A 53,504-nucleotide genomic window follows, 5' to 3' on the forward strand; every position below is an offset into this window, starting at 1 on the left:
CTAAGCAGGGTTTCAAGCGCCTTTGAATGCCTTGGTGGCGAAAACAGGAGTTTTTGACGCTACAATTGCGGGCTCTTCGGTGGCTGTAGCTCAGCTGGTAGAGTCCCAGATTGTGATTCTGGTCGTCGTGGGTTCGAGTCCCATCAGCCACCCCAAATACCTCCCCTGACTGCTATTGCGCAATAGCGTCCAAGGGACATCAACGCCGGGCCAGCCCCGGCGTTGTCATTTCCGGCTGTTGCTGCCGTTGGGGCTTAACCCCCTTGTATTCCCTCTTTTTGTTCGATAAGAACGCGCGAGCCAAGTGCGCTTGCATTGTGCGCTGCCGCAAACTAACGGTGCGCCCCGGGTTTTTCTGGTACCGGCATGCTTGTTTTAAATTGGAATTGAATTAAAATCCGCCCCGTTTCCAATTTTCAGGAGTCCACAATGGCTTCGACCCTTGCCGATATCAATTCCCAGATCAAGAAGCACGACGAGCTGATTGCGCAATTGCGCAAGCAGGCCGAAGACCTTCGCAACCAAGAACGTGCGGGCGTCATTGAAGAGGTGCGCAAGAAGATTGCCGAATACGGTTTGACGGCGTCCGATCTGAAACTCAGCGGACGCGTCGGCTCGGTCAAGCGCGGTGCCGGAGCACCCGGGACCAAGGCAGCGGCCAAATACCGCGGCCCAAGCGGCGAAACCTGGTCTGGTGGCCGCGGCCGCAAGCCGCGTTGGGTGACCGAAGCGTTGGCCGCCGGCAAGTCGCTTTCCGAGTTCGAGATCAAGTAAACGTCCGACAGGGCCTCCGGCCAATAAAAAAGCCCGCATCCGCGGGCTTTTTTATTGCATGGATGGAACCAACGCGGCGCAAAGGCGCTCAGTTCACCATGACGAGTTTTCCTTTGACGCCACGTGAACCCATGTGGGCGTAGGCTGCTTTCAATTCTGCCATCGGCATCGTGCTGTCGATCACCGGCTTGATCTTTCCTTGACCGTACCAGTGTGCCAATTCGGCCATCATTTGTGCATTGGCCTTGGGCTCGCGCTTGGCGAAATCGCCCCAGAACACACCGACCAGCGAAGCGCCTTTCAGCAGGGTCAGATTCAAGGGCAACGATGGAATCGGGCCAGAGGCAAAGCCGACCACCAAATAGCGACCACGCCAGCCAATCGAGCGAAATGCCGGCTCGGCAAAATCGCCGCCGACCGGGTCGTAAATGATGTCGGGGCCCTTGCCGTCGGTCGCGGCCTTGATGGCATCGCGAAAACCGTTGGGAAGTGCATGCGTCGTGTAGTTGATGGTGGCATCGGCGCCAATGGAGCGGCAGAGTTCGCATTTCTCATCTGTGGAAGCTGCCGCAATCACTTTTGCGCCCGCTGCCTTTGCGATTTGTATGGCCGCGGTGCCCACGCCGCCGGCGGCACCGAGCACGAGCACGGTTTCCCCGGCCTTGAGTTGCGCCCGGTCCATCAGCGCATGCCACGAGGTGGCATAGATCATGATGAACGCCGCCGCGTCGACGTAACCGAAACCTTCCGGCAGCGGCATGCACAGCGCGGCCGGCGCCAGCGTGTGGGTTGCGAAGCCGCCGGTGCCCGAAAGGCACGCCACGTTCTGCCCGACCGAGAGGTGCGTGACGCCTTCGCCCACCGCCTGGACGATGCCGGCATATTCCGAGCCGGGCACGAAGGGCAGGGGCGGCTTGATCTGGTACTTGTTCTGGACGATCAGCAGATCGGGGAAATTGAGACTGGCGGCCCTGATTTCGATCAGCACCTGGCCCGGACCCGGCGTTGGTGTGGGCAGTTCCTTCCAGGTCAGCGCATCGACGCCGGTGGGGTTTTCGCAAAGCCATGCGTGCATGCTCGGGTCTCCTTGGATGAGTCGTGTGTGGGCGATGAATGCGAGGCGATGATAGGGGGCGCGGCAGGGCACCGTTGTCCCTGCTGCGACGCACCCGGCGCCTACAATCCGGGGCACCCAGAAGCACCATGAAGATACTTATTTCCAATGACGATGGCTTTCAGGCGCCGGGCATCGTCGCATTGCACGACGCCCTGAAAGACATCGCCGATGTCGAGGTGGTTGCACCCGAGCACAACAACAGCGCCAAGTCGAATGCGCTGACCCTGGCCGCGCCGCTCTACGTGCACAAGGCGCACAACGGTTTTCGCTACGTCACGGGCACCCCGGCCGATTGCGTTCATATCGCGCTCAAGGGGCTGCTCGACTACCGGCCCGACCTGGTGGTGTCCGGCATCAACAACGGCGCCAACATGGGCGACGACACCATCTACTCGGGCACCGTGGGCGCGGCAATGGAGGCGTACCTGTTCGGCATTCCGGCCATTGCGTTCTCGCAGATCGAAAAGGGCTGGGCCCATGTCGACGCGGCCGCGCAGGTGGCGCGCCGGCTGGTTCAGCGGATTGAGAGCGAGCGCATGATCGAAGGCGGCGCCTTCCTGCTCAACGTGAATGTGCCGAACCGGCCGTTCGAGGAGCTCAAGCCGATTAAGGTTTGCCGGCTCGGCCGCCGCCACGCGGCGGAAAAGGTGATTACGCAGGAAAGCCCGCGCGGCGAAACGATGTACTGGATTGCGGGCGCCGGGAGCGCCAAGGACAGCGGCGAGGGCACCGACTTTCACGCAACCGCCGCCGGCCACGTTGCGCTGACGCCGCTGCAGATCGACCTGACCGACCACGCCAATTTGGGGCAATGGCGCGAGACGGTCGCCCGTCTCGGCAACTGAGCATGGCCACGCAACGGCCTGGTTTCCCGGTTCGCCTGACACCCACCGCATCGGCTGCCACGCGAGGGCGCATGCCCGCCGTGCCGGCCAAGCCTCTGGTGCCGGCCACGCCCTCGATGGCTTCCGACGCCGTGCGCGCACGCATGGTGCAGAAGCTCGCCGCCCAAGGCATTGCCGACCCCCGCGTGCTGCGGGCGCTGGGTGCGGTGGAGCGGCATCGTTTTGTCGACAGTGCGCTGGTCAACCAGGCCTACGAAGACACGAGCCTGCCCATCGGGCTGGGCCAGACCATTTCCAAGCCCAGCGTGGTGGCTCGCATGATCGAGCTTCTGCTGGGTGCGCCTGCCTTGGTGGGCAAGCCGCAAGACCGCCTCGGGCGCGTGCTCGAAATCGGCACCGGTTGCGGCTACCAGGCTGCGGTGCTGAACCACGTGGCCACGGAGGTCTACAGCATCGAGCGCTTGCGCGGGCTGCACGAGCGGGCGCGCGCCAACCTGCGGCACTTCCGGCTCGCGACCGTGCACCTGATGCTCGGCGACGGCATGGTTGGCTACGCCAAGGGTGCGCCTTACGCAGGAATCATCGCCGCCGCAGGCGGCGAAGCGGTCCCGCAAGCCTGGACCGATCAACTCGCCGTGGGCGGACGCATCGTCGCGCCCACCCAATCGGCGGGGGGCGGACAGGCCCTCGTCGTCATCGATAAAACCGCCCGTGGACTGGAACGCCGCATTCTTGAGGCGGTTCACTTTGTCCCCCTAAAATCGGGCATCGCTTGAAGGAACAACACATGCAGGGTTTTGGCAATCGGAGTTGGTGCGCTGGTATCACGTTGGCCGTTGTGCTCGTGATCGCGGGCTGCGCCGCACCGCGAGGGCCGGCGCCGGTCGAAGACCGTGGCACGATGACGCGCGCGCCCAATGCGGCACCCGGAGGCCCGCTCATCACCACCGATGCGTCGGGCAAGCCGCTTCCCGGCATCGAGAACTATGGAAAGCCGGGCTATTACGCCGTGCGCCCCGGCGACACGATTCGCCGCATCGGAAACGAGACCGGCCAAAGCTGGCAGAACATCGCTCGCTGGAACAATCTCGAGAATCCCGACCTGATCGAAGTCGGCCAGGTGCTGCGCGTGGTTCCTCCGGTGGGGCCGACCTCCACCACCGTGGCGGCTGCGGCCGCTCCCACCGAGGGCGCCGTAACCAAGCCTGTGACGCCGCCCGCGGTGTTGCCCGCGGCGCCCGCGAGCGCGGCGGCCAGCAAGCCGCCAGTCACCGCATCGCCATCGGCCCCTGCCGCCAATTCGGGGGACGAGGATCTCGGTTGGATCTGGCCCGCGCACGGCACGCTCATCGCTGGGTTCGACGACGCCAAGAACAAGGGCTTCGATATCGGCGGCAAAGCCGGCGATGCGGTCCTGGCCGCGGCCGATGGCCGCGTGGTCTATGCAGGCGCAGGCCTGCGCGGCTACGGCAACCTGATCATCCTGAAGCACAACAACACCTACCTCACGGCGTATGCGCACAACCAGACGCTGCTCGTGAAGGAAGACCAGTCGGTGCAAAAGGGACAGAAGATCGCCGAAATGGGCAACAGCGACGCGGACCGCGTCAAGCTGCACTTCGAAATCCGTCGCCAGGGCAAGCCTGTCGATCCGGCACGCTACCTGCCGAGCCGGTAATGCCATGGCCGCCTCTCGCCCCCGTCGCACACTGCCTGTGCGCCGGTCGGCGGGCAAGGGCGAAGAAGCGGCCGCAGACAACAATCCAGAGAGCACGCCCGCAAGGCACAGCCGCGCTGCCGCAGACCCGATTGCGGTTGCCGAACCACTAGGCGGCGAGGGCGCGGATGCCCTGACCATCTACCTGCGGCAGGTTCGGCGCACCGAACTCTTCACACCCGAGCAGGAATACCAGGCCGCATGCGCTGCCCGCGCCGGCGACTTTGCAGCGCGGCAATCGATGATCGAACACAACCTGCGGCTCGTTGTGAACATCGCCAAGGCCTATCTGGGCCGCGGCGTGCCGCTTTCCGATCTGATCGAGGAAGGCAACCTCGGCCTGATGCATGCGATCACCAAGTTCGAACCCGAGCGCGGCTTTCGCTTTTCCACCTACGCGACGTGGTGGATCCGGCAATCGGTCGAGCGGGCCGTCATGACGCAGGCACGTGCAATCCGCCTGCCCGTGCAGGTGGTGCGCGAGCTGCAGCAGGTGCTGCGGGCTCGCCGCGCACTCGAAGGCGATTCAGACTTCCTGGCGAACCGGCCCGACGGTGTGCGGGTGGAAGACATCGCCGCGTTTCTGGGGCGCGAAGTGCAGGCGGTGGCGGAGCTGCTGGCGCTTGCGGAGGCGCCGCGCTCCCTGGATGGCGGCGACGCGCACGACGAGGGCTTTACCTTGGCCGACACCGTGGCCTCCGACGACGAGCGAAGCGACCCGACTGACGTGACCCACACGCACGAGGTCGAACGCCTGCTCGACCAATGGGTTCATGCACTCGATGCGCGCGAGCGCGAGGTGCTCGAAGGCCGCTACGGCTTGCACGACCGGGAGCCCGAAACGCTCGAGGTGCTGAGTGTCCGGCTCGGCCTGACGCGCGAGCGCGTGAGGCAGATCCAGAACGAGGCGCTCGCCAAGATGCGCCGCCAGTTGGTCCGCTCAGGCGTGGGCCGCGACGCCTTGTTCTAGGCGGCGCCGGCGCAGCCGCGGGAGGCCGGGCCGGCGCTGAGACAATCGGGACATGACGGAATCCACTGAAGAAAAGAAAGTCCCCACGAAAACGGCCGGGAAGACCCCGGCCAGCGCCCCGGACGAATGGCTCAAGGTCGAGTCGCTCGACCTGGACGCGCAGGGCGTCGCGCACAACGCCCAGGGCATGGTCGTGTTCATCGAGGGCGCCTTGCCTTTCGAGGAAGTGCAGTTCAACGTGCACCGGCGCAAGAACAACTGGGAGCAAGGCACGGTCACCGCCATCCGGCGTGAATCGTCGCAACGCGTGCGCCCGGGCTGCCCGCACTTCGGGCTGCACACCGGTGCCTGCGGCGGCTGCAAGATGCAGCATCTGGACGCCGCGGCGCAGGTGGCGGTGAAGCAGCGCGCACTGGAAGACAACCTGTGGCATCTCGGCAAGGTGCGCCCTGAAAACGTGTTGCGGCCGATGGAAGGGCCGGCCTGGCATTACCGCTACCGCGCCCGGCTCTCGGTGCGCCATGTGGTCAAGAAGGGCACGGTGCTGATCGGCTTTCACGAGCGCAAGAGCCGGTATCTTGCCGACATGCAGGTGTGCCCGGTGCTGCCGAAGCAGGTCAGCGACATGCTGATGCCGCTGCGCGAACTGATCGGCTCGATGGATGCACGCGAAACGTGCCCGCAGATCGAGCTTGCCTGCGGCGATGCGCCGGGGACGACCACGCTCGGCACGATCGCGCTGGTGCTCAGGCACCTGGAGCCGCTGTCCAGCGCGGACATCAGCCGCTTGAAGGCGTTCGCGGCGCAGAACCCGGGCGTTCAATGGTGGCTGCAGGCCAAGGGCCCCGAAACAGTGAAGCTGCTGGAAGAGGGCGGCACGCCGCTGTCCTACGAACTGCCCGAGTTCGGCGTCACCATGCCGTTCAAGCCGACCGATTTCACGCAGGTCAATCCGCACATCAATCGCGCGCTGGTGGGCAAGGCGCTGCGCCTTCTCGATGTGCAGCCGCAAGAGCGAGTGATCGACTGGTTCTGCGGGCTGGGCAATTTCACCCTGCCGCTTGCCAGCCGTGCGCGCGAGGTTCTGGGCATCGAAGGCAGCGACACCCTGGTGGCGCGCGCGGGCGACAACTTCAGGAAGAATCAACCTGCCACGCTGGCTAGGCGGGCGCTTTCGCCAACTCGGTTCGTGGCGCGCAATCTCTTTGAAATGACGCCCGCCATGCTGGTGGCCGACGGCAGCGCGGACAAGTGGCTGGTCGACCCGCCGCGCGAAGGCGCCTTTGCGCTTGCCAAGGCCATGGCCGACCTGCACCTGCAGCCCGAGCTGCGAACAGACGGCTGGACGCCGCCGAAGCGCATCGTGTATGTGAGCTGCAATCCGTCCACCCTGGCGCGCGATGCCGGCCTGCTCGTGCATCAGGCCGGGTACCGGTGCACCTTTGCCGGAGTGATCAACATGTTTCCGCACACGGCGCATGTCGAGTCGATTGCGGTGTTCGATCTGGCATGAAAAAAGGGCCCGACAGGGCCCTTTTGGTTGGCGCCGCGGAGCGCCTTCGTTCGAGTCAATCAGTCGCGTTCGCCGCCGGCAATGCCCAGCAGGGCCAGCAGGCTCTGGAACACGTTGAACAAGTCCAGGTAAAGCGCGAGCGTGGCGCTGATGTAGTTGGTTTCGCCGCCGTCCATGATCTGCTTCAGGTCATAGAGCATGAAGGCCGAGAAGATGCCGATGGCGGCCACCGAGATGGCCATCATGCCGGCGCTCGAGCCGACGAAGACATTGATGATGGCGCCCACCATCAGCACCATGGCGCCGACGAAGAGCCACTTGCCCATGCCGGACAGGTCGCGCTTGATCACGGTGGCCAGCGAAGCCATCACGAAGAACACGCCGGCGGTGCCGCCGAACGCGGTCATGATGAGCTCGGAGCCGTTCTTGAAGCCCAGCACCATTGCGATGAGCCGCGACAGCATCAGGCCCATGAAGAAGGTGAAGGCCAGCAGCACCGGCACGCCGGCGGCCGAGTTCTTGGTTTTCTCGATGGCGAACATGAAGCCGAAGGCGCCGCCGAGGAAAACGATGAGGCCCAGGCCGCCCGTGAGCGAGCGAGTAATGCCGGTGCTGACGCCGATCCATGCGCCCAGCACGGTGGGCAGCAGGCTCAGGGCGAGCAGCCAGTAGGTGTTGCGCAGGACGCGTTGGCGCTCAGCCTGCGGCAGCACCTGGCCGTAGCCGGTGGAAGTGTCGAGGGTGGTCACGCGGTCGTTCATGGCAGTAGCTCCTTTGGTTGCTGCACTGACGCAGTTGGGCGCATTCTAGGGTTCTGCAAGAGGGGGTGATACAAAGACCGTATGGATGATGGTCCTAAGGGCGCCGGGAGCGGCCGGCTCTTTGGCCGTTATGCTCTTGGGTTTAACGCAACCGACGCTCCAAATGAAGACCAAGTCCTTCCTCGAACTCGCCGACGTCAAGGCCATTGCCGCAGCCGCGGAAGCCGAAGCCCTCAAGAACAACTGGGCCGTCACCATCGCCATTTCGGACGACGCAGGCAACCTGCTCTGGCTCCAGCGCCTGGACGGGGCTGCGGCCTTGTCTTCGCACATTGCCCCGGCCAAGGCCCATACGGCAGCCATGGGCCGCCGCGAGAGCAAGGTCTACGAAGACATCATCAACGGCGGCCGCACCGCGTTTCTCACGGCACCGGCCGTGCAGGGCCTGCTGGAGGGCGGTGTGCCCATCGTGAAGGACGGCCAGGTGATCGGCGCCGTGGGCGTGAGCGGCGTGAAGTCGAACGAAGATGCGCAGATTGCCAAGGCGGGTATCGCAGCGCTCGGCCTTTGAAGTAACTCGTCCAGCGGGGCTGTGTCCCGCTGAAAGCAAAACGCCGACTTCAAGGTCGGCGTTTTCTTTTCGGGTATCCAGCGTGAAAAAAAGCTTGGCTAGTCGGCGAACCGTTGGCTAGCAAAAAACGACCCTTCGGAGATGAATCTCCTGGAGTCGCCCCACGATGAAACTTGCGTGAAGGGCGGGCTGATGCTTACTTGGTAAGAATCAGCTTGCCGAGTTTGGTCGCCTGAAGACGATAGAGGGAGCCGTTGTGCATGATGCCCACGGTCTTGCTTCCCTTGAGAAGCTCCGTGCTTTCGACCATCGGCGCCGGTCGGGGAGCCTGGATGGACGCATGTCCGCCACCACCCGATTGGTCGAGCGACGGATGGCTCAGAACAGAAAAGGCGTTCGGTTTGGCTTGCATCTGAAATTCCCCTTATCGAAGCGATGAGTGAATGATAATGATTCGCAATAAAAAGTCAATCGCGGCGATCAACTTTTTTTGGGGTCATTCACTGATTTCAGTGACTTATTTCGCGTCCGGCTCGGTAATGAAGCCGATCTTGCGCACGCCGGCCTCGCGGGCCGCCGACATTGCCTTGGCCACGCGCTCGTAGCGCACTTCCTTGTCGCCGCGGATGTGCAGCTCGGGCTGCGGGTTCTTGGCGGCTTCGGCCGCGAGCCGGCCAGGCAACTCGCCGTCCGCGATCTTCTGTTCGTTCCAGTAGTAGTCGCCCTGGGCAGAAATGCTGAAGAGGATGTTCTCCGGCTTGGCCTGCTCGGGCTCGCTGGTGGCGCGGGGGAGGTCGATGTTGACCGCGTGTTTCATCACCGGCACGGTGATGATGAAGATGATGAGCAGCACCAGCATGACGTCGACCAGCGGCGTCATGTTGATCTCGTTCATCACCTCATCGGGTTCGTCCTGGGTACCGAAAGCCATGATGCTCAGCCCTTCTTGAGCGGAACCACGATGGCGTCGCCACTGCCGCTCTGCACGCGCGCACCGGTCACGAAGTAGGCGTGCAGGTCATGGGCAAAGCTGTTGAGCTTGGTCAGCACGAACTTGTTGCCGCGCACCAGCGCGTTGTAGCCCAGCACCGCCGGAATGGCCACCGCCAGGCCCAGCGCCGTCATGATCAGCGCCTCGCCGATGGGGCCCGCCACCTTGTCGATGGTGGCCTGGCCGGCCGAGCCGATGCTCATGAGCGCGTGATAGATGCCCCACACCGTGCCGAAGAGGCCGATGAATGGCGCGGTCGAGCCGACGGAAGCCAGGATGGCAAGGCCGGTTTGCAGGCGCGCCGTGAAAGCGTCGATGCCGTTGCGCAGTGCGCGCGTGATCCAGTCGCTCACATCGAGCGCATCGTGCAGATGGGCCTTGGTGTTGCGGTGGTGCGCAGCCGCTTCGCGGCCTTCGAGCGCCAGCGCGCGGAACGGGTTGCTGTCGTCCTTACCGAGCTTGTTCAGCGCGGTTGCAAAGTCTTCGCTGTGCCAGAAGTCCTGCGAGTGCTTGGCAAGGCGCTTGTATTTGATGACGTCGAGGGCCTTGACGACGATCACGATCCACGAGGCGAGCGACATGCCGATCAACAGCACCGCGACGGCCTTGGTGACGAAATCGCCCTGGTTCCAGACGTTCATCAAGCCGAATTGGGATTCCATACGAAGTTGCTCCAGAGAAAAATTAGTTCAATTTGAATGAGAAGGGCGCCCGCAGCAGGTAGGTCGTCTGTGCGTTGCCTCCCGTTTGCCTGAAGGGCGTGACCTGGGCCGTGCGGGCGGCGCTCAGCGCGGCTTCGTCCAGCCGTTCGAATCCGCTGGACTTGTAGAGTTCGACCCGCTTGGCGAAGCCTTCGCTGTCGAAGTAGATCGAGACGACGGTGGTTCCCGACTCGCCGAGGCGCTTGCTCATGCTCGGAAATACCAGCTTGGGCTCCCTGACGTAGCGGGTCTGGCCTTCGGAGATCTCGATCATCCGCGGTGCCGGTGGGGCAGGGGGCGCGGGCGGCGGGGCGGGCGGGGCAGGTGGCGCCGGCGCCTCGACCGGAGGTGCGGGAGGAGGCGGCTCGGTCACGCCCACCGGCGCACTGGGGGCGGGTGTCGGCTTGGGCTCGCGAATTGCCACCGGGCGGGGCGGAGGCTTGACGGCCTCGGGCTTGCGCTGGGGCGGCGGCGGTGGCGGGGGAGGCTGCGGTTCGGCCGGCTTGGGCGGTTCGACGAACTGGCTCAATATTTCGACGGGAATCACCACTTCGGCAGCGCGGCGCAACAGGCCGCTTTGCAGCGCCCACAGCGCGGCTGCATGAAACAGGATCACGCCTCCGGCAATGAGTGCATTGCGCGAGAGGCTCAGAACGGAAGGAGGGGGGGCAAAGCGGTCAGACACGATCAACCAATTCGAATGCGGGCACGCACGGAACGTGCCCCGATTGCAGCAAAACCGCTACGACTACTGTTTACTTACGAAAGATCCACCAGACCGAGCCTGCAACAAGGATCAGGCTGCCGCAGAGCGCCGAGAAGAGTTCCATGCCTTGCTTTCCGAAATGGAGGTGGCAAGCTGGATCGCACTCGTTCCCGATTCGCGGTTCAACGCGGCGACCGGATGCGAGGCGCTGCACTGCGCGACGATATCGCGCGCACAGCCTTCACATTGACCACACTGGGTGGCCACGCCAAGCTCGAATTGCACTTCGTCGAAAGTCATTCCGGCCCGCACGTGACGTGCGATTTCACGGTCGGAGACTCGGCGGCAGACGCAAACGATCATGGTGGTGAAAGCGGCAGTGGCTGGCTGGTTTGGGTTCGGGCCGATTATAAATACGAATCTCTCGCATTTTCAATAACTATCCCGGCGAGAGGTCTTTCGTACTGTGTTGGGAGAAAGTCGCATTTTTGCAACAAACAAATCTAAGTGCGAATGATTGCGACTACGTTCGCACTACACTCCAGCCAAATTTCGGCAAGCCACTACCGGTAAACGTCGGTCCCAGCCAGCCATACAAACCAGCCGTTTGGCTTTCTGGGAGGTCATCTTGTCCAATGTTGCCGGTCGGCGCGCTCGTGTGTCGCGCCCCAAGTCTTCTTCTGTTTCCGCCACCGGCAGTCTGCCGCGAGAAGCGGCTGTGCTGCCTTTTGGCGCACTGATGCTGGCCGCTTCGGTCAGCAGTTGGGCGCAGACCCCGCCGGCCACGGTGCAGGGCGGCACGCTCGGAACCGTCACGGTGACCGAGCAGGCCGAAGCGCAGGGCAAGGACCAGGTCCAGACCAAGAAGACCAACATCGGCAAGGGAACGCAAGAAATCCGCGATATTCCCCAGTCGATCAATGTCATCACCGAAAAGCTGATCGACGACGTCAAGCTCGACACCCTCAAGGATGCCTTGCACTATTCGGCCGGCATTACCTTCGCGGCAACGGAGAACGGCACCGACCAGGACATCCGGCTGCGTGGTTTCCCCGTGGCCACCGTGGGCGACCTGCTGATCGACGGCATGCGTGACCCTTCGCAATACGACCGCGACACCTTCAACCTGGAGCGCATCGAGGTGCTGCGCGGCTCCGCTTCGATGATTTTCGGACGCGGTTCCACCGGCGGCGTGATCAACCAGGTCTCGAAGAAGCCCTTGCTGGCCGACCAGACCGACGTGGAAGCCACGGTCGGCTCGCGCGGCTACTACCGCACCACGGCGGACTTCAACGTTCGCACGGGCGAAACTTCGGCATTGCGAATCAACGCAATGTGGAACAAGGCCGACAACGGCGGTGCCAAGATCGACAAGTACGGCATTGCGCCTTCGTACAGCTGGGGCGTCGGGACGGCTAACGAGTTCACCGTGGGGCTGTTCCACCTGAACGTGGACAACGTTCCTCTGTCGGCGGTCCGCTGGGTGGCAACCGGTCGGCAAGGCATTACCGGCTACAGCGCAACCGGCGTGCCGACGGTCGGCAGCCTGGGCACTCTCGCTCCTGTCAAGCCCGGCAGCTTCTACGGCACCGCGGCCGACAAGCTCCTTGGCAAGGCCACGTACGGCACGGCTTCGTGGCTCCATCGCTTCGACGACGGCGGCGAACTGCGCACCCAGGTGCGCTCGGGCACCTTCGATCGCAACCAATGGTCGACGGCCGCCGGGGCCAGCACCACGTTCGGCGCCCCCACCACGCTGGCCAACTTCAGCGAATACACGATGCTCACGCGCAGCGGCCTGACGCCGCGCAAGGATGAGTACAAGGGCACCTACCTGCAAAGCGACTACAGCAAGGAGCTGAACTGGGGCGGCATGAAGCACCAGTTGCTGGCCGGTGTCGACGCCTCGAAGGAGGAGGCGAGCCGCTACCAGAATGACGCCTTCTTCAACAACAGCTTCCGCGGCCGCGCGCTGGGCTCGCGAGCCAACACCTTCGTCGGCACGCCGAACGACGGTGCGGGCCTGAGCGGCACGTTCGTGGAGCCGGTGTACCGCGATTCGAGCGCCTATTCCGCGAAGTCGGTCGGCATCTACCTGCAGGACCTGGTCCAGGTGGCGCCCGATTGGAAGGTCCTCGGCGGCGTGCGCTACGACCGACTGAGCGGTGATTTCGACCAGTACACCTATTCGAACCCCGCCTGCGTGAGGCCCACTCCGGCACCGCGCGGCTATACGCAAACGGCAAATTGCAGCGATCGTCGTGAGCGCTATTCCGCCGGCAGCCCGTTCCCGACCGTCACCAGCACCCATCTGTCGCAAGGCGCATGGAGCTACCGCGCCGGCGTGCTGTACCAGCCTTCGACCACGCAGTCGTATCACCTGTCGTACAGCACCTCTTTCAACTCGTCGGCTGACACCTACCAGTATGTGTCGCCCCAGACCGCGGGCACGCCGCCCGAGAAGAGCCGCAACATCGAACTCGGCGCCAAGCTCGACTGGCTCGACGGCAAGCTCTCGACGCGCGCGGCCATCTTCCGCACCGAAAAGACCAACGAGCGCACCACCGATTCGGACTTCGCGGGCAGCTCCTATCTGCTGTCGGGCAAGCGCCACTCCCAGGGCCTCGAGCTCGACGTGGTGGGCCGCCTCACCTCGCAGTGGGAGGTGTATTTCTCGTACTCTTTCATTCCCAGGGCAACCATCGACCAGGTGGGCAGCACTGCAACGCCCGGTACCGTGGGCTCGCGCGTCGGCCTGACGCCCAAGCACAGCGGCGCGGCATGGATCAGCTACCAGGCCACGCCCAAGCTGCGCATTGCAGGCGGCGTGCGCGGCGCGTCCGAGAACCGGCCGCTGCAAGGCGTCACCGGTGCCGCCAGCCTGGCCAACAGCACCCCCGGTTATGTGGTCGGCGACATGATGCTCGAGTACAAGTTCACGCCTGACCTGTATGCGCAGCTCAACGTGAACAACGTGACGAACAAGCTCTACGGCGATCAGCTCTACCCGGGCTTTGCAATTGCCGGTGCGAAGCGTACGGTGCTCTTCACGGTCGGGGCGCGCTTCTAAAAGTCTCTTGGGTTCCTAGAATAGCCAACGCCGTTCTTCCTTTCACATGCTCTTGCACATTCGCGAAGTGCTCTCGCTCGACGAGGTTCGTCAGGCCAGGGAAATTCTGGGCCAGGCGCCGTGGGAGGACGGCCGCCTGACGGCGGGCGAACAGTCCGCCAAGGCGAAGAACAACGAGCAGTTGCGGGAAGACTGCGAAGAAACCCGAGCCGTTCAGCAACTGCTGCTAAGGGGCCTCGAGCGGCATCAGGTTTTCTTCTCGGCCGCGCTGCCGAAGCAGATTTCACCGCCGCTGTTCAATCGCTATGGCGGCGCTTCCAACAGCTTCGGCAATCATGTGGACAGCGCGGTTCGTTTTCTTCGCGACGGCTCGGGGCGGGTGCGCACGGATATCTCGTGCACCCTGTTTCTGGCCGAACCGAGTGAATATGACGGCGGCGAACTGGTCATCGAGGACACCTTCGGCACCCAGCGCGTCAAGCTTGCCGCCGGCGACATGGTGCTCTATCCGGGCACCAGCGTTCACCGGGTACTGCCCGTCACGCGGGGGTATCGGCTGGCGAGCTATTTCTGGATCCAGAGCATGGTGCGCAGCGACGAGCAGCGCCGGTTGCTCTTCGAAATGGACAACCATCTGCGCCACCTTCGCAGCAAATATGGCGAGACCGACTCCGGCGTGATCGGCCTCACGAGCACGTACCACAACCTGCTGCGCATGTGGCTCGACATCTGAGCCGCGGCGCGGTGCCCGCCTGTCAGGAAACGCATTCATGATGAACAAGACACTTTTTTCCGCCGCAGCAGTCGCGGCCGCAATCTTCTGGTCCGCATCGGCATCCGCCCAGTTCGTCGACCACGACGCCGTCAAATGCGCACCGGTTCCCAAGGCGGAAATGCGTCCGCAAATGGAACTGCAGCGCAAGCTGACCGGCGAAGGCTGGAAGGTTCGCCAGATCAAGAACTTCAATGGCTGCTACGAGGTCTACGGCTTCGACGAGAAGGGCCAGCGCACCGAGGCATTCTTCGATCCCAAGACCTTCGAGAAGGTCGGTCAGGTGAAGCAGCCGTCCTGAGAATGCGCAAGGTGCCTGCAGTGCCAGCGCGTCCGTCCGCGCGGGTCTGGGCGCTCTGGCTACGCGCAACGCATTGGGCGCTGGTCGCGGCCATCGCTGTGGCGTGGTTCAGCGGAGAGGCGTGGCTGCGGCAGCATGAACTGGCGGGCTACGCGGCGCTGGCCCTGGTTGCGGGCCGCTGCATCGGCGGATGGCTCGGAAGCCGTTATGCAAAATTTAAGCAGTTTGTGCGGCCTCCGTCGCAGGTGCTGCGCTATGCGGCCGAAGTGCTCGCACGGCGCGAGAAGCGCTATCTGGGCCACAACCCGCTCGGCGGCTGGATGGTCGTCGCCTTGCTTGCCACGGTAACGGCTGTCGGCGCTACGGGCTGGATGTATTCGCTGGATATGTTCTGGGGATTGGCGTGGGTGGAATGGCTTCACCGCACATTGGCCTGGACACTGGTGGCGCTGATTGCGCTGCATCTGGCCGGCGTTGCTTTCACGAGCTGGCGGCACCGGGAGAATCTGGTCGGGGCCATGCTCAGCGGGCGCAAACGCCCCGAAGAGCCGGGCGACATCGCCTGACGGCGGCGCCCTGCTCGGCGAAAGGGGCCGGGCGGCCCCTTTTCGGAATTCAGCCGATCTCGCCCATTTGCGACTGCAGGTAGTTCTGCAGCCCGACCTTGTCGATCAGGTCGATCTGGGTTTCGAGGAAGTCGATGTGCTCTTCCGTGTCGTCCAGAATTTCTTGCAGCAGGTCGCGTGAAACGTAGTCGCGCACGGTTTCGCAGTACGCGATGCCGTCCTTGATGGTGGCCTGCGCGCCGGTTTCGGCGCCCAGGTCGCAGCCGAGCAATTCGGGCACGTCTTCACCGATGTTCAGCTTGCCCAGGTCCTGCAGGTTGGGCAGGCCGTCCAGCATGAAGATGCGGTCCATGAGCTTGTCGGCGTGCTTCATTTCACCGATGGATTCCTCGTATTCCTTCTTGGCCAGCTTGTCCAAGCCCCAGTGCTTGAGCATGCGGTAGTGCAGAAAATACTGGTTGATTGCGGTGAGCTCGTTCTTGAGCTGCGCCTGCAGATGTTCGATGACCTTGGGGTCGCCCTTCATGATTGTTTTCCTTGTTCTGAAAGTAGGGATTGTGAGAGGGGCGAGCGAGCTCTTGCAAGCAATCCCATGCTCCGCTGGTCTGCATGCGTTTGATGGTGATACACGTTCGTATTCGAGCAGGAGGCGACGGCGACCTCGCCTTTGGTTTTCATAGGCCGCAGCGATACAACCGATAGCTGATTACTATGAATTTGTCTTATTTGGTAGCTATACTCATGGCTCGCACTTTTTTTTGTCCATCCGCAGCATCCAAGGAATCAACATGTCCCTGATCAACACCCAAGTCCAACCCTTCAAGACCCAGGCCTATCTCAACGGCAAGTTCATCGACGTGTCCGACGAGACGCTCAAGGGCAAATGGTCCGTGCTGATCTTCATGCCGGCGGCATTCACCTTCAACTGCCCGACCGAAGTCGAAGACGCGGCCGACAACTACCCCGAGTTCCAGAAGCTGGGTGCCGAGGTCTACATCGTGACCACCGACACGCACTTCTCGCACAAGGTCTGGCACGACACGTCGCCAGCCGTGGGCAAGGCTAAGTTCCCGCTGGTGGGCGACCCGACCCACACGCTGACCAATGCTTTCGGCGTGCACATCCCCGAAGAAGGCCTGGCACTGCGCGGCACCTTCGTGATCAACCCCGAAGGCATCATCAAGACCGCCGAAGTGCACTCCAACGAGATCGCCCGCGACGTCAAGGAAACCCTGCGCAAGCTGAAGGCAGCGGTCTACACCGCCGCTCACCCGAACGAAGTCTGTCCGGCCAAGTGGAATGAAGGCGACAAGACCATCGCTCCGTCGTTCGACCTCGTCGGCAAGATCTAAGCGTCCCGCGCGAAAGCCCGGGCGCTCACGAGGCCCCGGGCTTTTTTGCCCCAAGTTGATAGTTTTAAGTTATCGAAAGAGAGTTTCTCATGCTCGACGCCAGCACCAAAGCCCAATTGAAGAGTTACCTCGAACGCGCCACGCAGCCGATCGAGATCGTCGCCTCGCTCGACGACAGCAAGGCCTCGGGCGAAATGCTGTCGCTGCTGAAGGACGTCGCGGAAGCGTCGCCGCTGGTCAAGCTGACCGAAAGCCGTGACGACAACCATCGCAAGCCCTCTTTCTCGGTCAACCGCCCAAGCGAGAACCACGGCCCGCGTTTTGCCGGCCTGCCGATGGGCCATGAATTCACGTCGCTGATCCTTGCGCTCCTGCAGATCGGCGGCTATCCCCCGAAGGTCGAAGAAGCCGTGCTCGAGCAGATTCGCGCGCTGGATGGCGACTTCGAGTTCGAGATCTACGTTTCGCTCACCTGCCACAACTGCCCCGATGTGGTCCAGGCGCTGAACCTGATGGCCATCCAGAACCCGCGCATCCGAACCACGATGATCGAGGGCGGCACTTTCCAGGACGAGGTCAAGGAGCGCCAGGTGATGGCCGTGCCGACCGTGTTGCTCAACGGCACCGAATTCGGCCAGGGCCGCATGAGCCTCGAAGAAATCCTCGCGAAGATCGACACCAGCGGCGTCGAGCGCGAGGCGAAGAAGATCGCCGCCAAGGACCCGTTCGACGTGCTGATCGTCGGCGGCGGCCCGGCCGGTGCCGCGGCTGCCGTGTATGCGGCACGCAAGGGCATCCGCACCGGCGTGGCGTCGGAGCGCTTCGGCGGCCAGGTGCTCGACACGCTCGGCATCGAGAATTTCATCTCGGTCAAGGAAACCGAAGGACCAAAGTTCGCCCATGCGCTCGAAGAGCACGTGCGCGACTACGATGTCGACATCATGAACCTGCAGCGCGCCAAGGCGCTGGTTCCGGGCAAGGACCTCATCGAGGTGCAGCTCGAGAGCGGCGCTTCGCTCAAGAGCAAGTCGATCATCATTTCGACCGGCGCGCGCTGGCGCAACATCAACGTGCCCGGCGAGCACGAGTTCAAGAACAAGGGCGTGGCTTACTGCCCTCACTGCGATGGTCCGCTGTTCAAGGGCAAGCGCGTCGCGGTCATCGGCGGGGGCAACTCGGGCGTCGAAGCGGCCATCGACCTGGCCGGCATCGTGGGCCATGTCACGCTGATCGAGTTCGACACCGCCCTGCGTGCCGATGCCGTGCTCCAGCGCAAGCTCAAGAGCTTGAAGAACGTCGACGTGTTCACCAATGCGCAGACCACCGAGATCATCGGCGACCAGAAGGTCAACGGCCTGGTCTACAAGGACCGCGCGACGGGCGAGCTGAAGAAGGTCGAGCTCGAAGGCGTGTTCATCCAGATCGGCCTGGTGCCCAACACCGATTGGCTCAAGGGCGTGGTCGAGTTGACGAAGCACGGCGAGATCGTGGTCGACGCCAGGGGGCAGACCTCGGTGCCGGGCGTGTTTGCGGCAGGCGACGTGACGACCGTGCCGTTCAAGCAGATCATCATCGCGGCAGGCGATGGCGCGAAGGCGGCGCTGGGTGCGTTCGACCATTTGATCCGCACGTCGGCCCCTGTAGAGCAAGCGGCGGCTTAAAGACGGTTGAGGCGGCCGGCCTGTCGGCCGCCTCAGTACGTCAGCCGCTCGGGCTTCAGCTCCTGCAGGATGGTGGTGGCAATTTCCTCGATCGACTTGGTCGTCGTCGAAAGCCACCGAATGCCTGCCCGGCGCATCATGGCTTCGGCCTCGCTCACCTCGTTGCGGCAGTTCTCGAGGCTGGCGTAGCGCGAATCCGGCCGGCGCTCGTTGCGGATCTGGCTCAGCCGCTCGGGCTGGATGGTGAGCCCGAAGATCTTCTTGCGATGGGGCATCAAGGCGGGGGGTAGCTGGCGGCGCTCGAAATCCTCCGGAATCAGCGGGTAGTTGGCGGCCTTCAGGCCGTGCTGCATCGCCAGATAAAGAGAGGTCGGCGTCTTGCCGCTTCGGCTCACGCCCACCAGGATCACGTCCGCGCCTTCGAGGTCGCGGTTGCTCTGGCCGTCGTCGTGCGCCAGGCTGAAGTCGATGGCCGCGATGCGGGCGTCGTATTCCTTGCTCTTGCTGACGTCGCTGAAGCGGCCGATGCGGTGGTTCGACTTCACGGCCAGCTCAATTTCGAGCGGCCGCACGAAGGTGCCGAACATGTCGAGCAGCATGCCCTTGCAGCCGGTCTCGATGACCTCCAGCACTTCCATGTTGGCCAGCGTGGTGAAGACGATGGGGCGCACGCCTTCCAGCTCGGCCGTGTGGTTGATCTGCCGGACCGCCTGGTGCGCCTTGTCGACCGTGTCGGTAAAAGGCAGCCGGACATGGCGCGGTTTCATCTCGAACTGCGCGAGCACGGCGTTACCGAAAGTTTCAGCGGTGATGCCGGTGCCGTCTGAAATGAAGAAAACAGTGCGTGTATGCATGGTGTAGCGCTTGCGGCCTTGTCCTGCGGCGCGTGCAATCTCGCCACGCCTACAATCCAGGCCATTATCGGGAATCCGCTTTCCCTTGACCCAATTCTTTCCATGCACGCCGCGCCAGCACCCAAAGCAACGACAACGATCGTGCCGCGCCGCCTGCATGCAGCACCGGTTTCAACTTCTGGAGCTTTCCCATGTCTGCACTTTTCGACGCGACCGCCCTGGTCGTACCGTTTGAAAACCTGAGGATGACCGACGTCGAGTCGGTCGGCGGCAAGAACGCCAGCCTCGGCGAAATGATCTCGCAGCTGCCGCAGGGTGTGCGGGTGCCCACGGGCTTTGCGACCACGGCGCACGCGTTTCGCCAGTTTCTGGCCCACGATGGGCTGGCCGACAAGATCAGCAAGCGGCTCGCAGCCCTGGACACCGAAGACGTGCGGGCGCTGGCCGCGGCGGGTGCTGAAATCCGCGCCATGGTCGAGGCCCAGCCTTTTCCGGCCGATCTGCAGAAAGCCATTACCGAAGCGTTCGCAAAGCTGAGCGCCGGCAATCCCGCCGCCTCTTTCGCCGTGCGCTCCTCGGCCACCGCCGAAGACCTGCCGGACGCTTCCTTTGCCGGCCAGCAGGAGACCTTCCTCAACGTGGTCGGCATCGAAGACGTGCTGCACAAGATGAAGGAGGTATTTGCCTCCCTCTACAACGACCGCGCGATCAGCTACCGCGTTCACAAGGGCTTTGCGCACGACGTGGTGGCGCTCTCGGCCGGCGTGCAGCGCATGGTCCGCTCCGACCTTGGCGCGGCCGGCGTGATGTTCACCATCGACACCGAATCCGGCTTCGAAGACGTGGTGTTCATCACCTCGAGCTACGGCCTGGGCGAAACGGTGGTGCAGGGCGCCGTGAACCCCGACGAGTTCTATGTGCACAAGCCCACACTGCGTGCCGGCAAGAAGGCCGTGATCCGCCGCAATCTCGGCTCCAAGCTGATCCAGATGGAGTTCGCGACGCCGGAAGAGAAAAAGGCCACCGGCAAGCTGGTGAAGACCACCGACGTCAAGGCCGAGCAGCGCAACCGCTATTCGCTGAGCGATGCCGATGTCGAGCAACTCGCCAAGTACGCGCTGGTCATCGAAGAACACTACGGCCGCCCGATGGACATCGAGTGGGGCAAGGACGGCACCGACGGCCAGCTCTACATCCTGCAGGCGCGTCCTGAAACGGTGAAAAGCCAGCAGCAAGGCAAGGCCGAGCAGCGCTACAAGCTGCTGGGCAAAGGCGCCGTGCTGGCCGAAGGCCGTGCCATCGGCCAGAAGATCGGCACCGGCCCTGTGCGGCTCGTGTACAACATCAGCGAGATGGACAAGGTGCAGGCCGGCGACGTGCTCGTTACCGACATGACCGACCCGAATTGGGAACCGGTGATGAAGCGCGCTGCCGCGATCGTCACCAACCGCGGCGGGCGCACCTGCCACGCGGCGATCATCGCGCGCGAACTCGGCATTCCGGCGGTGGTGGGCTGCGGTGATGCCACCGACCTGCTGAAAGAAGGCACGCTGGTGACCGTGAGCTGCGCCGAGGGCGACACCGGCTTCATCTATGACGGCCTGCTCGAAACCGAAGTGACCGAAGTGCAGCGCGGCGTGATGCCCGAGATCGACATCAAGATCATGATGAACGTCGGCAACCCGCAGCTGGCCTTCGACTTCGCGCAGCTGCCCAACCATGGCGTGGGCCTGGCGCGGCTCGAGTTCATCATCAACAACAACATCGGCGTGCACCCGAAGGCGATCCTCGACTATCCGAACGTCGACAACGACCTGAAAAAGGCCGTCGAGTCGGTGGCGCGGGGCCACGCGTCGCCGCGCGCCTTCTACGTCGACAAGGTGGCGGAAGGCATTGCGACCATTGCCGCGGCCTTCTGGCCCAAGCAGGTCATCGTGCGCCTGTCGGACTTCAAGTCGAACGAGTACCGCAAGCTCATCGGCGGAAGCCGCTACGAGCCGGAAGAAGAAAACCCGATGCTCGGCTTCCGCGGTGCCGCCCGCTACCTGAGCAAGGACTTCGGCGAAGCCTTTGCCATGGAATGCGAGGCGCTCAAGCGCGTTCGCAACGACATGGGGCTGACAAACGTGCAGATCATGGTGCCCTTCGTGCGAACGCTGGGCCAAGCCGAACGCGTGACCACGCTGCTTGGCGAGCACGGCCTGAAGCGCGGCGAGAACGAGCTCAAGCTGATCATGATGTGCGAAGTGCCGAGCAATGCCGTTCTGCCCGAGGAGTTCCTGAAGTTCTTCGACGGCTTCTCGATCGGCTCGAATGACCTGACCCAGCTCACGCTTGGCCTGGACCGCGATTCGGGCCTCGAACTGCTGGCCGCCGACTTCGACGAGCGCGACCTGGCCGTCAAGGCGCTGCTGAGCCGGGTCATCAAGGCCTGCAAGGCCGAAGGCAAGTACGTCGGTATCTGCGGCCAAGGCCCCAGCGACCATCCGGATTTCGCGCTTTGGCTGGCGGAAGAGGGCATCGAATCGATTTCGCTGAACCCGGACAGCGTCATCGACACCTGGCAGCAGCTCGCCAAGCGCTGACGAAAAAAGGGCGGTTGTAACCGCCCGGTGAGGCGGCCGTGGAAATCCCCATTGGGGAAATTCCCGCTTCCGCAGGGCACAAATGAATCAAAATGTGTTCTTTATGCCAGACTTGTGACGCTCACAAGGGCGGCAGTCGCTTGCGGGTTGCGCATGGCGAAATTGCAGTCGCGCAAACCGGCGGTACATCGCGGAAGAAACATCATGATTCTTGTCAAGACAGAAGCCGGACAGCAGGTGTTCAAGGACCGTTCTGTGCCGCTTTCGCCGCGCCAGCGCACGGCGTTCATCCTGTTCGACGGCAAGCGGGCGGTCGAGGATGTACTGGCCGCGGGAAATGGAATTACGCGCGAAGAGATCGACCAGATGGTCGATCTCGGGCTGCTCCAGCCGGCCGCAGGGAGCAAGGCGGCGGCGGCGCCCAAGGCGCCCGAGCCCGCCGCCGCAAGCAAGACGGCAGCAAACGCCGCGCCGCAACCTTCCGGCGGAAGCAGGCCGCCCGAGGCGGCAAAGCCGAAGCCGGCCGAATCCGCAGCCGCCCCCGCTGCGGGCCGCAGCAGGCAGCAGCGCTACAAGGACGCCTATCCCATCGCCACCCAACTGACCGGAGCCCTCGGGCTGATGGGCTTTCGGCTCAACCTGCAGGTCGAGGGCACCACGAGCTATGAAGACCTGGTGGCGCTGGCGCCCAAGATTCGCGCTGCGGTGGGCGCCGAGAAGGCGGCCGCCCTCGATAAGGCCTTGAACGACTGAGCGCTGGACCAATGCCGCGCCTATAGTGCTACAATAGCCGGCTTTGCCTTGCCACACTGCGCCCGACGCTGCAGGTGGCTTTTCCTCTTCCACGGAAGAATCCACAAGGAGTGCCATGCGTCACTACGAAATCATTTTGCTGATCCACCCGGATCAGAGCGAACAAGTTCCGGCCATGCTGGAGCGCTACAAGGGCCTGATCACGGCCGGCGGCGGCAAAGTCCACCGCGTTGAAGACTGGGGCCGCCGTCAGCTGGCTTACCAGATCAACAAGCTCAACAAGGCGCACTATCTGTGCGTCAACATTGAAGCCGAACAAGCCGTGATGGGCGAACTCGAACACGCGTTCAAGTTCAACGACGCCGTGCTGCGCCACCTCACCGTCCAGAAGAAGAAGGCCGAAACCGGTCCTTCGTCGATGATGAAGACGGTCGAGCGCGAAGAAGCGCGCAAGGCCCAGCAGGCCGAGTACGCCGCCAACAACAGCTGATAGCGGCGTGACCGCTGCCGCTGCTGCGGCAACCGGGGTCAATCAGCTCCTGCTGACAGCCTCCGTTGCCGAACTCGGAACCATGCGATACACGCCCGCCGGCCTTCCCGCCATCGACCTGAAGCTCGAACATGAGTCGACGCTTCAGGAGGCAGGAAAAGCCAGGCAGGTGAAAACGGCCCTCAAGGCCGTTGCCTTCGGCGCCATCGCCGAACGGCTCGCAACGCAGTCGATGGGAAGTCTCTGGTGTTTTCAGGGATTTCTCGCGACACCGGGCAACGGCAAGCATCCGGTCCTGCACATTCAGGATTTTCAGCAAAATTAATTTTCGACAAGAGGTCCCCAAATGGCCACGTTCAAGAAATTCAACAAAGACAAGCGCCCGAAGCGCAACACCCAGTCGCTGCTGTTCAAGCGGAAGCGCTTCTGCCGCTTCACCGTCGCCGGCGTCGAGGAAATCGACTACAAGGACATCGACACGCTGCGTGACTTCATCAGCGAAAACGGCAAGATCATTCCCGCACGCCTGACCGGCACGCGCGCGATCTACCAGCGCCAGCTCAACACCGCGATCAAGCGCGCACGCTTTCTCGCGATGGTGCCGTACAGCGACCAGCACCGCGTCTAAGGAGCAAGCACCATGCAAATCATTCTTCTGGACAAGGTTGTCAACGTCGGTGGCCTGGGCGATATCGTCAAGGTCAAGGACGGCTACGCACGCAACTTCCTGATTCCGTCGGGCCGCGCCCGCCGCGCCACCGCTGCCAACAAGGCCGAATTCGAAGCCAAGCGCGCCGAACTCGAAAAGGCTGCAGCCGCCAAGCTGGCCGAATCGCAAGCCCAGGGCGAGAAGCTCGGCGGCACGACCATCAAGCTGACCCAAAAGGCTGGCGTTGACGGCCGTCTGTTCGGCTCGGTCACCAACGGCGACATCGCCGAAGAGCTCGGCAAGCAAGGCTACAAGGTTGCCAAGTCGCAAGTGCGCCTGCCCAACGGCCCGATCAAGGTCGTCGGCGACAGCACCGTGAGCGTTGCGCTGCACACCGACGTGGTGGTCGACATCACCGTGACGGTCTACGGCGAAACCGCCTGATCGTCATTGCGGCGCCTTGTGCGCTGCCGCAAAAGCCGCCTCCGGGCGGCTTTTGTTTTTGTGCCTCTGAGTTTTCCACTCCGTTGCACCGGAAGATCACCGTTTATTCACAACCTTGTCCACACGCGCAACGCTGTGCGCGGCTTAGCATGCAGGGTTGCAAGGGAAGTCCATGTCTGCCGTTTTCTCCTATGCCGACAATGACCCGTCGGCCGATCGCCAAGTCGCCAAACTCCGTATTCCGCCTCACTCGATCGAGGCCGAGTCGAGCGTGCTCGGCGGCCTGCTGCTCGACAACGGCGCTTGGGACCGCATGGGCGACCTGCTGGTCGACGGCGACTTCTACCGCCACGAACACAAGCTGATCTACGCAGCCATCGGCGGGCTGATCAATGCCAGCAAGCCGGCCGACGTCATTACGGTCTACGAGCAGTTGCAGGGCTTGGGCAAGGCCGAGGAAATCGGCGGGCTGGTCTACCTGAACTCGCTCGCGCAATACGTGCCCAGCGCGAGCAACATCCGCCGCTACGCCGAGATCGTGCGCGAGCGCTCCATCCTGCGAAAGCTGGTGTCCGCGAGCGACGAGATCGCGACCAACGCCTTCAACACGCAGGGCAAGTCGGTCGACAAGATCCTGGACGAGGCCGAGCAGAAGATATTCAACATCGGCGAAGAAGGCACGCGGATGAAGCAGGGCTTCCAGAGCATGGATGCCTTGGTGGTCGAGCTGCTCGACCGCGTGACCGAGATGGCCGAGAACCCGAACGACATCACCGGCGTGCGCACGGGCTTCTACGAGTTCGACAAGATGACCTCGGGCCTGCAGCCGGGCGACATGATCGTGCTGGCCGCGCGTCCCTCCATGGGCAAGACCTCGCTGGCCATCAACATTGCCGAGCACGTGGCATTGAACGAAGGGCTGCCGGTGGCGGTCTTCTCGATGGAAATGGGTGCTTCGCAGCTGGCGGTGCGTATCGTCGGCTCGATCGGCCGCATCGACCAGGGGCACCTGCGCACCGGCAAGCTCAGCGACGAAGAGTGGCCGCGCCTGACCGAAGCCATCGAGAAGCTGCGCAACGTGTCGCTGCACATTGACGAGACCCCGGGCCTCACCACCAGCGAGCTGCGCGCCAACGCGCGCCGCTTGGCGCGCCAGTATGGGCGCCTCGGCCTGATCGTGGTCGACTACCTCCAGCTCATGAGCGTGTCGACCAGCATGAACGACGAGAACCGCGCCACGGCGGTGGGCGAAATCTCGCGCGGCCTGAAGATGCTCGCCAAGGAGCTCAAATGCCCGGTGATCGCACTTTCGCAGTTGAGCCGCGGCGTCGAAAGCCGTACCGACAAGCGTCCCATGATGAGCGACCTGCGCGAATCCGGCGCCATCGAGCAGGACGCGGACATCATCATGTTCATTTACCGCGACGACTATTACGACAAGAACAGCAAGGAGCCGGGCGTGGCCGAGGTGATCATCAGCAAGCACCGGAACGGGCCCACGGGCACCGTGAAGCTGGCCTTCCTCAAGCCGCTCACCAAGTTCGAGAATCTGGCCAGCTACGGCAGCAGCGACGACTACTGACGCTGCGGGCTTGTTGTGGCTGCCGCTGTTTCTTCAGCCTTGCATTCGGCCGCAGCCCGCGCCTTCAGCTGGCGCATCATGTCCGCCAATGTCTTGCCCGCTTCGTCGCGAAACCGCTCCGGCAGCACATCGACCGCATCCATGCGGTCGAGGCGAAACCCTCGAAAGTCGCTGCGCAATTCGCACCAGGTCGAAAGCGTCCAGACCTTGCCCCAGTAGAAGCAGCCGAGTGGACGCACGGTGCGTTCGCTGGCATCGCCCGATACATCGCGATAGCTGAGGCGCAGCTTCTGGTGCGCTTCCACGGCCTCGCGCAAGATCTGCAGCCTTGCCCGGATGGTGTCGTCCAGGCCCAGCGCGGGCGCATAGAGCGCCAGCGCCTCAGCCGACACGCGTGCCGCCGCCGGCAGCACCGAAAGTATTTTGCCCAGCCCTGTTTCGATGTTGCGCGCCAGCGCCGGGTCGACCCAGCTCTGCGCCAGCCGGGCCGCGGCCACGAGCGCGGAGGCTTCTTCCTGGCTGAACATCAGCGGCGGCAGCTCGAAGCCCGCGCCCAGCCTGTAGCCCACGCCGGCTTCGCCTTCGATGGGCACGCCCTGGTGCTGCAGATCGGCGACATCGCGGTACACGGTGCGTTCCGACACTTCCAGGCGCTGCGCCAGGAAGGCGGCCGTGGTGAGCCGGCGGCCGCGGATGATCTGCACGAGCTGGAACAGGCGGTCGGCGCGGCGCATCAGTGTGTCCGGGCCAGTTTCTTCGCGAAGTCTTCGACGAAGTAGCGCTTGCCGCGCTGCACGACCGTGTGGCCTTCGGCCTCGAGCCTTGTCATTTGCGCCTCGATGCCGCCCGGGTACTTGGCATTGAGCTCGCCGCCGATCTTGAGCGTGCGCCAGTAAGGCGTCTCGGCCTCCGCCTGCACGGCTTCTGCGGCCGCATGCGCGACCATGTGCGCAAAGATCGCCGTGGTCACCGTGCAGCCGATGGTGGCACCGTGGCGCACGGCAATGTGCTCGCCAATGCCAAAGACGGTGGCGAGCCGGCCTTCCGGAACTTCCCGCATCGCCTCTTCGACCTCGCGAGGTGAGGGCGTCGCGATGGTCCCCTCGCCGTGCCGCTTGCGCAAAGGCGGGGGAATCTCCTTGACGTTCGGCAGATGAGGGTAGCCGGCGAGCCTGTCGCGCCAGCTCTTCTTGGTGCTCATGAAACTCCGATGTGGATCGCCACTTTGTCAGGCCCGTCGTACGCTTCGAAATCGCTGCGGTAGCGGCGCTTGATTGTGGGGTTTGCCTCGAAATACTGCCAGATGCGCTGCCAGGTATCGATCACCATGTGCGGCATTTCCCCTTGGCCTGAAAAGACGAGGTAGTCGCCGGCTTCGATGCCGACTGCCCCTGTTCCGTCCGAAACGGCCACACCCACAGTCACGTCGAACGCGCCATGGGCGTCGGACTCGTAGCCGGAGTACACGCCGAAGATGCGGGCGTCCTGCGTGCGGTGGGGCGTCGAGCGGTAGGGCTCTTCGGTGAAGAAGCGATTCCACAACGGGCCAATGCGGGCCGTGGCGGCGTCGTTCTCTTCGCTGTTCTTGGTGCGGGCCGTGAGGCCCGCGACCTGAAATTCGCCATGGTGCTGGCGGACCGGTTCCATCTGGTTCTTCTCCTGCATGAATGATGTCTTGATGTTGTTGGGGTCGTGTTACGAAGCGCTGCGGCTCGTCGATCAGGCAAGGGCGTGGAGCCCGACTTCGTTGCCCTCTGTGTCGCGCAAATGGGCGATGAAACCCATGCCCTCGGGCAGCGCCGATTTGGGCGCCACGATCTGGCCCCCGGCCGCCTCGACGCGGGCAAGCACGGCATCGATGCTCGGCATGCAATCGAGGTAGATGCGGATGCCGATGCCCGCGTGTGCGCTGGGGTTGGCGCCGGCCTGCAGGGCACCGCCAGTTGCCGGATTGTCGTAGGGAAAGACCGCCAGCGTTTCGCCGCCGAACTCCTGCCGGCGCAGCGTGCGGCCAAGAACGGTTTCGTAGAAGGCTTGTGCGCGGTCGATGTCGGCGACCGGAATCTCGAACCAGTTGATGGCGTTTTGCATGAAGTGCTCTCTTTCGTTTGTGCGTTGAAGGAGCCTTGATGGTGCGGACAGGCTCCTGACAACGTCGTGTCAGGAGCCTGTCACCACGGACGAAAAAAAGGCCCGCGATGCTCCTGGGAGCATCGCGGGCCTTGATCGATCGGCGGTCGCGGGAAAGCGCCTTAGAGCACGTCGCTCGCGAAGTCGGCCAGCCGCGAACGCTCGCCGCGCGCCAGCGTGATGTGCCCGCCGTGCGGCCAGCCCTTGAACTTGTCGACCGCGAAAGTCAGGCCCGAGGAGCCTTCCGTGAGGTACGGCGTATCGATCTGCGCGAGGTTGCCCATGCAGATGATCTTGGTGCCCGGGCCGGCCCGGGTGATCAGCGTCTTCATTTGCTTGGGCGTCAGGTTCTGCGCTTCGTCGATGATCACGTACTTGTTCAGGAAGGTGCGGCCGCGCATGAAGTTCATGCTCTTGACCTTGATGCGGCTGCGGATCAGCTCGTTGGTGGCCGCGCGGCCCCATTCGCCGGCGCCGCCGCCGTCGCCCTTGGCCAGGAACTCGAGGTTGTCGTCGAGCGCACCCATCCAGGGGCCCATTTTTTCTTCCTCGGTGCCGGGCAGGAAGCCGATGTCCTCGCCCACGCTCACCGTGGCGCGGGTCATGATGATCTCGGTATAGCGGCGGTCGTCGAGCACCTGCGTCAGACCCGAGGCCAGCGCCATCAGCGTCTTGCCGGTGCCGGCGGTGCCGGTGAGGGTGACGAAATCGACCTCCGGGTCCATCAGCAGGTTCATCGCGAAGTTCTGCTCGCGGTTGCGCGTGCTCACGCCCCACACCGCGTTCTTGCCCGAGCTGTAGTCCTTCAGCGTCTTGAACACCGCGGTCTTGTCGCGGATTTCGGTGACGCGCGCATACATGCTCGGCTCGCCCGGCGCCTCGAAGTACACGAACTGATTGATGTACAGGTTGGGCACCAGCGGGCCGCTGATCCGGTAGAAGGTGCTGCTGCCGCTTTGCCAGCTCTCGACCGTCTTGCTCTGGCGCGTCCAGAAGTCTGCCGGCAGCGCGAGCGAGCCTGCGTAGAGCAGGTCGCCGTCTTCCAGCGTCTTGTCGTTCTGGTAGTCGTCGGCGGCCAGGCCGAGGGCGCGCGCCTTGACGCGCATGTTGATGTCCTTCGACACCAGCACCACCTCTTGCTTGGGGCGGCCTGGCTGGTCCTTGGCGTACTGGTCGCGCAAGGCCTGGACCACGCCGAGGATCTGGTTGTCCGCCTTGCCTTGGGGCAGGCTGACCGGCAGCGAATAGTCGAGCGGCGCGGTCTGGAAGAACAGCTTGCCGCCGGCCTCCCGGTGGCCCGTCGTGTCGAGTTTCAGGCCCTTGGCAATGTCGGCGTCCTGCGCCCCGGCCAGGGCGTCGAGGGTGCGGCTGGTCTGGCGGCCGTTGCGGGCGACTTCCGTGGTGCCCTTCTTGTGGCCGTCCAGTTCCTCGAGCACGATCATCGGCAGGAAGATGTCGTGTTCCTCGAAGCGGAACAGGCACATCGGATCGTGCAGAAGCACATTCGTGTCGAGCACGAACAGCTTGGCCGGTCCAGTGGACTTGGCGCGCTTGGTGCGGGCCGGGGCTTGCGGCACCGCAACTTGCGCCGGCGCCGGCACATAGGCCGCCGGAGGTGCTTCAGGCTCGCCGCGGGCAGCGGGCCGGTGCTCCCGGTTTCGATCCTCGTTGCGTTCCTGGTTCCGCTCCTGGTTGCGGGACGAGGCAGGTTTCGACCGGCCACGCGTCGCAGGGGTGGCCTCCGCGCTGCCGCCTACCGCTTCGGCGGCGTTGCGGTCGAACAATTCCAAAGGCTGGGAGCCGCTCGTCGAGGCCGAGTCGGCGCGCGATTCGCCCGAGCGGCGAGATCCCTTGTGCGAGGAGCGGGCGGGTGCATCGTGCGCATCCGGCGAGAGCAATGCGGCGCGTTTCGTGGGGGCGGGAGGCAATGGCATGTGTCAGGTCGCTCGCAGGAGTTGGAAACCAGAAAACGAAAAAGCCGCCTGTAGACCAAGGCGGCTTTGTTCGGGGGATGCGGTCGTGGAGCTCAACGGCATGAGGCCATTATGCACACCGGCGGTGACGCGTCTCGTGCTCTTTGCACCGTTCGTTGGGCATTCCCCACGAAGCGATGCAAAAGCGCACAGAAGCCGCTTCTTGTAACCGTCAGGCGGCCTTTTTGAGCGCCTTGACGGCCTTGAGCACGTCGTCGACATGGCCGGGGACCTTGAGGCCGCGCCATTCGGCCTTCAGGATGCCGTCGGCGCCGATCAGGAAGGTGCTGCGCTCGATGCCCTTGACCTTCTTGCCGTACATGATCTTGTTCTTGACCACGCCGAACATGTGGCACATTTTTTCTTCGGTGTCGGCGATGAGTTCGAACGGGAGTTCGAGCTTGGCCTTGAACTCGTCGTGCGACTTCATGTTGTCCCGGGACACGCCGAACACGGTGGCGCCGGCTTTTTCGAAGTCCTTGTAGCGGTCGCGGAACTGCATGGCTTCGGTCGTGCAACCCGGAGTGTTATCTTTCGGGTAAAAATACATGACCAGCACGTGGCCGAGGTGCGAGGTATTCGAAACTTTCAAGCCGCCCGTGGCGTTGGCGTCGAATTCAGGAATGGGTTTGTTGACAACGATCGCCATGAAACTTGTTTTCTCCGTTGGTTTCCATTGAATCGAGCTCTTTCGGGCACACTCGATGAATGGAGGATTGGTCGTTGCTAACTGAGGGCAGCTGGCCTGTTCGCAACCCGGTATTTTACCCCGAAAAGCTCCCCCTCAGCCATCCTGGGGCGGTTCGACCAGCAGGGCGGCAATCACATGGCGGCCTTCGCCGGCCAGGATGTTGTAGGTGCGGCAGGCGGCGGGGGTGTCCATGGTCTCCACGCCGGTGCGCTTGGCCATGAGCGGCTGCAGCCAGGCGGCCTGCGGAAAGCGGATGCGCGATCCGCTTCCAAAAATGATTAATTCCGCGCCAAGCGAGGCCAGTTGGGCGAAATGCTCGGGCCCGAGCTGGTCGAAGCGGGTGCAATTCCATTCGAAGCGCTCGCCCCGGGAGCCGACCACCACGCTGCCCTCGACCTTCTCGTTGTTGATCGCAACCCACCCGGGGCCGTGAGCGGTAAGGGACTGGGCGTCGGATTTGTCGGGCTGGAGCTTCATCGGGGCACTGGGAACTGTGGTCAAATTATAGATTTTCCCCAGTGACACGAGGCCTCCAAGGGCCTTTCGACATCGAGTAACCCGCGCCCGGGAGGGCCCTTTGAAGCAGTTCAAGAAATCGGCCAAGCTGGCCAACGTGCTCTACGACATCCGCGGCCCCATCATGGACGCCGCGAAGCAGATGGAGGAAGAGGGCCAGAAGATCATCAAGCTCAACATCGGCAACCTGGCCGTGTTCGGTTTCGATGCGCCCGAGGAAGTGCAGCAGGACATGATCCGCAACCTGCCGGCCTCGGCGGGTTATTCGGACAGCAAGGGCATCTTCGCGGCGCGCAAGGCCGTGATGCACGAAACGCAGAAGCAGGGCATTGCCGGCGTCACGCTCGACGACATCTACCTGGGCAACGGCGCGAGCGAACTGATCGCCATGGCTACCAACGCGCTGCTGAACGACGGCGACGAAATGCTGCTGCCGGCGCCCGACTATCCCCTGTGGACGGCCGCATCGAGTCTTTCGGGCGGCACGCCGGTGCACTACCTGTGCGACGAGGCCAACGGCTGGATGCCCGACCTGGACGACATCCGAGCCAAGATCACGCCCCGCACCAAGGGCATCGTGGTCATCAACCCGAACAACCCGACCGGCGCGCTCTATTCCGACGAGCTGCTCAAGAGCATCGTGGCCATTGCGCGCGAACACGATCTCGTGATCTTCGCCGACGAGGTCTACGACAAGGTGCTGTACGACAACGTCAAGCACACCGCCATCGCGAGTCTTTCGACCGACGTGCTCACGCTCACCTTCAATTCGCTTTCCAAGAGCTACCGCTCCTGCGGCTATCGCGCGGGCTGGCTCGTGGTCTCGGGCGACAAGAAGCGCGCGCAAGACTACATCGAGGGGCTGAACATGCTCTCGAACATGCGCCTTTGCGCCAACGTGCCCGGCCAGTGGGCCATTCAGACCGCGCTTGGCGGCTACCAGAGCATCAACGACCTGGTGGGCGACGGCGGCCGGCTGCGGCGCCAGCGCGACCTGGCCTACGAGTTGATCACCGCCATTCCGGGCGTGAGCTGCGTCAAGCCCAGCGCCGCGCTCTACATGTTCCCGAAGCTCGATCCGAAGATCTATCCCATCGAGGACGACCGGCAGTTCTTTCTCGAGCTGCTGAGAGAAACCAAGGTCATGCTGGTGCAGGGCACGGGCTTCAACTGGGCCACGCCGGACCACTTCCGCATTGTGTTCCTGCCTCACGAGGACGACCTGCGCGAAGCGATCCACCGCATTGCCAAATTCCTGGAGCTGTACCGCCTGCGCAGCAAGACCGACTGACACGAATCCTCAACGCGAATCTCCAATGAAACCCATTCAAGTAGGCCTGCTCGGTGCAGGCACGGTCGGTAGCGGCACTTTCAAGGTGCTGCTGCGCAATCAGGAAGAAATCAAGCGACGTGCGGGCCGGGGCATCGAGATCACGATGGTGGCTGACCTCGACCAGGCGCGTGCGCGCGAAGTGGCAGGCGAGGGTGTGCGTGTCGTCGCGGACGCGCGCGACGTCATTGCCAATCCGGACATCGACATCGTCATCGAACTGATCGGCGGCTATGGCGTTGCGAAGCAGCTGGTGCTCGAGGCCATTGCGGCCGGCAAGCACGTGGTCACGGCCAACAAGGCGCTGCTCGCCGTGCACGGCACCGAAATCTTCGCGGCCGCGCATGCCAAGGGCGTGATGGTGGCCTTCGAGGCCGCGGTGGCCGGCGGCATTCCGATCATCAAGGCATTGCGCGAGGGCCTCACGGCCAACAGCATCCAGTGGCTGGCCGGGATCATCAACGGCACCACCAACTTCATCCTTTCCGAGATGCGCGACAAGGGGCTCGACTTCGCCACCGTGCTCAAGGAGGCCCAGCGCCTGGGCTACGCCGAAGCCGACCCCACCTTCGACATCGAAGGCGTGGACGCCGGCCACAAGGTCACGCTGATGAGCGCCATCGCCTTCGGGATTCCGGTGCAGTTCGACAAGGCGCACATCGAGGGCATCACCAAGCTCGCGGCGCAGGACATCAAGTACGCCGAACAGCTCGGCTACCGCATCAAGCTGCTCGGCATCACCAAGCGCACCGCGCAGGGCATCGAACTGCGCGTGCACCCCTCGCTCGTGCCGTCGAAGCGGCTGCTTGCGAATGTGGAAGGCGCGATGAACGCGGTGGTGGTGCATGGCGACGCCGTCGGCACCACGCTGTACTACGGCAAGGGCGCGGGCAGCGAGCCGACCGCCAGCGCGGTGATTGCCGACTTGGTCGACATCACGCGCCTGCACACGGCCGATGCCGCGCACCGCGTGCCGCACCTGGCTTTCCATCCCGACGCCATGAGCGACCTGAAGGTGCTGCCGATGGCCGAGGTGGTCACCAGCTACTACCTGCGCCTGCGCGTGGCCGACCAGGCCGGGGTGCTTGCCAAGGTCACGGGCCTGCTCGCCACCGCCGGCATCAGCATCGACGCGGTGCTGCAGCGCGAAGCCGATGAAGTGGGCGGCGAGGGCTCCACGCAGACCGACCTGATCATCCTCACGCACGACGCGCGCGAAGGCACGGTGAACGACGTGCTCGCTGAACTGCAGGCGCTCCCCACGGTGCTGCAGCCGATCGTGCGTATCCGCAAGGAAGAGCTGTCCTGAGGGCGGCGCAAGAGAACCATCGTGAACTACCTGAGCACCCGCGGGCACCCGGACCGCAAGCGTTTCTGCGAAATCCTGCTTGAGGGCCTTGCGCCGGACGGCGGGCTCTACCTGCCCGAGCGCTATCCGCAAGTCCACACCCCCACGCTCGCGAAATGGCGCGACCTGCCGTATGCGGAGCTGGCCTTCGAGATTCTCTCGCTCTACATCGACGACATTCCGCCGGCCGACCTGAAAGCCATCTGCGCGAAGACCTACACGCCCGAAGTGTTCGGCAGCGAAGAAATCGTGCCATTGCGCGAGCTGGAAGACGGCGTGTACCTCGAGGCCCTGTCCAACGGCCCCACGCTCGCCTTCAAGGACATGGCTATGCAACTGCTGGGCAACCTGTTCGAATACGAACTGGCCCGCCGCGGCGCCGAGCTCAACATTCTTGGCGCCACCAGCGGCGACACCGGCAGCGCGGCCGAGTACGCCATGCGCGGCAAGAAGGGCGTGCGCGTCTTCATGACCTCGCCGGACGGCCGCATGAGCCCGTTCCAGCAGGCGCAAATGTTCAGCCTGCAGGACGAGAACATCCACAACATCGCCATCACCGGCGTGTTCGACGACTGCCAGGACATCGTCAAGGCGGTGTCGAACGACCTGGGCTTCAAGCGCAAGTACCGCATCGGCACGGTCAACTCGATCAACTGGGCGCGCCTGCTCGCGCAGGTCGTCTACTACTTTGCCGGCTACTTCCAGGCCACCGGGGGCAACGACAAGCCGGTGAGCTTCACCGTGCCGTCGGGCAACTTCGGCAACGTGTGCGCAGGCCACGTGGCCCGCATGATGGGCCTGCCCATCCACACGCTGGTGGTTGCCACCAACGAGAACGACGTGCTCGACGAGTTCTTCCGCACCGGCATATACCGCGTACGCGTGGCCGCCGATACGCACGAAACATCGAGCCCCTCGATGGACATCAGCAAGGCCAGCAACTTCGAGCGCTTCGTGTTCGATCTGGTGGGCCGCGATGCCGCCAAGCTTCGTTCGCTGTTCGTCGACGATCTGGGCAGCCAGGCCCGCTTCGACCTGAGCGGCGAGCCCGCGTTCAAGCAGGTGGCGGAACGCTTCGGCTTCAAGAGCAGCCGCAGCACGCACGCCGACCGGCTCGCGACCATTCGCGACACCGAGAAGCGCTTTGCCACGCTGGTCGATCCGCACACGGCCGACGGCCTCAAGGCCGCGCGCGAGCACCTCACGCCCGGCGTGCCGATGGTGGTGCTCGAGACCGCGCTGCCAATCAAGTTTGCCGCCACCCTGGTGGAAGCGCTCGGCCATGAGCCCGCGCGTCCGGCCAGGTTCGAAGGCATCGAGGCGCTGCCCAAGCGCGTGGTCAAGCTTCCGGCCGATGTGGAGGCCGTGAAGGCCTACATCGCCCAGAACTGCGACTGATCTTCGCCATTTGCCGCAATGGCTGTCCCGCATCCGCGCATTTGCATTCGGCTGCCGCTCAGGTAGCAGCCACAGGAACTCGTCATGAAGGTGATCGGCTTTTCCGGGTACTCGGGTTCGGGCAAGACCACGCTGGTCGAGCGCCTGATTCCGGTGCTCAGGCTCCATGGGCAGCGCGTGTCGGTGGTCAAGCATGCGCACCACAAGTTCGACATCGACCATCCCGGCAAGGACACCTACCGCCACCGCGAGGCAGGGGCTTTCGAGGTGGTGGTGGCATCGGACAAGCGGCTTGCGCTGATCCGCGAGTTCGAGCAGCCCGCGCAGCTCACGGTGCACGACCTCATTGCTGAGCTTCACGACGGCGTCGACTGGGTGCTGGTCGAGGGCTTCAAGCACAGCGACCTGCTGAAGATCGAAGTGTGGCGTGCGCCCGAAGCAGGCCAGGCGCCTCGGCCTTCGAAGTACATCGACGATGCCTTCGTGACCGCCATTGCCACCAACGCACCCGAAGGACTGCCGGCGCCTACCAACCTGCCCATGTTCGACCTCGACGACATCGAGGGCATCGCGCAGTGGCTGATCGACAGCGGAAGCCGCTTCGAATACAACCCCGAACATCATGGCTGACACCGCTCCTCACTCGCGCCCGCCGCTGATGGCGCTCGACGAAGCCCTGGCCACTCTGCTCGAAAAAGCGCAACCGACGCTGCCCGCTGAAAGCGTTGCCACCTTCGACGCGGACGGCCGGGTGCTCGCGCAAGACCTTGTCTCCGCGCTCACCGTGCCGCCGCGGGACAACAGTTCGATGGATGGCTATGCCGTGCGCGTGGCCGACTGCGCCGCGCCCGGCGCCTTGCTCCAGGTTGCGCAGCGCATTCCCGCCGGAACCGTGGGCACGCCGCTGGCGGCCGGCACGGCGGCGCGCATCTTCACCGGCGCGCAGGTTCCCGAGGGCGCCGATGCGGTCGTCATGCAGGAAGACACGCAGGCGGTGCCGCAGGAGGGCGGGCTTGGCGCCGTGCGCATCCAGATCGCTCCCGCTGCGGGTCAATGGATTCGCCGCGCGGGCGAAGACGTGGCCTCCGGCGACGTGGTGCTGCGCAAGGGCGAGCGCCTGACGCCCGCCGCGCTGGGGCTCGCCGCGAGCATCGGCTTCGATCGCCTCCAGGTGGCACGCCGCCCGCGCGTGGCGCTGCTGTCCACCGGCGACGAACTGGTGATGCCCGGCGAAGTCGCGCCCGAGGCCATGAAGCCCGGCGCAATCTACAACTCCAACCGCTTTTTCATGCGCGCCTTGCTGCATCGGCTGGGCTGCGAGGTGAACGACCTGGGCATCGTACCCGACAAGCGCGAAGCCACCATCGAGGCGCTGCGCGGCGCCGCCGAGGGCAGCGACCTGATCATCACCACGGGCGGCGTGTCGGTGGGAGAAGAAGACCACATCAAGGCCGCGGTGCAGGCGCTTGGCGAACTGCAGCTGTGGTCGCTCTCGATGAAGCCCGGCAAGCCTTTCGCCTACGGATCGATTCCCAGGGCCGGAGGCGATGCGAAGGGACGCTGCCACGTGACCGGGCTGCCCGGCAACCCCGTCTCCAGCTTCCTGACCTTTCTGTTGCTCGTGCGGCCCTTTCTGCTGACCCTGCAGGGCGCCACGCGCGTGGCGCCCGAGCCCGTGCCGATGCGCGCCGACTTCGACTGGCCGCGCGCCGACAAGCGCCGCGAGTTTCTGCGCGCGCGGCGCAACGCGGCCGGCGGACTCGAGCTGTTCGCCAACCAGAGCTCGGGCGTGCTGACGTCGATGGTCTGGGGCGACGGTGTCATCGACAACCCGCCCAGCCAGCCTTTCAAGGCCGGCGACACGGTGAAGTTCATTCCCTTGGCCTCGCTGCTGGCCTGAAGCGCATTTCCGACATGAAGGTCCAGATCCGTTATTTCGCCTCCGTGCGCGAGGCGCTTGCCACCGGCGGCGAAACCGTCGAAACCGGCGCCGGCACGCTGGCCGCCCTGCGCGACGAGCTCATTGCGCGCGGCGGGGCATACGCCACGGCCCTTGCACGCGGCAAGGCGGTGCGCATGGCGCTCGACCAGGTCATGAGCGACGAAGCGGCCGCGCTGCGCGAGGGCGCGGAAGTCGCCTTCTTCCCGCCCGTTACAGGCGGCTGAGCTGGGCGTTCAGCTCTACCAGCCGGTCGCGCAACGCACCGGATGCGCGCGTCATCGGCGAACGCAATTCGTTGCTCATCGATCCGTCATGCGCCAGCAGCGCCTTCAGCGGCGCCGGGTTCGGTTCGGCAAACAGCATCTCTATCAACGGCTGCAGCAGCTGCCACTCGGCGCGCGCTTCCGCAAGCCGGTTCTCGGCCAAGAGGCGCAGCACCTGCACAAAGCGGCGGGTCTGCACATGGCCACTCGCCGCGATGGCGCCCACGCCGCCTTCGGCCACCGTACTGAAGATCTGGTGGTCTTCGCCGCACAGCACCTGGAGCCTGCCGTCCGCAATCACGGCCCGCGTCTTGGCCATGTCGCCGCCGCAGTCCTTGATGCCGCGGATGCGCGGGTGCTCCGCGAGCGCCAGCAGCGTTTCGCGCGCAATGGTCGCGCCGGTGCGGTAGGGAATGTCGTAGACCAGCACCGGTGCGGCGCTGGCGTCGGCAATGGTGCGGAACCATTCGAGCAGCCCAGCCTGCGACGGCCGGATGTAGTGCGGCGCGGGCACCTGCAGCCCCGCCAGCGGCCGTTCGGCGAGCCGCCGTACCCAGGCCGTCGTCTTGCCCAGGTGATAGCCCGACAGGCCCATGATGATCGGCAGCCCGCCGGCGGCGGCTTGCACCGTGTCGAGCGCGGCCAACTGCTCCGCTTCGTCGAGCGCCGCGGCTTCGCCCGTCGAAGCACAGACCACGAAGCCGGACACGCCGTCGTCGGCGAGCCGGCGTGTCAGCGCCGAGAGCGCGGCGTGGTCGACGGCGCCGCTGCGAAACGGCGTGACAAGAGGAATCCAGAGGCCCGAGAAATCAGGATTGGCGGAGGAGTTTGACGATTGCGACACGCGAGCTTCCTTTGTGGAATCGACCGATGGAAAAGAACCGTCGTTCGATGCGCGCGCAACCCAAATCGGGGCCAAGGCCTTTTGCAGGTTCCGTCGCTCATCCGACGACGGAACCGCAGCTCCGGTCAGACGAGCTTTGGTTTTTTGGCTTTGCTGCTTTGGCGCGCACGGCTGCTTTCCAAGTGCGAAAGCACCGTGAAGAGCGTGGCGTGGCAAGGCATTGCCGAAGTCTAGCGCGGTGCCACAATCCCGGCATGAGCGATGCACGCGTTTCGATCCAGACAGCCGATTTCGACCTGGGACAGGAGGTTGCCGCGTTGCGTGCCGGCGACAAACGCGTGGGCGCGGTGTGCAGTTTTGTCGGCACGGTCAGGGATCGCAACGACGGCAGCAACATCGCATCGATGGAGCTGGAGCACTACCCCGGCATGACCGAGAAGGCCATCGAGGCCATGATCGACGAGGCGCACAAGCGTTTCGATATCTTGGATGCACGGGTCATCCATCGCGTGGGCCTGCTGCAGCCGCTCGACCAGATCATGATGGTGGCGGTGGTGTCAGCCCACCGCGGCCAGAGCTTCGAGGCCTGCGAGTTTCTGATGGACTACCTGAAGACGCAGGCGCCGTTCTGGAAGAAGGAACAGACGCCTGAAGGCGCGCGTTGGGTGGATGCGCGCGTGAGCGATGACGCGGCATTGGCGCGCTGGGGTATTACCGCCAACAACGCCTGATCTTTTCCCTCTCCCTCTGGGAGAGGGCAGGGTGAGGGCAAGCGGCCCTGGTTGAGCGCCGCGCCTCATCGGCGGCACATGCCCTCACCCCAACCCTCTCCCAGAGGGAGAGGGGGCAAGAGCGGTCAAAGAGGCTTGAACCCGCTCGACTGAATGATCCGTTCCCAAGTCTGCGTATAGCTGCGCACGCGGCCCGCAAACTGCCCTTGCGGCTCGTACGCCACGGTGAGCCCCATCGTGGTCAGCTTCTGCTTCACGTCGGGCATGGCCAGCACCTTCTGCAGCGCCTCGCCGTACTTGTCGATGATCGGCTGCGGCGTGCCCACGGGTGCGAAGATGCCGTAGTAGGGCAGGTCTTCCAGGTTCGAGAAGCCCAGTTCGGTGAAGGTCGGCACGTTCGGCAGCACGGCCTGGCGCTTGGCGCCGATAGAGGCGACGATGCGCACCTTGCCCGCCTTGTGGTTCTCGATGAAGTCGGGCACCGAGGCAATGCCCGCGGTGATCTGGTTGCCCAGCATGTCCGCCGTCATCGGCGCACTGCCGCGGTAGGGCGCGGGCTGCACGTCGATCTTGTATTTGTCCGAGATCATCTTCACCAGGAACTCGGGAATCGAGGCCGGCGCCGGGATGCCGATGGTTTCCTTGCCGCCGCGCTGGGTGCGGATCCACTTCACGTACTCATCAATGCTCTTGGCCGGCGTGCCGCCCGACACTGCGAGCACGTTGGCGAAAGTGGCGAAGCCGGCCACGGGCACGAAGTCGGTTGCCGGGTTGAAGCCCGGGTTCTTGACCACCTGCGGCAGGATGGAAATCGAGTGGTCGTGCGAAAGGAACAGCGTATGGCCGTCGGCCGGGGCCGCCTTGAGCGCCTGGGCTGCAATTTGCCCGCCCGCGCCGGCGCGGTTTTCGACCACCACCGGCACGCCCAATACGTCCTTGAGTTTTTCGCCCAGCGTGCGTGCAATGGCGTCCGTGCCCGCGCCGGCCGGAAAGCCGACCAGGATGCGGACGGGCGTGCCTTGCGCCTGCGCAACGCCTGCGAGGCCCATGGCCGCTACAAAGAGACCGACGCCGAGCGCCCGGCGAACCGGATGAGGGCGCTGCTGCATTGAAAAAACCATGATCGACTCCATTCGAAAAATGACGAGGCACAGTGCAATAGCCGTGCCCGATGCGCCGGACATCTTGAATCGCGCCCGAACAGTCCTATTTTGAGTGCAGGAATACCACCATGCGACAAGACAAACTCACCACCAAGTTCCAGGAAGCGCTGAGCGACGCCCAGACGCTCGCGCTCGGCAACGACAACGCCTATATCGAACCGGCTCACCTGCTGGTCGCCATGCTGCGCCAGGAAGACGGCCCGCGCGCCCTGCTGGAGCGCGCCGGCGTCAATGTGCAGGGCCTGGCGGGCGCGGCCGAGGCCGCCATCAAGAAGCTGCCGCAGGTGCAGGGCCATGACATCGTGCAGGTCGGCCCCGAGCTCGGCAAGCTGCTGCAGGCGACCGAGAAAGAAGCCATCAAGCGCAATGACCAGTTCATTGCGGGCGAACTCTTCCTGCTGGCCGTGGCCGACAGCAAGTCCGACATCGGCCGGATCGCGAAGGAAAACGGCCTGAGCCGCAAGTCGCTCGAATCGGCCATCGACGCCGTGCGCGGCGGGCAGGGCGTGAACAGCGCCGATGCCGAGGGCCAGCGCGAAGCCTTGAAGAAATACTGCCTCGACCTGACCGAGCGGGCTCGGCTGGGCAAGCTCGACCCGGTCATCGGCCGTGACGAGGAAATCCGCCGTGCCATCCAGGTGCTGCAGCGCCGCACCAAGAACAACCCTGTGCTCATCGGTGAGCCCGGCGTAGGCAAGACCGCCATCGTCGAGGGCCTGGCGCAGCGCATCGTCGCGGGCGAGGTGCCCGAGTCGCTCAAGGGCAAGCGCGTGCTGTCGCTCGACATGGCCGCGCTGCTGGCTGGCGCCAAGTTCCGCGGCGAGTTCGAAGAGCGCCTGAAGACCGTGCTGAACGAACTCGCCAAGGACGAAGGCCAGACCATCGTCTTCATCGACGAGCTGCACACCATGGTGGGCGCCGGCAAGGCTGAGGGCGCCATGGACGCCGGCAACATGCTCAAGCCCGCGCTCGCGCGCGGCGAGTTGCACTGCGTGGGCGCCACTACGCTCGACGAATACCGCAAATACATCGAGAAGGACGCCGCGCTGGAGCGCCGCTTCCAGAAGATCATCGTGGGCGAGCCGAGCGTCGAAGCCACCATCGCCATCCTGCGCGGCCTGCAGGAAAAGTACGAAGTGCACCACGGCGTGCAGATCACCGACCCGGCCATTGTGGCTGCTGCGGAGCTGAGCGACCGCTACATCACCGACCGCTTCCTGCCCGACAAGGCCATCGACCTGATCGACGAGGCCGCGGCCAAGATCAAGATCGAGATGGACTCCAAGCCCGAGGTGATGGACCGCCTCGACCGCCGCCTGATCCAGCTGCAGATCGAGCGCGAAGCCGTGCGCCGCGAAAAGGACGAGGCTTCGCAGAAGCGCTTCGGCCTGATCGAGGACGAGATTGCGCGCCTGCAGAAGGAGATTGCTGATTACGACGAGATCTGGCAGGCCGAGAAGGCGCAGGCGCAAGGCAGCGCGAAGATCCGCGAAGACATCGACAAGATCAAGTTCGAGATCGAAGAGTGGAAGCGCAAGGGCGACTTCAACAAGCTCGCCGAGCTGCAATACGGCCAACTGCCGGCGCTGGAAAAGCGCCTGCGCGAAGCCGAGGAAAGCGAAGCGAACAAGGGCAAGTCCAGCGCGCCCACGCTGCTGCGCACCCAGGTGGGCGCGGAAGAAATTGCCGAGGTCGTGGCGCGCGCCACCGGCATTCCGGTTGCCAAGCTGATGCAGGGCGAGCGCGACAAGCTGCTTGTCATGGAAGACAAGCTGCACGAACGCGTGGTGGGGCAGGACGAAGCCATTGGCGCGGTGGCCAACGCCATCCGCCGCTCGCGCTCGGGCTTGAGTGATCCGAACCGCCCGACCGGTTCGTTCCTGTTCCTCGGCCCCACGGGCGTGGGCAAGACCGAGCTGTGCAAGGCGCTTGCGGGCTTCCTGTTCGACAGCGAAGACCACCTGATCCGCATCGACATGAGCGAGTTCATGGAGAAGCATTCGGTCGCCCGCCTCATCGGCGCGCCGCCGGGCTACGTGGGCTATGAAGAGGGCGGCTACCTGACGGAAGCCGTGCGCCGCAAGCCCTACAGCGTGGTGCTGCTCGACGAGGTTGAGAAGGCGCACCCCGATGTGTTCAACGTGCTGCTGCAGGTGCTCGACGATGGCCGCCTGACCGACGGCCAGGGCCGCACGGTGGACTTCAAGAACACCGTCATCGTGATGACGAGCAACATCGGTTCGCCCACCATCCAGTCGATGGTCGGCCAGCCGGCCGAAGACATCAAGGAAGCGGTGTGGGACGAGCTGCGGAACCACTTCCGCCCCGAGTTCCTGAACCGCATCGACGAGACGGTCGTGTTCCACGCGCTCGACGCGAAGAACATCGAATCGATCGCCGCGATCCAGCTCAAGGTGCTGCAGGCGCGGCTCGCCAAGATGGACCTGGCGCTCGAGGTGTCGCCCGCGGCGCTGGCCGAAATTGCCAAGCTCGGCTTCGACCCGGTGTTCGGCGCGCGTCCGCTGAAGCGCGCCATCCAGCAGCGCATCGAAAACCCGCTCTCGAAGCTGCTGCTCGACGGCAGCTTCGGGCCGAAGGACACGATCGAAGTCAATACCGACCCGATCCGGAACCCTGGCCATTTTTCGTTTACGAAGGCCGGGGAACCATCGGAGGCCGTTGCGGCCTAAAGTCGGATGATGAACTTCATTTTTCGCGTCATTCTTCTGCTCCTGGGGTTGGTTTTCGCGGCCAGCCTGGCGGTCGCGGTCACATTGCTGGCTGCTGTGTGGGGCGTGCGCTACGCCTGGGGCCGGATCACGGGCAAGCCCGTGACGCCCTGGATGGCCTCGATGGGCGGGCGCTTCAACCCGCGTTCGGGCTTCGAGCGTTTTCGCAATGCGGCAAAGCCGGCCGAACCCAACGCTGCGGACGTGGCCAATGCGCGTGCGCGCGGCGAGTCGGTGCGCAGCCCGCTCTCGCTGCGCCCGGCCGGCGATGTGACCGACGTGCGGGCCCGGCCTGCTCGCGGCGAGTAAGCACGCCGCGGTCTTCGAGCGCGTTTGAAGGCACACTTGCCTTCATGCTCCGCCCACCCATCCTGATCGACCCCGACGAGATCGAGATCAGCGCCATCCGGGCGCAGGGCGCGGGTGGGCAGAACGTCAACAAGGTGTCGAGCGCGGTGCACCTGCGCTATGACATCCACGCGAGTTCCCTGCCCGCCGACGTGAAGGAGCGGCTGCTCGCGCTGCGCGACAGCCGCATCACGCAGGAGGGCGTTTTTGTGCTGAAGGCGCAGCAGCACCGCACGCAGGAGATGAACCGCGCCGACGCGCTGGCGCGCCTGCAAGCCGTGGTCGACAGCGTGGCCGTGCCGCCGCGCGTGCGGCGCCCCACCAAGCCCACTTACGGCTCGAAGCAGCGCCGGCTCGAAGGCAAGAGCCAACGCTCGCAGATCAAGAACCTGCGCGGGCCGGTGCGGGACTGACTAAGGCCCCGCTAAGCTGGCGGACCCAGTCGCAAGCACAATAGGCGCCATGAGAGCCCTCTTTTGCCGCGCCTTGCCGGCTTTCCTGCTTGCCCTGGGCGCACTGGCCCTGGCGGGGTGCGGGCCAGCCTCCGAAGGCAGCCCGGCTGCAACCGGCGCGGTGCAGGAGCTCAAATGGGAAGAGCTCGTTCCCAAGGACTGGGACCCGACCAGGCGCTACCGCAACATCAGCCTGGAATCGCTGCGCGACAACGATCCGCGCGCGGTGCAGATGCTCGATGAGATGCGCGCCGTCTGGGACAACGCGCCGGTCAACGTGGCGCTCGACGGCACCGCCGCGCGGCTTTCTGGCTTTGTGGTGCCGCTGGACAACACGCAGGGCGGCATTCGCGAGTTTTTGCTGGTGCCTTACTTCGGCGCCTGCATCCACACCCCGCCGCCGCCCGCCAACCAGATCGTGCACGTGGTCGCGGCCGATACGGTGAAGGGCCTGCACGCGATGGACACGGTGCGCGTCAGCGGGCTGCTCAAGGCGGCGCGGTATTCCTCGGCGGACATGGGCGTGAGCGGCTACGAGATCAAGTCGGCTTCGGTCGAGCCCCTTGTCGCGGCGCGCTGAGCCTCGTCAGCCCATGCGCCGCGAAACAAAATCCGGAAACGAAGTGATCTGCGCCGATAGCTGGGTGTTGCGGTAGCACACCGCGCTGACCCGCCGGCACACGTCGACCTTTCCTTGGCCAGCACCTGCACCAGCGCATCGCTTGCGTGGTCGGCGCCGGTCATGAAATCCGACAGGCAGACGATGCCCGTACCCGCCAGGGCGAGCTGGCGCAGCGTTTCGCCGCTCGATGCGGCGAGCGCAGGCGTGATGGTCCATGTCGGTGCGGCGCTCAAGCAGGCGCAGCGTCGCGCTGATCCGGCGTGGGCAGCGGAGCTTCGGCGGGCCGGGTCAGCGCCGCCAGTGCCTCTGAATCGGTGCGGTAGCTGAAAAGCATCGGCCCGGGCGCGAGCAGTCCGGCGCGCTCCAGCACCTGCATGGCAGGCAGCTTCAGCCCGCTCAGATGCAGCCTCACGCCCTTGGCTTCCATCATTCGCCGGATGGAGCCGAACACCTCGGCCCCGGTGATGTCGATGCGATTGATAGGCTGGGCGAAGAGGCACACGTCCGTCAGGTCAGGCCGCTCGGCCAGCGCGACCGTGAGCGCGCGCTCGAGCGTGGAGGCCGATGCGAAGTCGAGCTCGGCATCCATGCGCAGCGCGTACAGATGCGGCGCCAGGGGCGGCAGCTTCCAGAGGTTGCGGTCGCGCAGGCTGCCGTCGGGGTGCAGGCCCACTTCGATGATGCGCGGATGCAGGTGGCGGTACATGTAGTGCGCCAGGCTCGCGAGCAGCCCGCCCAGCACGCCCCAGTAGATGCTGGGCGCCGTGGCAATCGTCAGCACGAAGGTGCCGAACGCAATGCCCGCCTCGATGCGCGACACGCGCCATAGTGCAACAAAACTCGCCGGCTTGACCAGCCCGAGAATGGCCGTGACCACCACCGCCGCCAGCACCGCCTGCGGCACGTGATAGAGCAGCGGCATCAGCCAAAGCAGCGCGCCGGCCACCACCACCACGCTGAACAGAGTCGCCCAGCCGGTCTGCGCGCCCGCGTACAGCGTGATGGCCGAGCGCGAGAACGACGAGCTGGTGGGAAAGGAGCCTGAGAAGCCCGAGGCCAGCTTGGCCAGGCCTTGGCCGATGAGGTCCTGGTTCTCGTTCCAGAGCGTGCCCGCGCGTGCGTTGTCGACCTTGGCGCTCGATGCGGTCTCGAGAAAGCTCACCAGCGTGATCATCAGCGCCGGCAGCACGAGTGCGCCGAGCGTTGCTGGCGGCAGCATCCCCGGCCAATAGAACGAAGGCAGGCCCGAAGGCAGGCTGCCCACCACCGCGCCGCCGCGCAATGCGTAGTTGAGCGCCCAGCTGATGGCCGCGGCTCCAGCCACCAGCGCCATGGTGGTAGGGAAACGCGGCGCCAGGCGCTTGCCGAGCCACAGCACCGCAATGCTGCCGAGCCCGAAGGCCACGGCCACCAGGTCAGGCGGCGGGCCACCCCGCAGCACCTGCGGAATGGTGCGCCCGGTGAAGCCCAGCAGCGCCGGCAATTGCGAAATGGCGATGAGCACCGCGGCACCTTGCGTAAAGCCGATCAGCACCGGTGAATTCACCAGCCGCAGCAGCCAGCCGAAACGCCCGGCGCCCAGCACGACCTGGATGGCACCCGAAATCAATGTGAGCCACACCGCCATCGCCACCCATTCGGAGCTGCCGGGCACCGCCAGCGGCGCGAGCGATGCGCCCACCAGCAGGCTCGTGAGCGCCGTGGGCCCGACCGACAGCCGCTGCGACGAACTGAAGATCACCGCAACAAGGGCCGGGAAGAGTGCCGCGTACACGCCGGTGACCAGCGGCATGCCCGCCAGCGCGGCGTAAGCCACGCCTTGGGGAATGACCATCAGCGCCACGGTAATGCCCGCCATGGCCTCGTTGCGCAGCAGCGCAGCCGAGGGGCGCGGCCAGGCAAGGCAGGGAACCCAGCGCGAGAGGCGTTGGCGCAGGGAAGAAGAAGAGGGGGAGGCTGCCGGATTCATGAATAAGGAGGGGCACTCTGTTCCGGCGCCAGCTTACCCCCGGCGCCGTGCGCGGCAGCCGATAGCGCTAGGCCTTGCGAAAGAGCAGCACCGAGTTGGTTCCGCCGAAAGCGAACGAGTTGCTGATGGCGGCCTGGAGTTCAGGCGCGGCGGTTTCGCCTGGCTTGAGCAGATTCAGGCTGCAAGCGGGATCGATCTCGCTGCAGTGCGCGTTGGGCGGCAACTGGTGCCGATGCAGCGCAAGCACGGTGATGACGGCCTCGACCGCACCGGCAGCGCCGAGCATGTGTCCGTGCAGCGCCTTGGTGGAGCTGACGCGCAGATGTTCAAGGTCGTCGCCCCAGACCTCCGCGAGCGCATTGCGCTCGACCACGTCGCCGATGCGAGTGGCCGTGCCGTGCGCGTTGCAGTACCCCACATCGCGCGGCTGCAGGCCGGCCTGGCGCAGGGCGGCGCGCAATGCGCGGGCCTGCCCGGGTGCGTCGGGCTTGGTGAGGTGCGTTGCGTCGCTGCTGAGGCCCCAGCCCGCGAGCGTGGCGTAGCTGCGGGCGCCGCGGCGGCGGGCGCGCTCGGCCGATTCGAGCACGATGAACGCCGCGCCCTCGCCGAGCGCAAACCCGTTGCGGTCGGCCGCGAAAGGGCGCACGGCGCCGGCTGCTTCACCGGGCTGGAAGGTGGCCAGCGTCTGCATGGCCTGCCATGCCAGCACCACCCCCGGCACGATGAGCGCCTCGCTGCCGCCGGCAATGGCCAGGTCGACTTCGCCGCGTTGAATGGCCTTGGCAGCTTCGGCAATGGCCACCGACGACGAGGCGCAGGCGACCGAATAGGTGAGCACCGGCCCCTGCACGCCGTAGCGCATGGCCACGTGGGCCGCGGGAGCGTTGGGCATGAAAGCCGGAATGGTGAGCGGCGGCACGCGCATGCCGCCGCGGTAGGCCGCCTCGAGCGCAGCAGCGCCGCCCATGCCGCAGCCCGCGTAGACGCCTATGCGCTCCGGGTCGGTATCTGCCCGATCGAAGCCTGCATCCTGCAGCGCAAGGTCGGCGGCCGCCACCGCAAGCTGGCTGACCCGGTCGACGCCGGCGAGCTGCAGCTTGGTGAACCAGCGTGTTTCGTCGAAAGCCACGGTGGCCGCGGCGGCCGGCTTGGGCAGGTCGGGAAAGATCGGGCGGATGGCCGACTGGCCATCGAGCAGCGCCTGGAACAGCGCATCGGGCTCGCTGCCGAGCGGCGCCATGACGCCCAGGCCGGTAACGCAGACCTCGTGGTTCACGCTGCCTTCGCGGCCCTGACCTTGTCGACGAGCAACGCCAGTTCGCCCAGCGTGTCGATGTTCGCGTCGTCGTCGGGCATGGTGATGCCGAAGTGATCTTCAATGGCGAACAGGAACTCGGCCAATGCGAGCGAGTCGAGTCCGCCGGTTTCGCGCATCGATGCGTTGGGGTCGAGCTTCGACGGTTCGATACCGTACTTCTCGTGGATCAGGTCCTGCAATTCCTTCAGCGAACTCATCGTGCGATGCCTGTTGTCGTGTGCCGGTCGCTGATCGATCGCCACCCCTCAGGGTGCTCCGTGGGATCGACCCCTTCCTCGCTCGGCTTGTGGGTCAGTGATGGCCAATGATATCCGCTCCCACCAAAGTGTTCGGCCGGTTCCGGTACTCCGGGCGCCAGCGCAAAGAGGGGATCGCGAAGGCCGTTCCCAGCAACGCGCCGGCCACTGCGTCGAGCACCACGTGCTGCTTGACGGCCAGCGTCGAGTAGGCGATGGCAGCAAACCAGATCCAGTTGGCCACACGCAGAAAGACCGGCGTGCGCGCCTCGCGTAGCACGTGGTCCAGGCGTATGGCCGTGAAGATGGCTACGGCCACATGCATCGAGGGGCAGGCGTTGCCCGCGGCATCCACGCCCTGCAGCATCGCAAAGCCCGGGTAGCCTGACACGTCGATGGTGAGCGGCGGTATTTGCGTGGGCCAGAAATAGAAGAGGCCCAGGCCCGTGATGCACAACGCGCCGATCCAGAGCCCGTAGACCACCAGCTCCCGAAAGCCCAGTTGCAGACCGGGCGCAACGCCGACATAGAACCAGAGCGAGAGGTAGGCGCCCAGCGTGTAGGGCTGGAACGGAATCAGGTGGTCCAACGCCGTGAGTGGCATCACCGTGACCGGGTACGCCGGGTTGCGTAGCAGGTGGAAATAGCCGATGAAGAAGAGCCAGGTGAAGGCCGTGGTGCCGATCGCCTTGAGCCAGAAGAGGGAGCGGATGCGCTCGCCGACGTCTGCGGTCCAGGTCAGGGGTCGATGCGATCGGGAAATGGGCGCCATGGGGCAGGTCGGTCGGGTCCGTGGTTTCTTGAGCCCGCCGATCTTGCCAGAGCGGCATGACGGCACTGTGCGATTGCAGCGGTTTCAGGACGTCAGGCGAGCGCGGCCGATCGCTTGCGGTGCTGGAACGAGGTCGGCGAGCGCCCCGTGGCTGCCTTGAACATGGCGCAGAACGCGCTATCGGTGGCATATCCGCTGGCGGCCGCCACCTGGCTCACCGCCATGCCGCGCGCCAGCAGCGGCAGCGCATGCGCCATCACAGCCTGCTGCCGCCACTGCTGCCAGCTCATGCCGAGCTGGTTGCGAAAGAGCCGCGCCACCGTGCGCTCGCTGGCGCCGATGGCGGCGGCGCGCTCGGCCAGCGTGGCCCGGTCGGCGGGGTTGCGCAGCAGCGCTTCGCAGAGCTGGCGCAGCCGCTTGTCGGTGGGCAGCGGCACGTCGATGCGTATCTGGGTGGCACGCTCCAGTTCGTCGACCAGCAGCGGGGCGATCATGCGTTCGCGTTGCGGCGCATGCGGATCGGCAGGCGGCAGTCCGTCGGGCGTGGTGTCGAGCGCGAGCATCAGCGCGCGCAACAAGGGACTGATTTCGAGCACCTCGCACTTCTCCCACGGCGGGCCGAGCCAGGCGTGGAGGTACACGGTGCGCAGCTCGGCGTCCTCGATCAGCATGATGCTGTGCGGCATGTTGGCAGGCACCCAGACCGCGCGGGAGGGTGGCACGATGTAGCTGCCGTCCTGTGTGCTGAGCCGGATCACGCCGCGGGTCGAAAAGGTGAGCTGCGGCCAGGGGTGCTGGTGCAGTTCGACGAAGGTGTCTGCGCTCAGGAAATGTTCCTTGGCGCGCAGCGGACGCACCGCGTCGGGCGCGTAGAGGTGCGGCGTGAGCGAGGCGACACTGGTGACCGGGGCCACGTTCGGGCCGCGTGGCTTGGCGGCGCGCGGGCTCGTGGAATCGGTTGAAAAAGAGGTGGAAACGGCGCTTGGCATAGTTTCGACAAATGTTGTCGCTGTATCGCCATTCTGCCGCGACCTGCAGGCATAGCATCGGTGCCTGCACGGTTTTTTGTAGCAATCCATGTCTTCAACTTCCTCCCCGACAGCCGCCTCTTCCACCAACCTGCGCAGCGATGCCCAGCTGATCGGCCTCGTCGGCCTGGCCCATGCCATCAGCCACTTCAGCCAACTGATCCTCGCGCCGCTGTTCCCTTGGCTGAAGGACGCGTTCAACGTGAGCTACACCGAACTCGGCGCGGTGCTGACGGTGTTCTTCGTGGTCTCGTGCATCGTGCAGGCGGCCTCGGGCTTCATCGTCGACAAGCTGGGTCCACGGCCGGTGCTCTTCGTGGGGCTGGGGGCGCTTGCGCTGGCGGCTTTCGGCTATGCCATGGCCCAGAGCTACTGGATGCTGCTGGCGTGCGCGATCGTGGGCGGCATCGGCAACGGCGTGTTCCATCCGGTCGACTACACGCTCTTCAACCGCAAGGTCGCGCCAACGCGGCTCGGCCATGCGTATAGCGTGCACGGCATTACCGGGAGCCTGGGCTGGGCACTCGCGCCGGCGTTCGTGGTGCCGATTGCCATCGCCTTTTCGTGGCGCGTGGCGCTGGCATCGGCGGGTGCACTGGCCATCGTGGTGCTGCTGGTGCTCTGGGCTTACCGCAGCGTGCTGTCGCTCGATGTGAAGGCGGTGCAAAAAGCCACCGGCCACGGCGAGCCCGCGCCCATCGGCGGCGAGTTCGATTTCCTGCGCATTCCGGCCGTGTGGATGTGCTTCGGCTTCTTCTTTTTGTATGCCGTCGTGATCAGCGTGGTCCAGACCTTCGCGCCGGTGGCGGCGGGCCATCTGCACGCGGTGCCGGTGGCGCTGGTGGCGGTTTGCCTCACGGTGTACATGGTGGCCAGCGCGGCCGGCATGGTGGCGGGCGGCTTTCTGGCTTCCGATCCGTCGCGCTGCGAGCGCATCGTGGGCACCGGCTTCGGCATTGCGGCCGCCGTGGCGCTGGTGCTGGCCTTTGCGCAGTTTCCGCCGGTGCTGGTGCCGGTGCTGTTCGGCGTGATGGGTTTTGTCTCCGGCGTGGCCGGGCCTTCGCGCGACCTGTTGGTCAAGCGCTCGACACCGCCCAACGCCACGGGGCGCGTCTACGGCGTGGTATATGCGGGCCTGGACATCGGCCAGGCGCTGGCGCCGCTGGTGTTCGGCCGGCTCATGGACCATGCCCAGTACACGAGTGTGATCGTCGGCCTTGCGCTGGTGCAGGGCGTGCTGATTGCCAGTGCCTTCAATGTGACGAAGGTGCGCCGCACGGCACTGGTACCGGCCTCGGCCTGACGCTTCGGGCGCCGCCAGCATGCCGGTGCGCATGCGGTCGATATCATCGGCCGCATGCAGGCCTTGTATGTGTATGTGATCGCCGGTGCCGTGCTGGCGGGCTTTGTGCAGGGCCTCTCTGGCTTTGCCTTCGGCCTGGTGGCCATGTCGGTCTGGGCCTGGACCCTGGAGCCGCAACTGGCTGCCGTGCTTTCTTTGTTCGGTGCGCTCACCGGCCAGGTGATTGCCGCGGTCACGGTGCGCCGCGCTTTCGACAGGCATGTGCTGTGGCCCTTCGTGCTGGGCGGGCTGGTCGGCGTGCCTTTCGGCGTGTGGCTGCTGCCGCACCTCGATCTTGTGCTCTTCAAGGTTTGCCTCGGCGTGCTGCTGGTGCTGTGGTTTCCTGCCATGCTGATGTCGCAGCACCTGCCAAAGGTGACCTTCGGCGGACGGATCGCCGACGGCATCGCGGGAACCATCGGCGGCGCCATGGCGGGCATCGGCGGCTTCTCGGGCACCATTCCCACGCTCTGGTGCACCTTGCGCGGCTTCCAGCGCGACACGCAGCGCGCGGTGATTCAGAACTTCAATCTCTCGATGCTGCTGGTGGCGTTTGCCATCCACCTGGCGACCGGCAGCATCGGCCGTTCGACGGTGCCGCTGCTGGGCGTGGTGGCGCTCGCCGTCGCGGTGCCGGTGCTCTTGGGCGCGCGGCTCTACATCGGCATCAGCGAGGCGGCGTTCCGCAAACTGGTGCTGGGGCTGCTGACGGCCTCCGGCGTGGCGATGCTGGCCTCGGGCGTGCCTGCACTGCTGCAGCGCGGCTGAGCCGCCGGGTTTCGCCTCTACGCAGTGGGCAAAATCTCGCGCACGCGCGCCCACGGCCGGCACATCAGCGTGCCGCGCGGTGAGACCACGATGGGCCGCTGCAGCAAGATGGGGTGGGCGACGATGAAGTCGAACAACTGGTCGTCGGTCCACTTCGGGTCGGCCAGCTTCAGCTCTTCATAAGGCGCTTCCTTCGTGCGCAACAGTTCGCGCGCGCCCATGCCCATGGCCTTTGCCAACTCGCGCAGCTTCTTCTGCGGCGGCGGTGTTTCCAGGTAGAGAACGATCTCGGGTTCCACGCCGCTCTCGCGGATCAAGCCCAGCACGTTGCGCGACGTGCTGCAGTTGGGCTTGTGGAAGATGGTCATCGGGTAGGCAGTGGTCGGGGTGCGCGCGGTCATACGTCGTCGTCAGTCTTTCTGCACCTGCGGGTCCAGCGAAAAAGGAAAACGCTCCGCCCAAAATTCGGCCAGCCGGGGATCGGCGTCCACGCGCCGCACCACCTGGGCCATGCGCGGTGCCACGCGGTAGAAGCGTTTTCGATGCGGCGTCCAGCGCGACAGCACGGTCACATAGAGGTCGAGCATGCTGATCTTCTCGCCGAGCAGGTAGGGCGCGGGTTCGTCGATCTGCGTGTCCATCAGGTGCCAGCAGTGCGCAATGCGCTCGGCCGAACGTTCGAGCATCGCGGGCTGGGCTGCTGGGTCGGGCGTGAGCCGCGCCGGATCGTCGCGCACCCAGTACAGCGAATAGATGGCCGCCGGCAGGTAGACCATCCAGCGCAGATAACGCGCACGCAGCGAATCATTGGGCGCGGGGCAAAGCCCAGCCTCCGGATACCGATCGCCAAGCCAGATCAGGATGGCCGCGCTCTCGGTCATCACCTCGCCCGAAGGCAGCACCAGCGCGGGCACCTGGCGCATCGGGTTGATGCCCGACATGCGCTCGCGCTCGGATTCGCCCTCCCAGGGAGAGACGTCGACGGTATCGACATGCGCACCGATCAGCGTCAGCGCCGCGTGAACGGGCGTGGCGCCAGAACCGGGCGCACCGTAGAGGGTGTAGCGGTCGTTCGAAGGAGCGGATGTGGTGGTCATCCGCCCAGATTACTGCAGCTGTGTGCCGGTTGTCACGCGGCCAGCAGCGCGTCGACCTTCTTCAGGCCTTCGAGCGTTTTCACGCAGGCTTCGGCCACTTCAGTGCCCTTGACGGCGAAATGGCGGTGGAAGTATTTGCGGTGCTCCACGTGCTCGTGGAAATGGTGCGGCGTGAGCACGGCCGAGAAAATCGGCACGTCGGTTTCGAGCTGCACGGACATCAGCGTGCTGACCACGGTGCTGGCCACGAACTCATGGCGGTAGATGCCGCCGTCCACCACCAGTGCGCAGCCCACGATGGCGGCGTACTTGCCCGAATTGGCGAGCCGCTTGGCGTGCAGCGGAATCTCGAAGGCGCCGGGCACATCGAACACGTCGATGAGGTCGCGCGGCACGCCGAGCCGTTCCATTTCGGCAAGGAAGGCATCGCGTGCCTGGTGGACGATGTCGGAATGCCACTGCGCCTCGACAAAAGCGATGCGCTCGCCGCGCGGATTGCCCGACGCGTCGATGGCAGAAAGGGGAAGGTCGTTGATCTGACTCATGGTGTGCCTCTTGAAAGCAGGTTTCCTGAATCAGGGCGCACGAAACCGCACGCCAGACCGCGCGCCATTGCACCGGAGACGGCAAAGCGCGCGGGCCAGCCCGCATTTTCGCGCTCTCTTTCATCCGGACTATGACCGTCGGCTTCGGAATTGCACCGAGATCTGCTGACCCCGCAGCCTGTTTGTTGCAGGCCGCGGGCGCTC

Annotated in this window: 60 protein-coding genes, 1 tRNA gene and 1 riboswitch (1 of these 62 running past the window's edge); of the genes, 34 read left to right on the forward strand and 27 right to left on the reverse strand. The window is 64.7% G+C overall.

The features are described 5' to 3' along the window. Positions 1-79: 79 nt before the first annotated feature. Both EJI00_RS17860 and EJI00_RS17865 read left to right on the forward strand, forming a co-directional pair. Positions 80-155 (forward strand) — tRNA-His (locus EJI00_RS17860). A 274-nt stretch (positions 156-429) separates the two neighbouring features. Further along, the gene (locus EJI00_RS17865) at positions 430-774 is read left to right on the forward strand and encodes an H-NS family nucleoid-associated regulatory protein (RefSeq protein ID WP_126748844.1); all 345 of its coding nucleotides are present in this window, start codon (positions 430-432) and stop codon (positions 772-774) included. An 88-nt stretch (positions 775-862) separates the two neighbouring features. Here the strand turns inward: EJI00_RS17865 and EJI00_RS17870 are convergent, their stop codons facing one another. After that, a complete protein-coding gene (locus tag EJI00_RS17870) occupies positions 863-1,849 on the reverse strand; it encodes an NADPH:quinone oxidoreductase family protein (RefSeq protein WP_126748845.1) in 987 nt (328 codons plus the stop codon). Between the two features lie 128 nt (positions 1,850-1,977). Between EJI00_RS17870 and surE the strand changes: the two genes are divergently transcribed. The 5 genes from surE to rlmD are packed head-to-tail and all read left to right on the forward strand — an operon-like array spanning position 1,978 to position 6,936. Continuing rightward, complete coding sequence (gene surE / locus EJI00_RS17875; protein WP_126748846.1) at positions 1,978-2,736, forward strand: 5'/3'-nucleotidase SurE; 759 nt, start codon at positions 1,978-1,980, stop codon at positions 2,734-2,736. 2 nt (positions 2,737-2,738) lie between these two features. After that, positions 2,739-3,512 (forward strand): protein-L-isoaspartate(D-aspartate) O-methyltransferase, encoded by a 774-nt coding sequence (locus EJI00_RS17880; RefSeq protein ID WP_126748847.1) that lies wholly within the window; start codon positions 2,739-2,741, stop codon positions 3,510-3,512. A gap of 11 nt (positions 3,513-3,523) precedes the next feature. Continuing rightward, complete coding sequence (locus EJI00_RS17885) at positions 3,524-4,414, forward strand: peptidoglycan DD-metalloendopeptidase family protein (protein WP_126748848.1); 891 nt, start codon at positions 3,524-3,526, stop codon at positions 4,412-4,414. Between the two features lie 4 nt (positions 4,415-4,418). After that, complete coding sequence (locus EJI00_RS17890; protein WP_126748849.1) at positions 4,419-5,423, forward strand: sigma-70 family RNA polymerase sigma factor; 1,005 nt, start codon at positions 4,419-4,421, stop codon at positions 5,421-5,423. 52 nt (positions 5,424-5,475) lie between these two features. Beyond that, positions 5,476-6,936: a 23S rRNA (uracil(1939)-C(5))-methyltransferase RlmD gene (gene rlmD / locus EJI00_RS17895; protein ID WP_126748850.1), complete on the forward strand. Its 1,461-nt coding sequence runs from the start codon at positions 5,476-5,478 to the stop codon at positions 6,934-6,936. 59 nt (positions 6,937-6,995) lie between these two features. On the opposite strand, the gene EJI00_RS17900 is transcribed toward rlmD, so the two are convergent. Next, positions 6,996-7,697: a Bax inhibitor-1/YccA family protein gene (locus tag EJI00_RS17900; RefSeq protein ID WP_126748851.1), complete on the reverse strand. Its 702-nt coding sequence runs from the start codon at positions 7,695-7,697 to the stop codon at positions 6,996-6,998. A gap of 163 nt (positions 7,698-7,860) precedes the next feature. Here EJI00_RS17900 and EJI00_RS17905 point away from each other — a divergent pair, with 163 nt between their 5' ends. Next, a complete protein-coding gene (locus tag EJI00_RS17905) occupies positions 7,861-8,268 on the forward strand; it encodes a GlcG/HbpS family heme-binding protein (protein WP_028258861.1) in 408 nt (135 codons plus the stop codon). Between the two features lie 196 nt (positions 8,269-8,464). Here the strand turns inward: EJI00_RS17905 and hemP are convergent, their stop codons facing one another. The 5 genes from hemP to EJI00_RS17930 all read right to left on the reverse strand — a co-directional run bounded on the left by hemP (position 8,465) and on the right by EJI00_RS17930 (position 11,029). Continuing rightward, a complete protein-coding gene (gene hemP, locus EJI00_RS17910) occupies positions 8,465-8,680 on the reverse strand; it encodes a hemin uptake protein HemP (RefSeq protein ID WP_126748852.1) in 216 nt (71 codons plus the stop codon). Between the two features lie 105 nt (positions 8,681-8,785). Then, positions 8,786-9,199, reverse strand: a complete 414-nt coding sequence (locus EJI00_RS17915) for an ExbD/TolR family protein (RefSeq protein WP_126748853.1) — start codon at positions 9,197-9,199, stop codon at positions 8,786-8,788. A gap of 5 nt (positions 9,200-9,204) precedes the next feature. Next, positions 9,205-9,921, reverse strand: coding sequence for a MotA/TolQ/ExbB proton channel family protein (locus tag EJI00_RS17920; RefSeq protein WP_126748854.1), 717 nt, complete (start codon positions 9,919-9,921; stop codon positions 9,205-9,207). A 22-nt stretch (positions 9,922-9,943) separates the two neighbouring features. Continuing rightward, entirely contained in the window at positions 9,944-10,648 is a 705-nt protein-coding gene (locus EJI00_RS17925) for an energy transducer TonB (RefSeq protein WP_409514031.1), read from the reverse strand. A 108-nt stretch (positions 10,649-10,756) separates the two neighbouring features. Beyond that, positions 10,757-11,029, reverse strand: a complete 273-nt coding sequence (locus tag EJI00_RS17930) for a bacterioferritin-associated ferredoxin (RefSeq protein ID WP_082517598.1) — start codon at positions 11,027-11,029, stop codon at positions 10,757-10,759. A 265-nt stretch (positions 11,030-11,294) separates the two neighbouring features. Here EJI00_RS17930 and EJI00_RS17935 point away from each other — a divergent pair, with 265 nt between their 5' ends. The 4 genes from EJI00_RS17935 to EJI00_RS17950 are packed head-to-tail and all read left to right on the forward strand — an operon-like array spanning position 11,295 to position 15,375. Continuing rightward, on the forward strand, positions 11,295-13,736 hold the full coding sequence (locus tag EJI00_RS17935) for a TonB-dependent receptor (RefSeq protein ID WP_260590766.1): 2,442 nt from the start codon (positions 11,295-11,297) through the stop codon (positions 13,734-13,736). Positions 13,737-13,782: 46 nt separating this feature from the next. Beyond that, a complete protein-coding gene (locus tag EJI00_RS17940) occupies positions 13,783-14,469 on the forward strand; it encodes a Fe2+-dependent dioxygenase (RefSeq protein WP_126748856.1) in 687 nt (228 codons plus the stop codon). Between the two features lie 37 nt (positions 14,470-14,506). Then, complete coding sequence (locus EJI00_RS17945; protein WP_260590767.1) at positions 14,507-14,809, forward strand: PepSY domain-containing protein; 303 nt, start codon at positions 14,507-14,509, stop codon at positions 14,807-14,809. Between the two features lie 2 nt (positions 14,810-14,811). Continuing rightward, the gene (locus EJI00_RS17950) at positions 14,812-15,375 is read left to right on the forward strand and encodes a cytochrome b/b6 domain-containing protein (protein ID WP_260590768.1); all 564 of its coding nucleotides are present in this window, start codon (positions 14,812-14,814) and stop codon (positions 15,373-15,375) included. 49 nt (positions 15,376-15,424) lie between these two features. Here the strand turns inward: EJI00_RS17950 and bfr are convergent, their stop codons facing one another. Next, positions 15,425-15,901 (reverse strand): bacterioferritin, encoded by a 477-nt coding sequence (gene bfr, locus EJI00_RS17955; RefSeq protein WP_126748857.1) that lies wholly within the window; start codon positions 15,899-15,901, stop codon positions 15,425-15,427. 262 nt (positions 15,902-16,163) lie between these two features. Here bfr and ahpC point away from each other — a divergent pair, with 262 nt between their 5' ends. After that, positions 16,164-16,727, forward strand: a complete 564-nt coding sequence (gene ahpC / locus EJI00_RS17960) for an alkyl hydroperoxide reductase subunit C (protein ID WP_007830764.1) — start codon at positions 16,164-16,166, stop codon at positions 16,725-16,727. A gap of 89 nt (positions 16,728-16,816) precedes the next feature. After that, positions 16,817-18,388 carry an alkyl hydroperoxide reductase subunit F gene (gene ahpF, locus EJI00_RS17965; RefSeq protein ID WP_126748858.1) on the forward strand — a complete coding sequence of 524 codons (1,572 nt, stop codon included), beginning with the start codon at positions 16,817-16,819 and terminating at the stop codon, positions 18,386-18,388. 32 nt (positions 18,389-18,420) lie between these two features. Here ahpF and EJI00_RS17970 read toward each other — a convergent pair whose 3' ends face one another. After that, on the reverse strand, positions 18,421-19,242 hold the full coding sequence (locus tag EJI00_RS17970) for a pyruvate, water dikinase regulatory protein (RefSeq protein WP_021006527.1): 822 nt from the start codon (positions 19,240-19,242) through the stop codon (positions 18,421-18,423). 191 nt (positions 19,243-19,433) lie between these two features. Between EJI00_RS17970 and ppsA the strand changes: the two genes are divergently transcribed. From ppsA to dnaB, 7 genes are all read left to right on the forward strand, one after another. Beyond that, a complete protein-coding gene (ppsA, locus tag EJI00_RS17975; RefSeq protein ID WP_126748859.1) occupies positions 19,434-21,827 on the forward strand; it encodes a phosphoenolpyruvate synthase in 2,394 nt (797 codons plus the stop codon). A gap of 204 nt (positions 21,828-22,031) precedes the next feature. After that, positions 22,032-22,580: a hypothetical protein gene (locus EJI00_RS17980; RefSeq protein WP_126748860.1), complete on the forward strand. Its 549-nt coding sequence runs from the start codon at positions 22,032-22,034 to the stop codon at positions 22,578-22,580. 115 nt (positions 22,581-22,695) lie between these two features. Then, positions 22,696-23,070, forward strand: a complete 375-nt coding sequence (rpsF, locus tag EJI00_RS17985) for a 30S ribosomal protein S6 (RefSeq protein ID WP_126748861.1) — start codon at positions 22,696-22,698, stop codon at positions 23,068-23,070. A 7-nt stretch (positions 23,071-23,077) separates the two neighbouring features. Next, positions 23,078-23,395 (forward strand): primosomal replication protein N, encoded by a 318-nt coding sequence (gene priB / locus EJI00_RS17990; RefSeq protein WP_260590769.1) that lies wholly within the window; start codon positions 23,078-23,080, stop codon positions 23,393-23,395. A gap of 21 nt (positions 23,396-23,416) precedes the next feature. Continuing rightward, complete coding sequence (gene rpsR / locus EJI00_RS17995) at positions 23,417-23,698, forward strand: 30S ribosomal protein S18 (protein ID WP_007830781.1); 282 nt, start codon at positions 23,417-23,419, stop codon at positions 23,696-23,698. 12 nt (positions 23,699-23,710) lie between these two features. Next, positions 23,711-24,163, forward strand: a complete 453-nt coding sequence (gene rplI, locus EJI00_RS18000) for a 50S ribosomal protein L9 (protein ID WP_126748862.1) — start codon at positions 23,711-23,713, stop codon at positions 24,161-24,163. 172 nt (positions 24,164-24,335) lie between these two features. After that, complete coding sequence (dnaB, locus tag EJI00_RS18005; RefSeq protein WP_126748863.1) at positions 24,336-25,745, forward strand: replicative DNA helicase; 1,410 nt, start codon at positions 24,336-24,338, stop codon at positions 25,743-25,745. Here the strand turns inward: dnaB and EJI00_RS18010 are convergent. From EJI00_RS18010 to EJI00_RS18040, 7 genes are all read right to left on the reverse strand, one after another. Continuing rightward, a complete protein-coding gene (locus EJI00_RS18010) occupies positions 25,739-26,479 on the reverse strand; it encodes a helix-turn-helix transcriptional regulator (RefSeq protein ID WP_126748864.1) in 741 nt (246 codons plus the stop codon). The genes dnaB and EJI00_RS18010 overlap by 7 nt on opposite strands. Further along, complete coding sequence (locus tag EJI00_RS18015; protein WP_126748865.1) at positions 26,479-26,946, reverse strand: MGMT family protein; 468 nt, start codon at positions 26,944-26,946, stop codon at positions 26,479-26,481. The genes EJI00_RS18010 and EJI00_RS18015 overlap by 1 nt, the downstream gene beginning before the upstream one ends. Beyond that, positions 26,943-27,410, reverse strand: coding sequence for a GyrI-like domain-containing protein (locus EJI00_RS18020; protein ID WP_126748866.1), 468 nt, complete (start codon positions 27,408-27,410; stop codon positions 26,943-26,945). Before EJI00_RS18020 ends, EJI00_RS18015 begins: the two co-directional genes overlap by 4 nt. A gap of 54 nt (positions 27,411-27,464) precedes the next feature. Then, on the reverse strand, positions 27,465-27,836 hold the full coding sequence (locus tag EJI00_RS18025) for a VOC family protein (protein ID WP_126748867.1): 372 nt from the start codon (positions 27,834-27,836) through the stop codon (positions 27,465-27,467). Between the two features lie 161 nt (positions 27,837-27,997). Further along, positions 27,998-29,809 (reverse strand): PhoH family protein, encoded by a 1,812-nt coding sequence (locus EJI00_RS18030; protein WP_126748868.1) that lies wholly within the window; start codon positions 29,807-29,809, stop codon positions 27,998-28,000. Between the two features lie 211 nt (positions 29,810-30,020). Continuing rightward, the gene (locus EJI00_RS18035; protein WP_007830801.1) at positions 30,021-30,497 is read right to left on the reverse strand and encodes a peroxiredoxin; all 477 of its coding nucleotides are present in this window, start codon (positions 30,495-30,497) and stop codon (positions 30,021-30,023) included. Positions 30,498-30,632: 135 nt separating this feature from the next. Continuing rightward, complete coding sequence (locus tag EJI00_RS18040) at positions 30,633-31,016, reverse strand: Mth938-like domain-containing protein (RefSeq protein ID WP_126748869.1); 384 nt, start codon at positions 31,014-31,016, stop codon at positions 30,633-30,635. A gap of 100 nt (positions 31,017-31,116) precedes the next feature. Here EJI00_RS18040 and EJI00_RS18045 point away from each other — a divergent pair, with 100 nt between their 5' ends. From EJI00_RS18045 to EJI00_RS18070, 6 genes are all read left to right on the forward strand, one after another. Next, positions 31,117-32,346: a pyridoxal phosphate-dependent aminotransferase gene (locus EJI00_RS18045; RefSeq protein ID WP_126748870.1), complete on the forward strand. Its 1,230-nt coding sequence runs from the start codon at positions 31,117-31,119 to the stop codon at positions 32,344-32,346. Between the two features lie 25 nt (positions 32,347-32,371). Next, on the forward strand, positions 32,372-33,694 hold the full coding sequence (locus tag EJI00_RS18050) for a homoserine dehydrogenase (protein WP_126748871.1): 1,323 nt from the start codon (positions 32,372-32,374) through the stop codon (positions 33,692-33,694). Between the two features lie 21 nt (positions 33,695-33,715). Beyond that, positions 33,716-35,131: a threonine synthase gene (gene thrC, locus EJI00_RS18055; protein WP_126748872.1), complete on the forward strand. Its 1,416-nt coding sequence runs from the start codon at positions 33,716-33,718 to the stop codon at positions 35,129-35,131. A gap of 84 nt (positions 35,132-35,215) precedes the next feature. Continuing rightward, the gene (gene mobB / locus EJI00_RS18060) at positions 35,216-35,761 is read left to right on the forward strand and encodes a molybdopterin-guanine dinucleotide biosynthesis protein B (protein WP_126748873.1); all 546 of its coding nucleotides are present in this window, start codon (positions 35,216-35,218) and stop codon (positions 35,759-35,761) included. Then, the gene (glp, locus tag EJI00_RS18065) at positions 35,754-37,031 is read left to right on the forward strand and encodes a gephyrin-like molybdotransferase Glp (protein ID WP_126748874.1); all 1,278 of its coding nucleotides are present in this window, start codon (positions 35,754-35,756) and stop codon (positions 37,029-37,031) included. The genes mobB and glp overlap by 8 nt, the downstream gene beginning before the upstream one ends. Positions 37,032-37,045: 14 nt before the next feature. After that, positions 37,046-37,297 carry a MoaD/ThiS family protein gene (locus EJI00_RS18070; RefSeq protein ID WP_126748875.1) on the forward strand — a complete coding sequence of 84 codons (252 nt, stop codon included), beginning with the start codon at positions 37,046-37,048 and terminating at the stop codon, positions 37,295-37,297. Here the strand turns inward: EJI00_RS18070 and EJI00_RS18075 are convergent. Beyond that, positions 37,284-38,180, reverse strand: coding sequence for a 4-hydroxy-tetrahydrodipicolinate synthase family protein (locus tag EJI00_RS18075; RefSeq protein WP_126748876.1), 897 nt, complete (start codon positions 38,178-38,180; stop codon positions 37,284-37,286). The two genes, EJI00_RS18070 and EJI00_RS18075, sit on opposite strands and share 14 nt — an antisense overlap. A gap of 254 nt (positions 38,181-38,434) precedes the next feature. On the opposite strand from EJI00_RS18075, the gene EJI00_RS18080 reads away from it, so the two are divergent. Further along, on the forward strand, positions 38,435-38,911 hold the full coding sequence (locus EJI00_RS18080; protein WP_126748877.1) for a molybdenum cofactor biosynthesis protein MoaE: 477 nt from the start codon (positions 38,435-38,437) through the stop codon (positions 38,909-38,911). Positions 38,912-39,036: 125 nt separating this feature from the next. Here EJI00_RS18080 and EJI00_RS18085 read toward each other — a convergent pair whose 3' ends face one another. Beyond that, positions 39,037-40,032, reverse strand: coding sequence for a Bug family tripartite tricarboxylate transporter substrate binding protein (locus tag EJI00_RS18085; RefSeq protein WP_126748878.1), 996 nt, complete (start codon positions 40,030-40,032; stop codon positions 39,037-39,039). Between the two features lie 110 nt (positions 40,033-40,142). Between EJI00_RS18085 and clpB the strand changes: the two genes are divergently transcribed. The 4 genes from clpB to EJI00_RS18105 are packed head-to-tail and all read left to right on the forward strand — an operon-like array spanning position 40,143 to position 44,183. After that, positions 40,143-42,764 (forward strand): ATP-dependent chaperone ClpB, encoded by a 2,622-nt coding sequence (gene clpB, locus EJI00_RS18090; protein WP_126748879.1) that lies wholly within the window; start codon positions 40,143-40,145, stop codon positions 42,762-42,764. 6 nt (positions 42,765-42,770) lie between these two features. Beyond that, positions 42,771-43,112, forward strand: coding sequence for a hypothetical protein (locus tag EJI00_RS18095; protein WP_126748880.1), 342 nt, complete (start codon positions 42,771-42,773; stop codon positions 43,110-43,112). A 44-nt stretch (positions 43,113-43,156) separates the two neighbouring features. Next, the gene (gene arfB / locus EJI00_RS18100) at positions 43,157-43,564 is read left to right on the forward strand and encodes an alternative ribosome rescue aminoacyl-tRNA hydrolase ArfB (RefSeq protein WP_126748881.1); all 408 of its coding nucleotides are present in this window, start codon (positions 43,157-43,159) and stop codon (positions 43,562-43,564) included. Between the two features lie 49 nt (positions 43,565-43,613). Further along, positions 43,614-44,183: a DUF3299 domain-containing protein gene (locus tag EJI00_RS18105; protein ID WP_185868160.1), complete on the forward strand. Its 570-nt coding sequence runs from the start codon at positions 43,614-43,616 to the stop codon at positions 44,181-44,183. Here the strand turns inward: EJI00_RS18105 and EJI00_RS18110 are convergent. From EJI00_RS18110 to EJI00_RS18135, 6 genes are all read right to left on the reverse strand, one after another. Further along, a complete protein-coding gene (locus EJI00_RS18110) occupies positions 44,135-44,458 on the reverse strand; it encodes a hypothetical protein (RefSeq protein ID WP_409514030.1) in 324 nt (107 codons plus the stop codon). The two genes, EJI00_RS18105 and EJI00_RS18110, sit on opposite strands and share 49 nt — an antisense overlap. After that, positions 44,455-46,194, reverse strand: a complete 1,740-nt coding sequence (locus EJI00_RS18115; RefSeq protein ID WP_126748883.1) for a SulP family inorganic anion transporter — start codon at positions 46,192-46,194, stop codon at positions 44,455-44,457. Before EJI00_RS18115 ends, EJI00_RS18110 begins: the two co-directional genes overlap by 4 nt. A gap of 67 nt (positions 46,195-46,261) precedes the next feature. After that, positions 46,262-47,470 (reverse strand): beta-ketoacyl-[acyl-carrier-protein] synthase family protein, encoded by a 1,209-nt coding sequence (locus EJI00_RS18120; RefSeq protein WP_126748884.1) that lies wholly within the window; start codon positions 47,468-47,470, stop codon positions 46,262-46,264. After that, positions 47,467-47,709 carry an acyl carrier protein gene (locus EJI00_RS18125; protein ID WP_126748885.1) on the reverse strand — a complete coding sequence of 81 codons (243 nt, stop codon included), beginning with the start codon at positions 47,707-47,709 and terminating at the stop codon, positions 47,467-47,469. The genes EJI00_RS18120 and EJI00_RS18125 overlap by 4 nt, the downstream gene beginning before the upstream one ends. Before the next feature lie 94 nt (positions 47,710-47,803). Further along, a complete protein-coding gene (locus EJI00_RS18130) occupies positions 47,804-48,520 on the reverse strand; it encodes a phosphatase PAP2 family protein (protein WP_126748886.1) in 717 nt (238 codons plus the stop codon). Positions 48,521-48,612: 92 nt separating this feature from the next. After that, complete coding sequence (locus tag EJI00_RS18135; protein WP_260590770.1) at positions 48,613-49,509, reverse strand: helix-turn-helix domain-containing protein; 897 nt, start codon at positions 49,507-49,509, stop codon at positions 48,613-48,615. An 88-nt stretch (positions 49,510-49,597) separates the two neighbouring features. Between EJI00_RS18135 and EJI00_RS18140 the strand changes: the two genes are divergently transcribed. Together EJI00_RS18140 and EJI00_RS18145 are read left to right on the forward strand one after the other, a co-directional pair. Then, positions 49,598-50,851, forward strand: coding sequence for an MFS transporter (locus tag EJI00_RS18140; RefSeq protein ID WP_126748887.1), 1,254 nt, complete (start codon positions 49,598-49,600; stop codon positions 50,849-50,851). Between the two features lie 54 nt (positions 50,852-50,905). Next, positions 50,906-51,658 (forward strand): sulfite exporter TauE/SafE family protein, encoded by a 753-nt coding sequence (locus EJI00_RS18145; protein ID WP_126748888.1) that lies wholly within the window; start codon positions 50,906-50,908, stop codon positions 51,656-51,658. Positions 51,659-51,675: 17 nt separating this feature from the next. On the opposite strand, the gene arsC is transcribed toward EJI00_RS18145, so the two are convergent. From arsC to EJI00_RS18160, 3 genes are read right to left on the reverse strand one after another with little or no spacing between them, the layout of a single operon-like run. Next, positions 51,676-52,059 (reverse strand): arsenate reductase (glutaredoxin), encoded by a 384-nt coding sequence (gene arsC, locus EJI00_RS18150; RefSeq protein ID WP_126748889.1) that lies wholly within the window; start codon positions 52,057-52,059, stop codon positions 51,676-51,678. A gap of 9 nt (positions 52,060-52,068) precedes the next feature. Continuing rightward, positions 52,069-52,755 (reverse strand): glutathione S-transferase family protein, encoded by a 687-nt coding sequence (locus tag EJI00_RS18155; RefSeq protein WP_126748890.1) that lies wholly within the window; start codon positions 52,753-52,755, stop codon positions 52,069-52,071. A gap of 32 nt (positions 52,756-52,787) precedes the next feature. Beyond that, positions 52,788-53,300, reverse strand: a complete 513-nt coding sequence (locus EJI00_RS18160; RefSeq protein WP_126748891.1) for a 6,7-dimethyl-8-ribityllumazine synthase — start codon at positions 53,298-53,300, stop codon at positions 52,788-52,790. A gap of 108 nt (positions 53,301-53,408) precedes the next feature. Continuing rightward, a riboswitch (FMN riboswitch) is annotated at positions 53,409-53,504 on the reverse strand (it continues 78 nt past the right edge of the window).

This window comes from Variovorax sp. DXTD-1 (assembly GCF_003984625.1).
Taxonomy (GTDB): domain Bacteria; phylum Pseudomonadota; class Gammaproteobacteria; order Burkholderiales; family Burkholderiaceae_C; genus Variovorax.

What these genes read in the sequence shown, in the direction of transcription:
- arsC (WP_126748889.1), bottom strand. Translation starts at nt 52,059, where the DNA reads ATGACCGCGCGCACCCCGACCACTGCCTACCCGATGACCATCTTCCAC.
- EJI00_RS17885 (WP_126748848.1), top strand. Translation starts at nt 3,524, where the DNA reads ATGCAGGGTTTTGGCAATCGGAGTTGGTGCGCTGGTATCACGTTGGCC.
- EJI00_RS17880 (WP_126748847.1), top strand. Translation starts at nt 2,739, where the DNA reads ATGGCCACGCAACGGCCTGGTTTCCCGGTTCGCCTGACACCCACCGCA.
- rplI (WP_126748862.1), top strand. Translation starts at nt 23,711, where the DNA reads ATGCAAATCATTCTTCTGGACAAGGTTGTCAACGTCGGTGGCCTGGGC.
- hemP (WP_126748852.1), bottom strand. Translation starts at nt 8,680, where the DNA reads ATGCAAGCCAAACCGAACGCCTTTTCTGTTCTGAGCCATCCGTCGCTC.
- EJI00_RS18050 (WP_126748871.1), top strand. Translation starts at nt 32,372, where the DNA reads ATGAAACCCATTCAAGTAGGCCTGCTCGGTGCAGGCACGGTCGGTAGC.
- EJI00_RS17890 (WP_126748849.1), top strand. Translation starts at nt 4,419, where the DNA reads ATGGCCGCCTCTCGCCCCCGTCGCACACTGCCTGTGCGCCGGTCGGCG.
- EJI00_RS18010 (WP_126748864.1), bottom strand. Translation starts at nt 26,479, where the DNA reads ATGCGCCGCGCCGACCGCCTGTTCCAGCTCGTGCAGATCATCCGCGGC.
- rpsF (WP_126748861.1), top strand. Translation starts at nt 22,696, where the DNA reads ATGCGTCACTACGAAATCATTTTGCTGATCCACCCGGATCAGAGCGAA.
- EJI00_RS18030 (WP_126748868.1), bottom strand. Translation starts at nt 29,809, where the DNA reads ATGCCATTGCCTCCCGCCCCCACGAAACGCGCCGCATTGCTCTCGCCG.
- mobB (WP_126748873.1), top strand. Translation starts at nt 35,216, where the DNA reads ATGAAGGTGATCGGCTTTTCCGGGTACTCGGGTTCGGGCAAGACCACG.
- bfr (WP_126748857.1), bottom strand. Translation starts at nt 15,901, where the DNA reads ATGAAGGGCGACCCCAAGGTCATCGAACATCTGCAGGCGCAGCTCAAG.
- dnaB (WP_126748863.1), top strand. Translation starts at nt 24,336, where the DNA reads ATGTCTGCCGTTTTCTCCTATGCCGACAATGACCCGTCGGCCGATCGC.
- EJI00_RS18025 (WP_126748867.1), bottom strand. Translation starts at nt 27,836, where the DNA reads ATGCAAAACGCCATCAACTGGTTCGAGATTCCGGTCGCCGACATCGAC.
- EJI00_RS18095 (WP_126748880.1), top strand. Translation starts at nt 42,771, where the DNA reads ATGATGAACTTCATTTTTCGCGTCATTCTTCTGCTCCTGGGGTTGGTT.
- EJI00_RS18135 (WP_260590770.1), bottom strand. Translation starts at nt 49,509, where the DNA reads ATGCCAAGCGCCGTTTCCACCTCTTTTTCAACCGATTCCACGAGCCCG.
- EJI00_RS17865 (WP_126748844.1), top strand. Translation starts at nt 430, where the DNA reads ATGGCTTCGACCCTTGCCGATATCAATTCCCAGATCAAGAAGCACGAC.
- ppsA (WP_126748859.1), top strand. Translation starts at nt 19,434, where the DNA reads ATGTCTGCACTTTTCGACGCGACCGCCCTGGTCGTACCGTTTGAAAAC.
- EJI00_RS18160 (WP_126748891.1), bottom strand. Translation starts at nt 53,300, where the DNA reads ATGAGTCAGATCAACGACCTTCCCCTTTCTGCCATCGACGCGTCGGGC.
- rlmD (WP_126748850.1), top strand. Translation starts at nt 5,476, where the DNA reads ATGACGGAATCCACTGAAGAAAAGAAAGTCCCCACGAAAACGGCCGGG.
- EJI00_RS18130 (WP_126748886.1), bottom strand. Translation starts at nt 48,520, where the DNA reads ATGGCGCCCATTTCCCGATCGCATCGACCCCTGACCTGGACCGCAGAC.
- EJI00_RS17905 (WP_028258861.1), top strand. Translation starts at nt 7,861, where the DNA reads ATGAAGACCAAGTCCTTCCTCGAACTCGCCGACGTCAAGGCCATTGCC.
- EJI00_RS18035 (WP_007830801.1), bottom strand. Translation starts at nt 30,497, where the DNA reads ATGGCGATCGTTGTCAACAAACCCATTCCTGAATTCGACGCCAACGCC.
- EJI00_RS17920 (WP_126748854.1), bottom strand. Translation starts at nt 9,921, where the DNA reads ATGGAATCCCAATTCGGCTTGATGAACGTCTGGAACCAGGGCGATTTC.
- glp (WP_126748874.1), top strand. Translation starts at nt 35,754, where the DNA reads ATGGCTGACACCGCTCCTCACTCGCGCCCGCCGCTGATGGCGCTCGAC.
- surE (WP_126748846.1), top strand. Translation starts at nt 1,978, where the DNA reads ATGAAGATACTTATTTCCAATGACGATGGCTTTCAGGCGCCGGGCATC.
- EJI00_RS17915 (WP_126748853.1), bottom strand. Translation starts at nt 9,199, where the DNA reads ATGGCTTTCGGTACCCAGGACGAACCCGATGAGGTGATGAACGAGATC.
- EJI00_RS18020 (WP_126748866.1), bottom strand. Translation starts at nt 27,410, where the DNA reads ATGCAGGAGAAGAACCAGATGGAACCGGTCCGCCAGCACCATGGCGAA.
- EJI00_RS18085 (WP_126748878.1), bottom strand. Translation starts at nt 40,032, where the DNA reads ATGGTTTTTTCAATGCAGCAGCGCCCTCATCCGGTTCGCCGGGCGCTC.
- EJI00_RS18080 (WP_126748877.1), top strand. Translation starts at nt 38,435, where the DNA reads ATGAGCGATGCACGCGTTTCGATCCAGACAGCCGATTTCGACCTGGGA.
- EJI00_RS17950 (WP_260590768.1), top strand. Translation starts at nt 14,812, where the DNA reads ATGCGCAAGGTGCCTGCAGTGCCAGCGCGTCCGTCCGCGCGGGTCTGG.
- EJI00_RS18105 (WP_185868160.1), top strand. Translation starts at nt 43,614, where the DNA reads ATGAGAGCCCTCTTTTGCCGCGCCTTGCCGGCTTTCCTGCTTGCCCTG.
- EJI00_RS17970 (WP_021006527.1), bottom strand. Translation starts at nt 19,242, where the DNA reads ATGCATACACGCACTGTTTTCTTCATTTCAGACGGCACCGGCATCACC.
- rpsR (WP_007830781.1), top strand. Translation starts at nt 23,417, where the DNA reads ATGGCCACGTTCAAGAAATTCAACAAAGACAAGCGCCCGAAGCGCAAC.
- EJI00_RS17930 (WP_082517598.1), bottom strand. Translation starts at nt 11,029, where the DNA reads ATGATCGTTTGCGTCTGCCGCCGAGTCTCCGACCGTGAAATCGCACGT.
- EJI00_RS18145 (WP_126748888.1), top strand. Translation starts at nt 50,906, where the DNA reads ATGCAGGCCTTGTATGTGTATGTGATCGCCGGTGCCGTGCTGGCGGGC.
- EJI00_RS18125 (WP_126748885.1), bottom strand. Translation starts at nt 47,709, where the DNA reads ATGAGTTCGCTGAAGGAATTGCAGGACCTGATCCACGAGAAGTACGGT.
- EJI00_RS18040 (WP_126748869.1), bottom strand. Translation starts at nt 31,016, where the DNA reads ATGAAGCTCCAGCCCGACAAATCCGACGCCCAGTCCCTTACCGCTCAC.
- EJI00_RS17945 (WP_260590767.1), top strand. Translation starts at nt 14,507, where the DNA reads ATGATGAACAAGACACTTTTTTCCGCCGCAGCAGTCGCGGCCGCAATC.
- EJI00_RS18140 (WP_126748887.1), top strand. Translation starts at nt 49,598, where the DNA reads ATGTCTTCAACTTCCTCCCCGACAGCCGCCTCTTCCACCAACCTGCGC.
- EJI00_RS18070 (WP_126748875.1), top strand. Translation starts at nt 37,046, where the DNA reads ATGAAGGTCCAGATCCGTTATTTCGCCTCCGTGCGCGAGGCGCTTGCC.
- clpB (WP_126748879.1), top strand. Translation starts at nt 40,143, where the DNA reads ATGCGACAAGACAAACTCACCACCAAGTTCCAGGAAGCGCTGAGCGAC.
- EJI00_RS17900 (WP_126748851.1), bottom strand. Translation starts at nt 7,697, where the DNA reads ATGAACGACCGCGTGACCACCCTCGACACTTCCACCGGCTACGGCCAG.
- EJI00_RS17980 (WP_126748860.1), top strand. Translation starts at nt 22,032, where the DNA reads ATGATTCTTGTCAAGACAGAAGCCGGACAGCAGGTGTTCAAGGACCGT.
- EJI00_RS18155 (WP_126748890.1), bottom strand. Translation starts at nt 52,755, where the DNA reads ATGACCACCACATCCGCTCCTTCGAACGACCGCTACACCCTCTACGGT.
- EJI00_RS17940 (WP_126748856.1), top strand. Translation starts at nt 13,783, where the DNA reads ATGCTCTTGCACATTCGCGAAGTGCTCTCGCTCGACGAGGTTCGTCAG.
- EJI00_RS17870 (WP_126748845.1), bottom strand. Translation starts at nt 1,849, where the DNA reads ATGCACGCATGGCTTTGCGAAAACCCCACCGGCGTCGATGCGCTGACC.
- EJI00_RS18115 (WP_126748883.1), bottom strand. Translation starts at nt 46,194, where the DNA reads ATGAATCCGGCAGCCTCCCCCTCTTCTTCTTCCCTGCGCCAACGCCTC.
- EJI00_RS18015 (WP_126748865.1), bottom strand. Translation starts at nt 26,946, where the DNA reads ATGAGCACCAAGAAGAGCTGGCGCGACAGGCTCGCCGGCTACCCTCAT.
- ahpC (WP_007830764.1), top strand. Translation starts at nt 16,164, where the DNA reads ATGTCCCTGATCAACACCCAAGTCCAACCCTTCAAGACCCAGGCCTAT.
- ahpF (WP_126748858.1), top strand. Translation starts at nt 16,817, where the DNA reads ATGCTCGACGCCAGCACCAAAGCCCAATTGAAGAGTTACCTCGAACGC.
- arfB (WP_126748881.1), top strand. Translation starts at nt 43,157, where the DNA reads ATGCTCCGCCCACCCATCCTGATCGACCCCGACGAGATCGAGATCAGC.